The 57,061-nt window shown below is 68.1% G+C and carries 45 protein-coding genes and 2 tRNA genes (1 of these 47 cut by a window edge); 16 read left to right on the top strand and 31 right to left on the bottom strand.

What is annotated here, in order from left to right; translation table 11 throughout:
- The 4 genes from AC1DSC_RS30195 to AC1DSC_RS30180 form a co-directional block, all read right to left on the bottom strand.
- Positions 1–1,823 carry the 5' portion of a PAS domain-containing hybrid sensor histidine kinase/response regulator gene (locus AC1DSC_RS30195; RefSeq protein ID WP_018903793.1) on the bottom strand. 103 nt of this gene lie to the left of the window's left edge, so the window shows 1,823 of its 1,926 coding nt (coding positions 1–1,823); the start codon lies at positions 1,821–1,823; the stop codon falls past the left edge of the window.
- Between the two features lie 148 nt (positions 1,824–1,971).
- The gene (locus tag AC1DSC_RS30190) at positions 1,972–4,377 is read right to left on the bottom strand and encodes a diguanylate cyclase domain-containing protein (RefSeq protein WP_062363479.1); all 2,406 of its coding nucleotides are present in this window, start codon (positions 4,375–4,377) and stop codon (positions 1,972–1,974) included.
- Positions 4,378–4,406: 29 nt separating this feature from the next.
- Positions 4,407–7,376 carry a bifunctional diguanylate cyclase/phosphodiesterase gene (locus AC1DSC_RS30185; protein WP_412510332.1) on the bottom strand — a complete coding sequence of 990 codons (2,970 nt, stop codon included), beginning with the start codon at positions 7,374–7,376 and terminating at the stop codon, positions 4,407–4,409.
- A complete protein-coding gene (locus AC1DSC_RS30180; protein WP_436287246.1) occupies positions 7,373–8,473 on the bottom strand; it encodes a TRAP transporter substrate-binding protein in 1,101 nt (366 codons plus the stop codon). Before AC1DSC_RS30180 ends, AC1DSC_RS30185 begins: the two co-directional genes overlap by 4 nt.
- Before the next feature lie 152 nt (positions 8,474–8,625).
- Between AC1DSC_RS30180 and AC1DSC_RS30175 the strand changes: the two genes are divergently transcribed.
- A complete protein-coding gene (locus tag AC1DSC_RS30175; protein WP_018903797.1) occupies positions 8,626–9,534 on the top strand; it encodes a LysR family transcriptional regulator in 909 nt (302 codons plus the stop codon).
- 60 nt (positions 9,535–9,594) lie between these two features.
- On the opposite strand, the gene AC1DSC_RS30170 is transcribed toward AC1DSC_RS30175, so the two are convergent.
- Positions 9,595–9,972, bottom strand: coding sequence for an HU family DNA-binding protein (locus AC1DSC_RS30170; RefSeq protein ID WP_012745866.1), 378 nt, complete (start codon positions 9,970–9,972; stop codon positions 9,595–9,597).
- A gap of 103 nt (positions 9,973–10,075) precedes the next feature.
- Positions 10,076–10,990 carry a LysR family transcriptional regulator gene (locus tag AC1DSC_RS30165; RefSeq protein ID WP_018903799.1) on the bottom strand — a complete coding sequence of 305 codons (915 nt, stop codon included), beginning with the start codon at positions 10,988–10,990 and terminating at the stop codon, positions 10,076–10,078.
- A gap of 147 nt (positions 10,991–11,137) precedes the next feature.
- On the opposite strand from AC1DSC_RS30165, the gene AC1DSC_RS30160 reads away from it, so the two are divergent.
- The 4 genes from AC1DSC_RS30160 (at position 11,138) to AC1DSC_RS30145 (ending at position 16,302) form a co-directional block, all read left to right on the top strand.
- Entirely contained in the window at positions 11,138–12,124 is a 987-nt protein-coding gene (locus AC1DSC_RS30160) for a Bug family tripartite tricarboxylate transporter substrate binding protein (RefSeq protein WP_028254053.1), read from the top strand.
- 20 nt (positions 12,125–12,144) lie between these two features.
- Positions 12,145–13,668, top strand: coding sequence for an amidase (locus AC1DSC_RS30155; protein WP_028254054.1), 1,524 nt, complete (start codon positions 12,145–12,147; stop codon positions 13,666–13,668).
- A 120-nt stretch (positions 13,669–13,788) separates the two neighbouring features.
- On the top strand, positions 13,789–15,999 hold the full coding sequence (locus AC1DSC_RS30150; RefSeq protein WP_436287245.1) for a copper-transporting P-type ATPase: 2,211 nt from the start codon (positions 13,789–13,791) through the stop codon (positions 15,997–15,999).
- Between the two features lie 84 nt (positions 16,000–16,083).
- Positions 16,084–16,302: a hypothetical protein gene (locus tag AC1DSC_RS30145; RefSeq protein ID WP_278877313.1), complete on the top strand. Its 219-nt coding sequence runs from the start codon at positions 16,084–16,086 to the stop codon at positions 16,300–16,302.
- Between the two features lie 23 nt (positions 16,303–16,325).
- Here AC1DSC_RS30145 and AC1DSC_RS30140 read toward each other — a convergent pair whose 3' ends face one another.
- Positions 16,326–16,760 carry a CBS domain-containing protein gene (locus tag AC1DSC_RS30140; RefSeq protein ID WP_278877315.1) on the bottom strand — a complete coding sequence of 145 codons (435 nt, stop codon included), beginning with the start codon at positions 16,758–16,760 and terminating at the stop codon, positions 16,326–16,328.
- Between the two features lie 196 nt (positions 16,761–16,956).
- Here AC1DSC_RS30140 and AC1DSC_RS30135 point away from each other — a divergent pair, with 196 nt between their 5' ends.
- The gene (locus tag AC1DSC_RS30135) at positions 16,957–18,063 is read left to right on the top strand and encodes an SMP-30/gluconolactonase/LRE family protein (protein WP_436287244.1); all 1,107 of its coding nucleotides are present in this window, start codon (positions 16,957–16,959) and stop codon (positions 18,061–18,063) included.
- A 17-nt stretch (positions 18,064–18,080) separates the two neighbouring features.
- Here the strand turns inward: AC1DSC_RS30135 and AC1DSC_RS30130 are convergent, their stop codons facing one another.
- The 3 genes from AC1DSC_RS30130 to AC1DSC_RS30120 form a co-directional block, all read right to left on the bottom strand.
- Complete coding sequence (locus AC1DSC_RS30130; RefSeq protein ID WP_436287243.1) at positions 18,081–20,225, bottom strand: LamG-like jellyroll fold domain-containing protein; 2,145 nt, start codon at positions 20,223–20,225, stop codon at positions 18,081–18,083.
- A 205-nt stretch (positions 20,226–20,430) separates the two neighbouring features.
- Positions 20,431–22,581, bottom strand: a complete 2,151-nt coding sequence (locus AC1DSC_RS30125) for an amylo-alpha-1,6-glucosidase (protein WP_478131992.1) — start codon at positions 22,579–22,581, stop codon at positions 20,431–20,433.
- 2 nt (positions 22,582–22,583) lie between these two features.
- Positions 22,584–23,663, bottom strand: coding sequence for a glycosyltransferase family 4 protein (locus AC1DSC_RS30120; protein WP_028254060.1), 1,080 nt, complete (start codon positions 23,661–23,663; stop codon positions 22,584–22,586).
- 187 nt (positions 23,664–23,850) lie between these two features.
- Between AC1DSC_RS30120 and AC1DSC_RS30115 the strand changes: the two genes are divergently transcribed.
- The 8 genes from AC1DSC_RS30115 (at position 23,851) to AC1DSC_RS30080 (ending at position 32,078) form a co-directional block, all read left to right on the top strand.
- The gene (locus AC1DSC_RS30115) at positions 23,851–24,813 is read left to right on the top strand and encodes a cytochrome c oxidase assembly protein (RefSeq protein ID WP_436288283.1); all 963 of its coding nucleotides are present in this window, start codon (positions 23,851–23,853) and stop codon (positions 24,811–24,813) included.
- Between the two features lie 104 nt (positions 24,814–24,917).
- A complete protein-coding gene (locus AC1DSC_RS30110) occupies positions 24,918–26,741 on the top strand; it encodes a methanol/ethanol family PQQ-dependent dehydrogenase (RefSeq protein WP_278878008.1) in 1,824 nt (607 codons plus the stop codon).
- Entirely contained in the window at positions 26,719–27,567 is an 849-nt protein-coding gene (locus AC1DSC_RS30105; RefSeq protein ID WP_436287241.1) for a substrate-binding domain-containing protein, read from the top strand. The genes AC1DSC_RS30110 and AC1DSC_RS30105 overlap by 23 nt, the downstream gene beginning before the upstream one ends.
- Complete coding sequence (locus AC1DSC_RS30100) at positions 27,564–28,133, top strand: c-type cytochrome (RefSeq protein ID WP_436287240.1); 570 nt, start codon at positions 27,564–27,566, stop codon at positions 28,131–28,133. The genes AC1DSC_RS30105 and AC1DSC_RS30100 overlap by 4 nt, the downstream gene beginning before the upstream one ends.
- The gene (coxB, locus tag AC1DSC_RS30095; protein WP_478131991.1) at positions 28,133–29,101 is read left to right on the top strand and encodes a cytochrome c oxidase subunit II; all 969 of its coding nucleotides are present in this window, start codon (positions 28,133–28,135) and stop codon (positions 29,099–29,101) included. Before AC1DSC_RS30100 ends, coxB begins: the two co-directional genes overlap by 1 nt.
- Positions 29,101–31,089, top strand: a complete 1,989-nt coding sequence (gene ctaD / locus AC1DSC_RS30090) for a cytochrome c oxidase subunit I (protein WP_436287238.1) — start codon at positions 29,101–29,103, stop codon at positions 31,087–31,089. The genes coxB and ctaD overlap by 1 nt, the downstream gene beginning before the upstream one ends.
- Complete coding sequence (locus tag AC1DSC_RS30085) at positions 31,086–31,691, top strand: cytochrome c oxidase subunit 3 (RefSeq protein WP_012745849.1); 606 nt, start codon at positions 31,086–31,088, stop codon at positions 31,689–31,691. The genes ctaD and AC1DSC_RS30085 overlap by 4 nt, the downstream gene beginning before the upstream one ends.
- Positions 31,692–31,709: 18 nt before the next feature.
- Positions 31,710–32,078, top strand: coding sequence for a hypothetical protein (locus AC1DSC_RS30080; RefSeq protein ID WP_018903814.1), 369 nt, complete (start codon positions 31,710–31,712; stop codon positions 32,076–32,078).
- Positions 32,079–32,103: 25 nt separating this feature from the next.
- Here AC1DSC_RS30080 and AC1DSC_RS30075 read toward each other — a convergent pair whose 3' ends face one another.
- Positions 32,104–32,496 carry a TraR/DksA family transcriptional regulator gene (locus tag AC1DSC_RS30075; protein WP_412510321.1) on the bottom strand — a complete coding sequence of 131 codons (393 nt, stop codon included), beginning with the start codon at positions 32,494–32,496 and terminating at the stop codon, positions 32,104–32,106.
- Between the two features lie 68 nt (positions 32,497–32,564).
- On the opposite strand from AC1DSC_RS30075, the gene AC1DSC_RS30070 reads away from it, so the two are divergent.
- Positions 32,565–33,953 (top strand): hypothetical protein, encoded by a 1,389-nt coding sequence (locus tag AC1DSC_RS30070; RefSeq protein WP_436287237.1) that lies wholly within the window; start codon positions 32,565–32,567, stop codon positions 33,951–33,953.
- Here AC1DSC_RS30070 and AC1DSC_RS30065 read toward each other — a convergent pair.
- From AC1DSC_RS30065 to AC1DSC_RS30055, 3 genes are all read right to left on the bottom strand, one after another.
- Entirely contained in the window at positions 33,938–35,053 is a 1,116-nt protein-coding gene (locus AC1DSC_RS30065) for a mechanosensitive ion channel family protein (RefSeq protein WP_436287236.1), read from the bottom strand. The genes AC1DSC_RS30070 and AC1DSC_RS30065 overlap by 16 nt on opposite strands.
- Positions 35,054–35,153: 100 nt before the next feature.
- Positions 35,154–35,537 (bottom strand): DUF427 domain-containing protein, encoded by a 384-nt coding sequence (locus tag AC1DSC_RS30060; protein ID WP_436287235.1) that lies wholly within the window; start codon positions 35,535–35,537, stop codon positions 35,154–35,156.
- The gene (locus tag AC1DSC_RS30055; protein WP_436287234.1) at positions 35,534–36,256 is read right to left on the bottom strand and encodes a dienelactone hydrolase family protein; all 723 of its coding nucleotides are present in this window, start codon (positions 36,254–36,256) and stop codon (positions 35,534–35,536) included. The genes AC1DSC_RS30060 and AC1DSC_RS30055 overlap by 4 nt, the downstream gene beginning before the upstream one ends.
- 210 nt (positions 36,257–36,466) lie before the next feature.
- On the opposite strand from AC1DSC_RS30055, the gene AC1DSC_RS30050 reads away from it, so the two are divergent.
- The gene (locus AC1DSC_RS30050; RefSeq protein WP_436287233.1) at positions 36,467–36,958 is read left to right on the top strand and encodes an SRPBCC family protein; all 492 of its coding nucleotides are present in this window, start codon (positions 36,467–36,469) and stop codon (positions 36,956–36,958) included.
- A gap of 39 nt (positions 36,959–36,997) precedes the next feature.
- Here the strand turns inward: AC1DSC_RS30050 and AC1DSC_RS30045 are convergent, their stop codons facing one another.
- The 17 genes from AC1DSC_RS30045 to AC1DSC_RS29965 all read right to left on the bottom strand — a co-directional run.
- Entirely contained in the window at positions 36,998–38,299 is a 1,302-nt protein-coding gene (locus tag AC1DSC_RS30045; RefSeq protein WP_436287232.1) for a methyl-accepting chemotaxis protein, read from the bottom strand.
- 235 nt (positions 38,300–38,534) lie between these two features.
- Positions 38,535–38,610 (bottom strand) — tRNA-Phe (locus AC1DSC_RS30040).
- Positions 38,611–38,628: 18 nt separating this feature from the next.
- The gene (locus AC1DSC_RS30035; protein WP_012745757.1) at positions 38,629–39,330 is read right to left on the bottom strand and encodes a response regulator; all 702 of its coding nucleotides are present in this window, start codon (positions 39,328–39,330) and stop codon (positions 38,629–38,631) included.
- A gap of 91 nt (positions 39,331–39,421) precedes the next feature.
- Positions 39,422–41,752: a sensor histidine kinase gene (locus tag AC1DSC_RS30030; RefSeq protein ID WP_278875505.1), complete on the bottom strand. Its 2,331-nt coding sequence runs from the start codon at positions 41,750–41,752 to the stop codon at positions 39,422–39,424.
- On the bottom strand, positions 41,749–42,396 hold the full coding sequence (locus tag AC1DSC_RS30025) for a DUF4390 domain-containing protein (RefSeq protein WP_012745755.1): 648 nt from the start codon (positions 42,394–42,396) through the stop codon (positions 41,749–41,751). Before AC1DSC_RS30025 ends, AC1DSC_RS30030 begins: the two co-directional genes overlap by 4 nt.
- Positions 42,377–43,705, bottom strand: a complete 1,329-nt coding sequence (gene rsmB / locus AC1DSC_RS30020; RefSeq protein WP_436287231.1) for a 16S rRNA (cytosine(967)-C(5))-methyltransferase RsmB — start codon at positions 43,703–43,705, stop codon at positions 42,377–42,379. Before rsmB ends, AC1DSC_RS30025 begins: the two co-directional genes overlap by 20 nt.
- A 141-nt stretch (positions 43,706–43,846) precedes the next feature.
- The gene (locus tag AC1DSC_RS30015) at positions 43,847–44,455 is read right to left on the bottom strand and encodes a LemA family protein (protein ID WP_012745753.1); all 609 of its coding nucleotides are present in this window, start codon (positions 44,453–44,455) and stop codon (positions 43,847–43,849) included.
- Positions 44,456–44,557: 102 nt separating this feature from the next.
- A complete protein-coding gene (gene rpoC, locus AC1DSC_RS30010) occupies positions 44,558–48,787 on the bottom strand; it encodes a DNA-directed RNA polymerase subunit beta' (protein ID WP_012745752.1) in 4,230 nt (1,409 codons plus the stop codon).
- Between the two features lie 21 nt (positions 48,788–48,808).
- Entirely contained in the window at positions 48,809–52,933 is a 4,125-nt protein-coding gene (rpoB, locus tag AC1DSC_RS30005; RefSeq protein WP_012745751.1) for a DNA-directed RNA polymerase subunit beta, read from the bottom strand.
- Between the two features lie 254 nt (positions 52,934–53,187).
- Positions 53,188–53,565 carry a 50S ribosomal protein L7/L12 gene (rplL, locus tag AC1DSC_RS30000; protein WP_012745750.1) on the bottom strand — a complete coding sequence of 126 codons (378 nt, stop codon included), beginning with the start codon at positions 53,563–53,565 and terminating at the stop codon, positions 53,188–53,190.
- 43 nt (positions 53,566–53,608) lie between these two features.
- A complete protein-coding gene (gene rplJ / locus AC1DSC_RS29995; RefSeq protein ID WP_012745749.1) occupies positions 53,609–54,142 on the bottom strand; it encodes a 50S ribosomal protein L10 in 534 nt (177 codons plus the stop codon).
- Between the two features lie 246 nt (positions 54,143–54,388).
- Positions 54,389–55,087, bottom strand: a complete 699-nt coding sequence (gene rplA, locus AC1DSC_RS29990; protein ID WP_012745748.1) for a 50S ribosomal protein L1 — start codon at positions 55,085–55,087, stop codon at positions 54,389–54,391.
- Positions 55,088–55,519 (bottom strand): 50S ribosomal protein L11, encoded by a 432-nt coding sequence (rplK, locus tag AC1DSC_RS29985; protein ID WP_012745747.1) that lies wholly within the window; start codon positions 55,517–55,519, stop codon positions 55,088–55,090. It lies immediately after the preceding gene.
- 136 nt (positions 55,520–55,655) lie between these two features.
- Positions 55,656–56,267: a transcription termination/antitermination protein NusG gene (nusG, locus tag AC1DSC_RS29980; protein ID WP_012745746.1), complete on the bottom strand. Its 612-nt coding sequence runs from the start codon at positions 56,265–56,267 to the stop codon at positions 55,656–55,658.
- Complete coding sequence (gene secE / locus AC1DSC_RS29975; RefSeq protein ID WP_012745745.1) at positions 56,268–56,651, bottom strand: preprotein translocase subunit SecE; 384 nt, start codon at positions 56,649–56,651, stop codon at positions 56,268–56,270.
- 170 nt (positions 56,652–56,821) lie between these two features.
- Positions 56,822–56,897, bottom strand: a tRNA-Trp gene (locus AC1DSC_RS29970).
- A 19-nt stretch (positions 56,898–56,916) separates the two neighbouring features.
- The coding region (locus AC1DSC_RS29965; protein ID WP_478084152.1) for an EF-Tu C-terminal domain-related protein at positions 56,917–57,061 on the bottom strand (145 nt) is incomplete at its 5' end.

The following is a 57,061-nucleotide window of genomic DNA, read 5'->3' as shown; positions in this document are numbered from 1 at the left end:
AGGCTGGTCTCCCGGTCGCTGGCCTGACCGTAGCCGGTGACGGCAATCAGCGGCGGCGGGTTGACCATCTCGGCGCGCACGCGGCGGGCGACTTCATGGCCGCTCAGGTCGGGCAGGCCGATGTCCAGCAGCACCACGTCCGGGTCCTGCGCCTTCACCGCCTCGATGGCAGCCAGTCCGCCATGCACGACGCTGGATTTGTAGCCCAGCGCCTCCAGCAGCATCGCCATGGTCTCGGCCGCGTCCACGTTGTCGTCCACCACCAGCACGCGCTGCTCGCCCACCGGCCGCGGCTGCGCCTCGAGCATGGCGACCGGCGCCTGGGTGGTCGGGAACTGCACCACGAATTCGCTGCCCTCGCCCGGCCGGCCGGTGCTGAACGCGCTGACGCGCCCTCCGTGCAGCGTGGTGAGCTGCTGCACCAGGCTGAGCCCCAGGCCGAGGCCGCCCTGCGTCCTGGCCAGGTTCTGCTCGCCCTGCACGAACAGGTCGAAGATCCGCTGCAGGTCCTGCGGCGGTATGCCGGGCCCGTCGTCGCGCACGCTGATGTCCGCATCCGCTGCGGTCCGCGAGAGCGACACGTGGATGTTGCCGCCGTTCCCGGTGAACTTGGCGGCGTTGTGGACCAGGTTGCTGACGATCTGGATGACGCGCGCACTGTCTCCGGCGATCCAGGGGTCCGCGTCCTGCGTCTGCAGGTGCAGGGTCTGCGACTTGCCGTCGATCAGCGGGCGCACCGCCTCGATGGCCTCGGCGATGGCATCGCGCAGGCGAACCGGCTTGTTCTCGAGCTGGATCTTGCCGCTGGTGATACGGCCGACGTCGAGCAGGTCGTCCACCAGCCGGGTGATCTGGCGCAGCTGCCGGCCGATGATGTCGCGGGTGTGCACGAGCGCGGCCGACTCCGCCTTCTCCCGCTTGAGGAGCTCGAGCGCGTTGGAGATCGGCGCCAGCGGATTGCGCAGTTCGTGCCCGAGCATCGCAAGGAAGTTCGTCACGCGGCGCCCTTCGTCCTCGAGCGCGGTCACGCGGCGGCGCTCCGTGAGGTCGCGCGTGACCTTGGCAAAGCCGCGGTGCCTGCCGGTGGCATCGTGCAGCGCGGTGATCACCACGCTGGCCCAGAACCGGCTGCCGTCCTTGCGGATGCGCCAGCCCTCGTCCTCGAAGCGGCCGTCGCGCAGCGCGTTGCGCAGCGCCTGCTGGGGCCAGCCGCTGGCGGCGACCTCCGGCGGATAGAACCTGGAGAAGTGCTGCCCGATGATCTCCGAGGCCTCGTAGCCCTTGTTCTTCTGCGCGCCGAGATTCCAGCTCACGACGTGGCCGCCCGGGTCGAGCATGAAGATCGCATAGTCCTTCACGCCCTCGACCAAGAGCCGGAAGCGCTCCTCGCTCATGCGCAGCATCTCGTCCTGGCGGCGGATCTCGCTGCGGTCCCGGGTGATCAGCGAGAAGCCGCGGACTTCTCCGCCCGCGCCGGGGATCCGCGTGATGACCACGCTGGCCCAGAAGCGCGTGCCGTCGCTGCGCAGGCGCCAGCCTTCTTCCTCCAGGCGGCCATCGCGGCGCGCCGTTTCGAGTGCCTGCTCCGGCCGGTTCTGCTCGATCAGCTCGGTCGGATAGAAAAGCGAGAAGTGCCGCCCCAGGACGTCGGGGGCGTCGTATCCCTTGAGCTGGCGGGCGCCCTCGTTCCAGCTGATGACGATGCCGCCAGGATCGAGGACGATGATGGCGTAGTCGGTGACCGAGTCGACCATCAGCCTGAAATCGGCGTCGGTCAGAGTGCGTTGGTTCAGGGGTGCACTCCCAGCGCCGTGATCTGCCATTGCTCTTTTTCCCTTCAGTGGCCGCGCGATCGATGCCACGGCGCGCGGTGTCCGCCATGAAACGGTGGTGCCAATTTAGGCCAGCAATGGTTACTTTTCGCGTAGGACAAGGTCCAGATTGCACGCTGGAGGCGCGGCCCTGCGGGCCTCAGGCGCTCGAAGGCTCTTCGCGCGGCCACGACGCGCCGCCGGGTTTTGCAGACCGGGGCGGCGCCATCATGAAGCGGTTCTTTCCTTCTTTCTTGGCCGCATAGAGCGCGGTGTCGGCACGCACGAACAAGGACGCGAAGTCCTCGTCGTCCTCCGAGACCGCGACGCCGATGCTGGTGGTGGCCTGCAGCGTGCGGCCGGGCAGGTGGAAAGCCGGCCGCATGGCGGCCAGCACCTTGCCGGCCACCACCTGCGCCTCGGCGGCGCCGCTGGCACCTTCGAGAAGGATCACGAACTCGTCGCCCGCGTAGCGCGCCGCCATGTCGGTCTCGCGCACGCTCTCCCTGAGCCGGCGGCCGAATTCCCGCAGCACCGCATCGCCCGCCGCATGGCCCAGCGAATCGTTGATCGTCTTGAAGTAGTCGATGTCCAGGAACAGCAGGCAGACCGGCAGGCCGGCGCGCCGGGACCTGGCCATGGCGTCGCGCGCATGCTCCTCGAACGATCGGCGGTTGGGCAGGCCGGTGAGCGCGTCCTCGCGCGCCAGGGCATCGAGCTTCATCTGCTTTTGCTTGAGCTCGGTGACGTCGTTCGACAGGATGTACAGCCCGGTGACCGCGCCTTGCGCGGTGCGCTGGGGCAGATAGGTGGTCTGCAAGGTCCGCTCGCCGATCAGCAGGCGGGCGGTCTGCTCGAAGGACACCACCTCGCCCGCGAATGCCCGCGCCAGCAGCGGCCTGCGGATTTCGTAGTGCGCCTCGCCGATGGCCTCGTGGACGGGGCGGTTCGCCATCGCCTCCGGCGAGACGCCGAGCCAGGCCTGGTACTTGCCGTTGCAGAAGACCACGCGTTCCTCGAGATCCAGCTCGGCAAGGAGCGCCGGCACGTTGTCGGTCAGCCCGCGCAGGCGCCGCTCGCTTTCGGCGCTGTGCATCTCGGCCTGCTTGCGCTTGCTCACGTCGAAGGTCATCACGTAGTAGCCGGCCAATGTGCCGTCCTCGCGGATGTCGGGCGCCAGGTGGCATTCGAAGAAGCCCGGCTTGCCGTTGCGCTCGTAGGTGCCTTCGGTGCGCGTCGGCGTTCCGGCGAGCACCTTGGCGATGCCCGGCACGAGTTGCCGGTAGACGTGGTCGGGCAGCGACTCCTGCATGGTCATGCGCCCGATGTCGGCCACGGTCCTGCCGCGCATGCCGAGGCCGGCCTTGTTCGCGAACAGGCAGCGCTGGCTGCTGTCGAAGTAGGCAACCACGGCCGGCAGGTTGTCGGTCACGTCGCGCAGGAATCTCTCGCTGGCGGCCAGCTTCTCGTTGGCGGCCTGCCGCTCCGTCATCAGCAGGTCGAAGGTCCGCGAGAGATCGCCGACCTCGTCGTCCGGCGGTGCCTCCCGCATGGGCGCATAGGCGCTGGCGGCGCGCGAGACCTGCATGTGCTCGCGCAGGCGCGACAGCGGTGCGAGCTGCGCCCGCGCGGTCATGAAGGCCAGCCCGCCGGCCAGCAGCGTCAGCAGCAGCGCGCCGGCCCAGGCGTAGCGCTCGACCCGCGCAATGCGCGCAAAGGCCTCGTCGCGCGGATACACCGCACCCAGCACCCAGTTGGTCTGGCCGATGCGCTTGAAGGCGTAGAGCCCGTGCACGCCCTGGGAATCGGCCGCTTCGATGGCGCCCTCGAAGCCCGCGATGGCGCGCTCGATCGCGGGGTTGCGCGCGCCGCCGGCGTCCACGCGCTGAAGCAGCTTCGACTTGTCGGGATGGTCGATGACGATGCCATCGGCGTTCGTGATGAACATGTACCCGCTCTTGCCGAACTTCACATTGGCAAGCTCGCCCAGGAAGTTCTTCTCCTTGAGGTTGACGAAGGCCGAGATCACGTAGGCGACCTTGCCGCTGCGGTCGAGCACGGGCTCGGTCATGGCGATCTGCGCCAGGCCGCTCACGCGGTTGCGGAAGGGCTTGGAGATGACGCCCGCGCGGGCAGCGACCGTGCGCTGGAAATACTCGCGGTCCTTGATGTTGACCTTGCCGATCGGCTGCGTGCCGTTGAGGTTGGCCACCAGTTCGCCGTCCATGCCGGTGAGGGCCACGTTGTCGAACGCCTCCCTCAGCGCGCCGTGCTGCATGACCAGCTCCTGCAGTTCCCCGGGGCCGGCCAGGTTGCGGCTCTCGACGCCGTCGCCGAAGGTCTTGAGCAGGGTGCGCCGGCTCAGGAACTTCTGGTCCACCGCGCCGGCGATGGCGGAGATGCGTTCGAATTCCTCGCTCGCAATGGCCGCCTCCATGCTGCGCTTGAGGAAATAAAGCGCCGCGGCGGTGACGCCCATCGTCGTCAGGAAGACGATCGCCAGCACGCCCGCGGACAGGCGGGCGCGCAGGCTCAGGCGGGGGACGGCGGGGAATGGAAGGCGCATCGCAGTGGCCTGGTGAGCGCAGCCTGCGTTCAGCTCGCCATCTCGACGTCCAGCTGGGCATCGAACTGGTCCAGCGGCACCGGCCTGCTGAACAGGTAGCCCTGGCACAGCATCGCGCCGTGCGCCTGGAGAAACTCGAACTGCTGCTGCGTCTCGACGCCCTCCGCCACGATCTCCAGGTCGAGGTTGCGGGCCATGCCGATGATGGCCTGGATGATCAGCTCGACCTTCGGATCGAGGCCGATGCTCTGCACGAAGAACTTGTCGACCTTGATCTGGTTCAGCGGCAGCTGGGTCATGTAGGAGAGCGACGAGAAGCCGGTGCCGAAGTCGTCCATGGAAAAGCGCACGCCCAGTGCCGCGAGCGCCTGCATCTTGCAGATCGTTTCGCTCACCTTGTCCTGCAGCAGGCTTTCGGTGAGCTCGAGCTCCAGCCGCGTCGGGTCGGCGCCGGTGCGCCGCAGCACGTCGCGCACGCGGTCCACGAAGTCGTCGGTGCGGAACTGGCGCGCGCTGACGTTCACCGCCAGCCGCAGGTGCCGGCGCCTCGCATCGTGGCTCCAGCGCTCGAGCTGGACGCAGGCCGTCTCCAGCACCCACATGCCGATCGGCACGATCAGCCCGGTTTCCTCCGCCAGCTCGATGAAGCCTCCGGGCTGCACCATGCCTCGCACCGGATGCTGCCAGCGGATCAGCACCTCGGCGGCCACCACGTGGCCATTGGAGGCCACCTGCGATTGGTAGTGCAGCACGAACTGCTCGCCCGCCAGCGCCGCGTGGAGCTCGCTCTCCAGCGTTGCGCGGGCCGTGATGGCGGTCTGCATCGAGGCCTCGAAGAAACGCAGCGCGTTGCCGCCCGCGGACTTGGCGTAGTACATCGCGATGTCCGCCTGCTTCAGCAGATCCTCCAGCGACTGCTGCGTGGCGCTGAACACCACGGCGCCGATGCTGCCGGTGCTGTGGTACTGGTGGTCCGCGAGCTGGAAAGTGCCGTTCAGCGCCGCGAGGATGGCCTCGCCGGCGGCATTGGCCTGCATCGCGGCCACGCCGGCGTCTTCGCTGAGGTTGTCCAGCAGCACCACGAATTCGTCGCCTCCGAGCCGCGCGACCGTGCCGCCCTCCTTCAGGCTGTCCTGCAGCCGCGCGGCCACCTGCTTGAGCAGCTCGTCGCCCGTGGCGTTCCCGAGCGCATCGTTGAGCGTCTTGAAGGCGTCCAGGTCCAGGAACAGCAGCGCGCCGTGGCGCGAGCGCCGCACGTTCGCGTCGATGGTGGCCTGCAGGCGGTGCAGCAGCAGCCGGCGGTTGGGCAGGCCCGTGAGGATGTCGTAGAAGGCCAGGTGCTCGATCTCGCGGGCGGCCAGCTTGCTCTCGGTGATGTCGCGCAGGATGACGATGAAGCGCGCGGCGGCGCCTTCGCCGATGACCTTGCGCGAGACCGAAATCTCGAACCACGTGACGCCCCGCGCCGTCCGGATCTCGAACTGCCGGCCGGTGGAAAAGCCGGTTTCGAAGGCATCGCGCAGCGCCACCATCACCTCGGCCGCGGCATTCGCCGGCAGCAGGTCCGACATCAGCTTGCCCACGGGCTCCCGCACCTTGAACGCGGGCCGGGGGCGGCGCGGCGAATGGAAGCTGTAGCAGCGGCCGTCGATGCCGGCGTCCATCAGCACGTCGGGCAAGGCATCCAGCGTGGCCTGCAGCTGAGCCTTGCCTTCGAGGATGTCCGCGACGTGGCGCTTCTTCTCGGTCACGTCGCGGTAGACGCACACCAGGCCGCCGTCGGGCGTGGGGCTGTTCACCGCAACGATCACCTGCCCGTTCAGCAGCGTGATCTCCTGGTCGTTCTGCGTCAGCAGGTGGCGCGCGTTCTGCTCCACGATCTGCTGGAACGGCACCAGCGGCGCGAGCAGCGGCTGCGTCCAGGGAAAGAAGTCCACGAAGCGGCGGTTCCAGGTGACGACGCGGTCATTGGGATCGAGCAGCACGAAGCCGTCCACCATGGATTCGAGCGCCTGGTCCAGCGTGGCCTTGGAGCGCAGCAGCTCCGCGCGCGCGCGCCACTGCCGCCGCAGTTGCGCGAGCGCGAAGTAAGTGACGGCCAGGATCATCAGCGCGAAGGCCAGGGCCGCGGCCGCAACCACGTTGCGGTCCCTGCGCCAATCCTCGAGCGCGGACTCGAGCGGAATGCTCGCGACGATCAGCAGGCCTCGATGCAGCGTGGGCCGGGCCACCACGATGGCCGGAGCGCCGCTGAGCCGGGAATGCATGTGCCGGGGACGCCCGTCCGCCTGGTCGGTCAACGCGGGACTGATGGTGCGCCCCGCAAGGTCGTCGCGCGGCGGCATGCTGGCCAGCAGCAGCCCGCCTTCGCGCTCCAGCGTGACCTCGAGCCCCCTGATGTTGGCCCCTTGCGCAAGGATGGTGGTGAGCACCGAGACCTGCACTTCGGCCACCGCGACCAGCTTGCTGCCGTCCGCCAGCGTGAGGACGCGCGCAAGATGCAGCACCTGCTGGGAAGTCACCGGGCTGACCGAGGGCGTGCTGATCGACATCACCGATCCCGGACGGCCCAGGACCTCTTGCAGGAATCCGTCGGGCAGCTGGACCGCCAGCTTCGCTCCGCGCCGGTCGGAAGACCCGACCACCTGCCCCTCGGGCGTCAGGAAGGCGACGTAGCGCGCCAGCAGGCTCTGGCGAACGCTGGTTTCGACCAGTTGGACGGTCTCGGCTTGCGCAATGTCGCCTGCAATGGTGCTTCCGCTGGATTTGCGCAGGAACTGCCCCAGGCCCGCCAGCAGCGTGTTCGCCCCGAGCAGGCTGCGGTTGAGCGCAGCCTCCGAGGTGCCGATGAACCGCACGGCCTGGGCCTCGCTGTCGGCAATCTCCTTCTGGTACATCTGCCATGCCATCAGCCCGGCAATGGCGAGCACGGCCGCGAGAAACAGCGCCGCAACGCCATAGACGAAGCCGGTGATGCGGCTGGGCACAGGCTTGTTCACTGCCCGACAGGAGCCTTGATTCCAGCAATGGGACCGACGGTCTGGTCCCACACCTCCGCGCACACGGCCCCGCAGCGCTGCACCCACCGGCTCAGCACGCTGGTGGCGAAGATCTCGCGCCGGCGCCGCTCGTCATCCGCAGAAGGGCGCGCCTCGACCATCGTGCCCTTGGTGCCCTTCATGCAGGTCGCAGCGCCCGTGTTGCATGCAATGCCGTTGCCGGTGTCGCGCTCCGACTCATTCCAGACCGCGGCCTCGAGTTTCGGCAGTTCGGCTTTCAACAGGGCCTTCAGGTCCGCAGGCAGCGCGTTCCAGGCATCCGTGTTGGCGCCGAAGACGGCCAGGCCCCAGTTGATGGGCATGGTGTAGAGCGAATTCGTCATCTTGTGCAGGCCCAGCGTGTTGCCGGACATCGCACCGGTGATGGCGCATTCGGTGTTCTCCGAATTCATGTTCGCCATGATCTCTGAAAATTCGGTGAAGACGGGCACGCCGTTGAGCGCGCGGATGAAGTCGGCCTGGCTGCTGCCCGACACGCGGACGCGCCGCCCCGCCAGGTCCGAAAGCCGCGTCACGGCCCGCTTGCAGAAGATCACCTGGGCAGGGTAGACATACACCGCGAGAAGCTCGACGCCATGGCGTTCGCGCAGCGTCTTCTCCAGGTAAGGCCGAAAGGCTGCGACCACCCGCCGCATCGTGGGCATGTCGGGGTTCAGCCCGGCGATGTCGGGCGTGCCCAGTTCGGGGTACTCGTTGCTGACCTGGCTGAGCAGCGCGGTGCCGAACGGAATGACGCCCAGCCGTATGAGGTTGAGCATTTCCTGCCCCGGAACGCCGGCCTGGTTGAACGGCACGATGCTCGCGCTGTACTTTCCGCCGCTCAGGCGGCGCAGGTCCTGGCTCCAGAAGCGCTCTTCATGCAGCGTGTACTGGCTCACGCTCGCCAGCCCGCCCACGATCCGAAGCCCTTGCGCAGGCGCCGGCTGCTGAGCCTTGCTGTTCGTTGCAGCGAAAGCAAGAAAAAGAACGGCAACATGCGTCCAGAGCACGCGTCGCCAAGCGGAAGAAACTTCGCCGGACCTCATGGCCCGGATCATGATGCCGAATTGGGCCTTAAGTCACAATTTTTTTACAAAAACGCCGATTCTGGCGCCCGTTGGCCCGAATCGCCAAGGCACGTTGCGTACAGGGCACAGGAATACCATCCACAAGCCCCGATTCCCGGCCCATCCACCCAGATTCCAGACCGATGCCAGCGCCCGAGCTTTCCAGCCGCCAACTGCGCGCGTTCACGGCCTTGGCCGAGCAGCGCAACTTCACGCGCGCCGCGCAGACCTGCCACTTGTCGCAGCCCGCGTTCAGTGCACTGATCCGTACGCTCGAGGAAACGCTGGGCGCGCGGCTGTTCGACCGCGACACGCGCAGCGTGCAGCTCACGCCCGAGGGCCGGCTGTTCGAACCCTCGGCGCGGCGGCTGCTGGACGACATGCAGGGCGCCATCGGCGACCTGGCCGACCATGCCCAGCGGCGCAAGGGCCGCGTGAGCGTGGCGGCCCTGCCCTCCCTGGCGGCGGGCCGGCTGCCGGCCATATTGGCGGAGTTCATGCAGGCATGGCCCGGCATCACGGTCGAGCTGCACGATGCGCTGTCGGACGCCTGCATTGCCCAGCTGCGCAGCCACCAGGCGGATTTCGCGCTCGCGGCAACGGGTGCCGGCGCCGCTGCGGCCAGCGACCTGCGCGGCCGCAAGCTCTGCGGCGACCGCTTCCACCTGGTCTGCCGCAAGGACCATCCGCTCGCCGGCGCCGCCAGGCTCACGGCACGGCAGCTCGCGCCATGGCCCTTCATCCAGATGGCGCGCAACAGCAGCGTGCGCCAGTCGCTCGACGCGGCGCTGCATCCGCTGCGACTCAATGCGGTGTTCGAGGTCGAGCACCTGGCCACGGTGATGGGGCTGGTCGAGGCCGGCATCGGCATCAGCGTGGTGCCGGAACTCACGCTCTTCCACTTCCAGCGCGAGACGCTGGTGACGCGGCCGCTGCCGCTGCCCGGCCTCACGCGCACCATCTACCTGGTGCAGCGCCGGGAGGGCAGCCTCTCGGTGGCGGCGCAGACGCTGCACGACCTGATCCTCGAACGGCTGGGCACGCCGGCATGAAAAAACGGCCCGAAGGCCGTTTGCTTGCATGAAGGCAGCCTTGCGGCTGCGATCCATTCCTTACTTCTTGGCAGCCTTCTTGGCGGGTGCGGCCTTCTTGGCCGGTGCTGCCTTCTTGGCGGGCTTGGCTGCCGCGGCCTTGTCGGCCTTGCGCTTTGCAGCCTTGGGGTCGATGGCGGCCTTGAACGCAGCGCCCGGCACGAACTTGGGCACCTTCTGCGCGGCAATCTTGATCTTGGCGCCGGCTTGCGGGTTGAAGCCGGTGCGTGCGGCGCGCGCCACTTGCTTGAAGGTTCCGAAGCCGATGAGCTGCACGGGGTCGCCCTTCTTCACTGCGGCGACGATGGAGCCCGTGACGGTTTCCAGGATGCGGGCGGCTTCGGCCTTGCTGACGTTGTGGGCGGTGGCGATCTTCTCGACCAGTTCGATACGGTTCACTTGAAAAATTTCCTTTGGTTTGTTCTCGTCATGTTGCCAATGACGGCGCAGCGGCTGAGGCCGGCTGCAAGCGGCGCGGAGTGTAGCGCACGCGCGGATGCCCTCAGGCCGAGGCCTTGATGGCATCCGTCAAAAACCGCACGAAAGCCTTGCCTGCATCGGGCAATGAACGGCCCGCGAGCGTCTCGACTTCGAGGTGGCGCTCGTTCATCTCCCGGTCCTTCAGCGGAATGGCCACCAGCGCCTTCGACTTGAGCTGCGTGCGGATCGACAGCTCGCCATAGAAGGCGATGGTGCCGCCGCCCGCGGCCGCAAAACTCACCAGCGCATTCGCATGGTTGCTCGACATGGCCTGCACGTACTGCAGCCCCTGCCTGCTGCAGCTGATGTCCAGCAGCTGCCGGATCGAGCTGTCCCGCGGCGGCAGGCCCAGCGGATAGGCCGCCACCTGGCGCAGCGAGAGCTGCCGCTGCCCCGCCAGCGGATGGTCGCTCGCCATCACGGCGAGGATCGGGCTCGGGTGGCGCAGCTCGATCCGGATGCCGGGCTCGGGCACCGCACTCAGCGTGATGCCCACGTCCGCTTCGCCGTCGCGGATGCGGCCGGGAATCTCGTGGGGCGGGCAGACCTCCAGGTGAAAGCGGATGCCTTCATGCTTCGCGCGAAAGCGCGAGATCAGCGTGGGAAGAAAGTCGAACGCGAAGCCCTCGGTGCTCGCCACGCGCACGCGCCCGCTGCGCAGGCCGCGCAGGCCCTGGATCTCGCCAGCCACGCGCTCGATGTCCTGCTGCACCCGCTTGGCATGCGCGGCCAGCAGTTCGCCAGCCGCATTGGGCACCATGCCGCGCGCGTGCCGGTCGAACAGCAGCGTGTCGAGCTCGCGCTCCAGGCGCGCCACCTGCCGGCTCACGGCGGAAGGCGCCACGTTGAGCTTGAGCGCCGCCTCCTTCACCGACCCGGTCCTGACCACCTCCAGGAAGTAGCGGACCGCGGTTTCCTGCAGCGTGTGAAGCGACATGTTTCTTCCTTGTGGCCGCGTGGCGACGCGCGTTTGTCGATTGCCGAATCGGCAATCGACAATTCTAAACATTGCTCTTGTGGCAGCGCGTTGCGGCTCCTAGGATGAACCTGCATCCCCGCTCTGTCGTTCCTCCAGGAGTCCTTCATGAAACGCCTCCCCGCACTGGCCTGCATGGTGCTGCTGCTGTCCTGCCTCGGCCTCGCGCCCTTCGCGGCGCTGGCTGCCGACACCGGGTTTCCGTCGCGCCCGGTCACGCTCGTGATTCCCTTTCCGCCCGGCGGCGCCACCGACGTGAACGGCCGCGTGATCGCGCAGCGCCTGGGCAAGGAGCTCGGCCAGCCCGTGGTCATCGAGAACCGCGGCGGCGCCGGCACGGTGATTGGCGCGAGCTACGTTTCTAAGGCGGCGCCCGACGGCTACACGCTGCTGATCAGCTCGGGCACCACCTTCACGGTGAATCCCGCGATCCGCCCCAACCTGCCCTACGACCCGGTCAAGGGCTTCGAGCCGATCGGCCTGGCCGGGCGCGTGGGCCTCATCCTGCTGGCGAACAGCGAAGTGCCGGTGCAAACGGTCAAGCAGTTCGTCGACTACGTGAAGGCCTCGCCCGGAAAGTACTCGTACGCGTCCTTCGGCACCGGCACCACCTCGCAGTTTGCCGGCGAGACCATCCTGCATGCCGCCGGCCTCAAGATGACGCACGTGCCCTACAAGGGCAGCGCCCCGGCCATGACCGACCTGATGGGCGGGCAGGTTCCGTTCAGCATCGACACCGTGAGCGCGGCCATTCCCCAGCTCAAGAGCGGCAAGATCAAGGCCATTGCCGTGACCACGGCCAAGCGCTCGACGCTGCTGCCCGACGTGCCCACCATGGCCGAGAGCGGCTACCCCGAAGTCAACACCGACACCTGGCTGGTGCTGGTGGCGCCGAAGGGCCTGCCGCCCGAGGTGAAGGCCAAGCTCGAGAAGGCGCTGGCCGCGACCATGGCCGATCCCGACACGCGCGCCAAGCTCAGTGCGCAGGGCCTGGAGCCGGGCTACAGCAATTCGGCCGCCGTGAGCGAGCTGATCGCCAAGGAATTGCCGCTGATGCGCGCGATTGCCGCCCGCGCCAACATCACAGCAGATTAAATGAACGCCCCCCAAGCGACATGAGCACCCACACCGAATTGATCGAACACTCCGCCGTCGAACTGCGCCGGCTCATCGGCAGCAAGGCGGTTTCGCCGGTCGAGCTGCTCGAGGCCTGCATCGCGCGCATCGAGCGCGTGAACCCCTTCATCAACGCCGTGACCGCCACCTGCTTCGAGCGCGCGCGGGCCGAGGCCCGGGCGGCCGAGAGCGCCGTGATGCGCGGCGATGCGCTGGGGCTGCTGCACGGCCTGCCGCTCGGCGTGAAGGACCTGGAGCCGACCGAAGGCCTGCTCACCACCTGGGGCTCCGCGATCTTCCGCGACCACGTGCCGCAGGAGGACATCGAGCTGGTGGCCCGCCTTCGCAGGGCCGGCGCCATCGTCGCGGGCAAGACCAACGTTCCCGAAATGGGCGCCGGTGCCAACTCGCGCAACGAGGTGTGGGGCGCCACCGGCAACCCCTTCAACCCGAACCTCAATGCCGGCGGTTCCTCCGGCGGCTCGGCCGCCGCGCTGGCCTGCGACATGCTGCCCGTGTGCACCGGCTCCGACACCGGCGGCTCGCTGCGCATTCCGGCCGCCAAGTGCGGCGTGGTGGGCTTCCGGCCTTCGCCGGGCATCGTGCCGAGCGTGCGCAAGCTGCTGGGCTGGACGCCGATCTCGGTCGTGGGCCCGATGGGCCGCACGGTGGAAGACGCCTGCCTGCAGATGGCCGCGTCCGCCGGCATGCACGCGGGCGATCCGCTGAGCTATCCGCTCGATCCGCTCGGCTTCCTGAAGCCGGCCGGCATCGACCTCAGCAACCTGCGCGTGGCGTGGACCGAAGACTTCGGCACCTGCGCGGTGGACGAAGGCATCCGCGCCACGATGCGCAGCAAGATCGGCGCGATGCAGCACCTCTTCAAGCGCTGCGACAGGATCGAACTCGACCTCGGCGAAGCGCACCGCTGCTTCGACGTGCTGCGCGCCGAGGCCTTCGTGGCCGGCATGCATGCCGCCTACCAGCGCGACCCCGCCAGCCTGGGCCCCAACTCCCGCGCCAACTACGAGATGGGCGCGCAGATGAGCCTGCTCGACAGCGCCTGGGCCCAGGCCGAGCAGACCCGGCTCATCAAGCGCTTCCAGGCCGCCTTCGCCGACTACGACCTGATCCTTTCGCCCACCACGCCGGTGTCGCCCTTTCCGTGGACGCAGCTCTATGCCGACACCATCAACGGCGAGAAGCAGGCCAACTACTACCGCTGGCTCGCGCTGACCTACGTGGTCACGCTGACGACGCATCCGGCGCTGGCGCTGCCCTGCGGCCTCGACCATGCGGGCATGCCCTTCGGGCTGCAGATCGTGGGCGCGTTCAGGGCCGACCACCAGGTGCTGGGCGCGGCGCACGCCATGGAAAAGGCCTTCGCGGCCGACGCGCAATTGCGCCGCCCGCGGCCCGACATCGCGTCGCTGCGCGCGGCCGAACCTGCGCTCAGGTCGATCGTCACGGCGCCGCCCGGTGCGGGCCGCAGCGCGCCCGCAGCCGCCACCTCCGCGGTCTGAGAAAGCCCGCGGCCGGCCAGCGCGCCAGCCTTGACCTTGACACGGTGTCAGCCTGGAAACTGGCGATGCGCTGCGCGTGGTGCGCAGCAGCATCTTCCTGCTTTCTCGTTGGAGCACTCGATGAACCACGCGCATTCCGGAGCGCCGCAGCACCCGCATCACGAAGGCCACCACGCGCCGCATGACCACACGCCCGTGCCTGTGCCTGCGCCCGCCGGCACCATCTACACCTGCCCGATGCATCCGGAGATCCGGCAGGACCATCCGGGCAACTGCCCCAAGTGCGGCATGACGCTGGAGCCCGAGATGCCGACGCTCGACGAGGGCGAAGACCCCGAGCTGCGCGACTTCAAGCGCCGCTTCCTTTGGACGCTGCCGCTCACGCTCGCGGTGGCCGTGCTCGCGATGGCGGGGCACCGGCTGCAGTGGTTCGAGATGGCCACGCAGAGCTGGATCGAGCTGGTTCTTTCGCTGCCCATCGTGCTGTGGGCGGGCTGGCCCTTCTTCAGGCGTGCCGTGCAATCGGTCGCCAACCGCAGCCCCAACATGTGGACGCTCATCGGCTTGGGCACCGCGGCCGCCTTCGCCTACAGCGTGGTGGCCACGGTGGCGCCGCGCGTGTTTCCCGAATCGTTCATGTCGATGGGCCGCGTGGCGGTGTACTTCGAGGCGGCCGCGGTGATCATCTCGCTCACGCTGCTGGGCCAGATCCTCGAACTCAAGGCGCGCTCGCAGACCTCGGCGGCCATCAAGTCGCTGCTCGGCCTCGCGCCCAAGACGGCGCGGCGCATCGGCGCCGACGGCACGGAAGAAGACGTGCCGATCGCCCACGTGCACGTCGGCGATAGGCTGCGCGTGCGGCCCGGCGAGAAGGTGCCGGTGGACGGCGTGGTGGTCGAGGGCGCGAGCGCGGTCGACGAGTCGATGCTCACCGGCGAGCCGCTGCCCGTGACCAAGCGGGCCGGCGACAAGCTCATCGGCGCCACGCTCAACACCAGCGGCGCGCTGGTGATGCAGTCGGAAAAGGTCGGCTCGCAGACCGTGCTCGCAAGCATCGTGCAGATGGTGGCGCAGGCCCAGCGCTCCCGCGCGCCGATGCAGCGCATGGCCGACCACGTGGCCGGCTACTTCGTGATGGCCGTGATCGGCATCGCGGTGCTGACCTTCTTTGCGTGGGGCTTCTTCGGGCCGGCGCCGAGCTGGACCCACGGGCTCATCAATGCGGTGGCGGTGCTCATCATTGCCTGTCCCTGCGCGCTCGGCCTGGCCACGCCGATGTCGATCATGGTGGCCACGGGCAAGGCGGCCACGCAGGGCGTGCTGTTCCGCGATGCGGCCGCGATCGAGAACTTCCGCAAGGTCGACGCGCTCATCGTCGACAAGACCGGCACGCTGACCGAAGGCAAGCCGGGCTTCGAACGTGCGGTGGCGCTGCCCGGCTTCAGCGAGGACGAGGTGCTGCGCCTCGCGGCAAGCCTCGACCAGGGCAGCGAGCATCCGCTCGCGCATGCCATCGTGCGTGCGGCGCGCGAGCGCGGGCTTGCGCTGGCCGCGGCCGACGAGTTCGAGTCCGCCAGCGGCATCGGCGTGAACGGCAGCGCCGGCGGCCGCCGGCTGGCGCTCGGCAACACCGCGCTGATGGACCAGCTGGGCGTGCCGGTCGATGCGCTCCGGCCGCAGGCCGAGGCGCTGCGCGCCGAGGGAGCCAGCGTGATGTTCCTCGCGGTCGACGGCCAGCCCGCCGGCCTGCTGGCCGTGTCCGACCCGGTCAAGGCCACCACGGCGGAAGCGCTCGCGGCGCTCAAGGCATCGGGCATGCGCGTGATCATGGCCACGGGCGACGGCCTGACCACCGCGCGCGCCGTGGCCGCCAGGCTGGGCATCGACGAGGTGCACGGCGAAGTCAAGCCGGCCGACAAGCTGGCGCTGGTCGAGAAGCTGCAGCGCGAAGGCCGCATCGTCGCGATGGCCGGCGACGGCATCAACGATGCGCCCGCGCTCGCCAAGGCCGATGTCGGCGTGGCCATGGGCACCGGCACCGACGTGGCGATGAACAGCGCCCAGGTGACGCTGGTCAAGGGCGACCTGCGCGGTATTGCCGAGGCGCGCATCGTCTCCGAGAAGACCATCGCCAACATGAAGCAGAACCTGGGCTTCGCGTTCGTCTACAACGCGCTCGGTGTGCCGCTGGCCGCGGGCGTGCTGTTCCCGTTCACGGGCTGGCTGCTGTCGCCGATGATCGCGGCGCTGGCGATGAGCCTGAGCTCGGCGTCGGTCATCACCAATGCATTGCGGCTGAGAGCCGAGGGCGCGGGCGGCAGGCCGGGCTGAGGCGCCAGTCCCATGGGGCACCGGGCCGGCAGCATTCGAACTCCGCCTACATACATTTGGCGCGGGTTCATGCAAGTTGGCCGGATGACACAGCCCATCGAACTCATCATCGAGGAGCCAGCCCTCGGATCATTTGTCTGGCGCCTGCTCGAAACGGATGCGAACGGAGCGAACCCCAAGGTGCTCCGCGACGCCTTCGATCCGGCGGACACCTACGAAGCCGCGCTGGCCGCGGGACAGCGCGCGCTGCACAGCGAAATCCGTCGGCGCGCCTCCGGCCAGCCGCAGGCGCAGAGCGCCTGAGCGAAGCTGCCTGTTGGCCCGTGCTACAGGTGCCTGGGCCGCGCGGGCTCCGATATCTTTCCGAGCGGATCGGCCGCCGCGCCGGCCTCGCCCTTGGCCGCCACGTCGCCCAGCGACAGGATGCCCACGAGGCGCTTGTCGCGGTCGACCACCGGAAGCCTGCGGATCTGCACCGCGCTCATCTGGCTGAGCGCCTCGTCGACCGTGTCGTCGGCATAGCACCAGTACGCGTCGGCGGTCATGATCTGCTTGACCGGCGATGCGCCAAGGTCGATCTCGCGGGCCACGCCGCGCACGGCAATGTCGCGGTCGGTCACCACGCCGACCAGCCGGCTGCCGTCGCACACCGGCAGCACGCCCACTTCGAGTTCTTCCAGGGCCTTGGCGGCCTGCACGATGGTGTCGCCCGGCGCCACCGTGCGCACGCCGCGCGTCATCACTTCATGAACCTGAGTCATCGCATGTCCCTTCTGCAGCGAAGGCCCGCTGCAGGTTCCAGCTTAGGCGGGCGGCGGGCGGGCCGTGTCGGCAGTCTCGGGGACCACAAGTAAGCCATGTCGCACTTCGCCGCTGCGAAGGGCCCGGCCGCGCGCGGCGGGTACGTAAGATCGGCGTCCGCCGGTTTTCCGCAACGACGACAAAGGAGATCTACAGATGCAGAACAAAGCCCTCGAGCCTCGCCGCCGCTTCCTGAAGAATGCCGCGGGCTCCGGACTGGCCGCCTTCGCCGGGCTGGCCAATGCGCAGTCCTTCGACTTCAAGCCCCACCAGCGCTACCCGGACCCTTCGGTGCTGATCCTGGACCCGAGCTTTGCCAAGTACCGCATCTACAGCAGCACCGTCGAGCAGCTGGGCACCGGCATGCGCTGGGCCGAGGGGCCGGTGTACTTTCCGGAGGGCGGCTACCTGCTGTGCAGCGACATTCCGAACAACCGGCTCATGAAGTACGACGAGAAGACCGGCAAGTTCACGGTGCACAAGCAGAACGCCAACTATGCCAACGGCAACACGCGCGACCGCCAGGGCCGCCTCGTCACCTGCGAGCATTCGGTCACGCGCCGCGTGGTGCGCACCGAGAAGAACGGCCGCATCACCGTGCTGGCCGACAGCTACGAGGGCAAGAAGCTCAACGCGCCCAACGACGTGGTCGTGAAGTCGGACGACAGCGTGTGGTTCACCGACCCGACCTTCGGCATCAACGGCGAGTGGGAAGGATCGAAGGCCACGCCGGAGCAGGCCACCACTAATGTCTACCGCATCGCGAGCGATGGCAAGCTCAGCGCCGTCATCACAGACCTGGTGAACCCGAACGGGCTCGCGTTCTCGCCGGACGAGAAGAAGCTCTACGTGGTCGAGTGGAAGGGCACGCCCAACCGCAGCATCTGGAGCTACGACGTTGCCGCCGATGGCGCCAGCGTGTCGAACAAGACCAAGCTCATCGATGCGGACGGCCCCGGCGCGCTCGACGGATTCCGTGTCGACCGCGACGGCAACCTCTGGTGCGGATGGGGCTTCAACGGCGCGTTCGCGCCCGAGCCCACCGACGTGGGCGGCGGCCTGAAGGCCCACCTGCCGCTCGGGAAATCCGAAGAGATGGACGGCGTGAAGGTCTTCAACCGCGACGGCAAGCCGATCGGCTTCATCCGCCTTCCCGAGCGCTGCGCCAACCTGGAGTTCGGCGGGCCCAAGCGCAACCGCCTCTACATGGCGAGCAGCCATTCGCTCTATGCGCTCTACGTGGAGGCGCACGGCGCGGTGTAGCGCTCCAGCGTTCGGCCCTAGACCAGCGCCGCAATCTCCGCGGCGCCCAGCGCGCCCTGGTAGATGCGGAAATCGCCGAGGCGACCGCGCAGCGGCGGGTCGTTGGGATACTGCGAACGCCCGAGCAGGTTCCGCGTGGTCTCGCCGAGCTCGCAGGGTGCGAAGCTCATCTGCGCATTGCTGCCGGCCACCGCGCCGTCGATGTACAGCGTGCCGAGCGTGCCGGACAGGGTCACCGCCACATGCACCCAGCGGCCGGTCGGCAGCGGCGACGCGCCTTCGATCATCTGCATGTTGTAGCCGTGGACCGGCGAGATGGCGTAGCGCACCTTGCCGGTGTCGCTGCGCGGCGTGAGCATCATGTAGCGGCGCTCGCCGGAGCCGAAGTCGAAGACGCGCGCCCAGGTCGAGATCTCGTCCAGGAACACGCGGCATGCGACGGTGAAGTCGGCCACGTCCTTGACCACGCCCACGGGGAGCTCGGCATAGTCGGCGGCCGCCTGCGTCTCGCTGAAGTCGCGCTGCAACAGCAGCTCGGCCTTGATGGCGGCGCGGGCCTCGTCGGAGGGCTTGCTTTCTCCGGCCGCGGTCAGCGCCACCACCGCGTAGTGGTACACCACGCCGGGCGCGACGGTGCTGTCGGTGAAAGTCAGCGTATCGCTGATGCCCGTGGCCACCGTGGCATAGGGGCCGCCCGCCATGGTGGCGCGCTTGACCGAATAGCTCAGCGCGCCGGTGCAGCCCCACCATGAGAGCTCGACCTGCGGTCCATGCACGCGCGCGGTGAGCCCGCTCGGCCGCAGCGGCGTCGCGATCGGATCGCGCGTGTAGGTGAGCGTGCCGAAGCCGAGCTGGTCGCCGTTGCTGCCGTCCAGCTCGGGCCGCATCTGCTCGGCCTGCAGCGCGGTGTAGGGCGTGGCGATGCCCAGCCGGTTCGCATAGTGGTTGTAGACGCTTTCCCAGATGCCGCGCCGGTGGCCGAGGCCGTCCCCCAGCACGGTCTTCGTTCCCTGCCGGTTGGTGCTGGTGAGAAAGGGCACGGTGTAGAAGTTGCCGGCGCCGTCCTGCAGATTGGACTTGGCCACGTACTCGGCGCCGGCAAGGAAGCGGTTGTTCTCGTAGCCGTAGATGTCGTCGCCCTGGTTCCACGCCATCTCGCAGAAGGCGCCCGCCAGGCCGATGCCCAGCGTGCAGTGCCCTTGGTCGCGGCCGCTCTCCTGCCACTGGCCGAGGTAGCCGGGATGCACGTGGTAGACCGCCTGCAGGCCGGCGCCATTGCCCTGGCCCGCCTTGTAGTAGCTGATCGCCTCGTCGTAGAGGTCTGGCCGGTCGCACAGCACGCCGATGGCCAGGATCGAGCCCATTGCGCACTGGTCCCAGTTGGCCCAGTAGTTGGTGATCACCGCACCGTTGTGCCTGTCGAGGAAGTCGTGGTTGAGCGGATAGAACACCGTGAGCATCATGTTCTGGAAGCGCGCGAAATCGCTGGCCGCCCATCCCGGATAGGAGCGCATGATCTCGGCCGCATTCGCGAACTGCTGGCCGTAGATGCCCGCCGCAAGGAAGCGGTCGGCATTGCCCGTGACCTCTTTCAGCGTGGAGGACCACTCGTTCAGGAAGACCACGGCAAGGTCGGCATAGCGCGTGTCCTGAGAAACCTTCCAGCGCAGCGCGAGCTGGTAGGCGCGCGCGACGTCGATGTAGAACTGCGCGAAGTTCTGGCCCGGGACGTCCCCCCGAATCACCGTGGCCAGCGGCCGCGGCTTGGCGCCGAGCTGCGAACGGCCATTGGACGTGAGCGCGTTCCAGCCGGCGACCCAGGGCTGCGCATTGGCCGCGACCTTCTGGCGCATGCGCTCGAAGTCGGCCTCGGTGTGCAGCAGGCCGGGGTGCACGAACTTGCGCGCCTGCGGTGCGGGGGGCGCCGCATCGGGCGCCGCGGGTGCATCGGGCGCGGCTGGCGGGGCCGCCGCCGGTGCCGATGCATCCGCCTGCGGCGCACCGCCGCCCAGCGCGCCGAAGCCGCCCGCCACGCCGCCGCCACCACCTCCCCCTCCTCCGCACGCGGCGGTGCCGAGGGCCGCGAGGCTCACGGCGCCCACGCAGAATGCGCGGCGGTCCAGGGGATGGCTGTCGTTGTTTTCGCTTTGTGACTGATGCATGTCGGGATCGAGTTTTGTTAAACCTCGTTACCGCAACATGCATGCCCAATCGGCGGATGCATTCTTTCCTATTCACCGAATCGCAGCGCAGGACACGGGCGGCACCGCGAAGGTGCGGCAGGCCGCGCCGCGGATGACATTCAGTGTCAACCCGCGGCGCCGATGCGCTCAGAAATGTCATGCCAGCCCGCCGCGGGCCGCCGCGCTAGAGCTGCAGGTTGACCTGGACGCCGGGCGTGCCGGGCGCCGTTTGCGCGACCACGACGATGCGCTCCTCGAGCCGCTGGAAATGCAGGTCCACCCGCGCGTGGCCCACCTGCAGCCGCTGCACGTGCAGCTGGTCGATGTCGGCCGGCAGCCGCGGCTGCACGATCTTCACCTCGCGCCGGATGCCGTCCACCTGCAGGCCCAGGCAGGCCTGCAGCAGCATGAACACCGAGCCCGCGGCCCAGGCCTGCGGCAGGCATGCCACCGGATAGGCCACGGGCGACTGGCCCGGCTCGCGGTCGAAGCCGCAGAACAGTTCCGGCAGCCGCATGCCGAAGTGCGTGGCCGACTCGAACAGGTTGTCCAGGATGCGCACCACGCCGTCGCGCTCGCCGTAGCGCGCGAGGCCGGCCGCGCACAGGGCCGCGTCGTGCGGCCACACCGATCCGTTGTGATAGGACATCGGATTGAAGCGCACCGCCTCCGCCGGCAGGGTGCGGACGCCCCAGCCCGATGCGAAGGCCGACGACAGCAGCTGGCGGCCCACGGCCTGGGCCCGCTCCGCGCTCGGCAGGCCGGCGAACAGCAGGTGGCCCGCATTGGAAGCGCGCACGCGGCAAGGCTGGTTGGCACCGTCGATGGCCAGCGCATAGAAGCCCAGGTCGTCGAGCCAGAACCGGCTCTCGACCGAGAGGCGCATGGCCGCCGCACGCTGGCGCCAGCGGCTCGCGCCGGCGTCGCCGCGCCACTCGGCCATGGCCGACATCGCAAGGAAGGCCGCATAGGCATAGCCCTGGACCTCCACCAGCGCGATCGGCCCCTCGGGCGTGCGGCCGTCGGCGTGGAAGATGGAATCGTGGCTGTCCTTCCAGCCCTGGTTGACCAGGCCGCTGGCTTCGCCGCGCTGGTAGGCGAGCAGGCCGTCGGGGTGGCGCGCCATGTTCCGCTCCATCCATTCGCAGGCCGCGCCGAGCGCGGGCCAGATGCGGTCGATGGTGGCGCGGTCGCCGGTGCGCCGTGCATAGGCGCCGGCCAGCGCCACGAACAGCGGCGTGGTGTCGACGCCGCCGTAGTACTGGCCGAAGGGCAGTTCGTCGACGGCGGCCATCTCGCCCTTGCGGGTCTCGTGCATGATCTTTCCGGGCTCCGCATCGCGGAAGCTCGAGGTCTGGTGCGCCTGCCGCGCCGCCAGGAATTCGAGCACGCCCTGCGCCAGCCTCGGGTCGATCCACAGCGTCTGGAAGGCCGTGACGATGGCGTCGCGCCCGAACGGCGTCGAGAACCACGGGATGCCCGCATAGGGATAGGGGCCGGTGGGCAGGTCGGTGGTGAGCAGCGCGAGGTCGGCGCGCGAGCGGTCGAGCCAGGCCTGGAACAGGCGCCCCGAGGCGTGCAGCCGCGAGCCGCGCCGTTGCCGCTGGCGCATGCGCCAGCGCGCGAGCACGCTGGCCTCGCGGAAGCGCTGGGCGCCGGGCCGCGCGGGTGCCGTGCCCACCTCCAGGTAGAGCGTCCAGTGGCCGCGCGCGGCCAGCGGCACGGCGAATGCGGCGGTGCCCGCGTCCAGGCGCTGCGGCGCCTCGGAAAAATCGATGCAGGCCAGCCGCGTGACGGTGTCCAGTCCCTGGTAGCGCAGCACCACGCCCTGCGCACCGACCTCGGGCGGGCCGATCTCGCCGCGCCGCGCGCGCCGCTGGCCGCGCACCTCGAACATGTCGCGGAAGTCGGCGCCGAACTGCAACGTGAGCGGCGCCTGCGCGGGCTGGTCGCCGTAGTTGACCAGCCGGATGCGCTCGAACAGCCGCGCACCCCAGAGAAAGCGCTTGCGCTCCAGATGGATCACGCCCTGCGGCATCGACGTCGATCCGAGCACCGGCAGCGGACGGTTGGTGAGGTTCGCAATGAAGAAGACGTTGTCGTGGCTCACGCCGCTGGACAAAAGCGGTGGCCGCGCGCCGCCCAGCCGGAGCACGAAGGTCGACAGCATGCGCGTGTCGTCGTGGAAGAGCCCGTCCACGCCGCCGCCCACGTCGCCGTGGCCGTCCATCACGAAGTAGGTGTCGCCCTCCTTGAGCACGAAGGCATGCTGCACCGCGCGCTCGGGCGCTGGCTCGGCCTGCTCGGTGGCAGGTACTTCGGTGCTCATGTTCATGTTCAGGCGGCCTCGCGGTAGAGGGGCTCGTGCGGCTCCTGCGGCAGGAGCGCGCCGCCGCCGGCCAGGCGCGCGTACTGCTCGACATAGGCGCTGGCCATGGCCTGGGCCGAGTAGCGCCGCTCGAAGGCCTGCCGCACGCGGCGGCGGTCGAGCGCGCCGATGGCGTGCACCGCCTCGACGGCCTGCGCCTCGTCCTCGACGATGAGCCCGCTCACGCCATGCTCGATCACCTCGGGCACCGAGCCGCAGCGCCAGCCGATCACCGGCGTGCCGCAGGCCATGGCCTCGATCATCACCAGGCCGAAGGGCTCGGGCCAGTCGATCGGGAACAGCAGCGCGCGCGCGCCGCCCAGGAACGCGGCCTTGTCGGCGTCGCCGATCTCGCCGATGAACTCGACCAGCGGATCGTCCAGCAGCGGCCGGATCTTCTGCGCGAAGTAGGTCGCGTCCGCCGCGTCGACCTTGGCCGCGATCTTCAGCGGCAGCCCCGCGCGCCTGGCGATCTCGATGGCGCGGTCGGGCCGCTTCTCGGGCGAGATGCGGCCAAGGAAGGCCAGGTAGCCGCCGGGGTTCGGCTCGAAGGCGTAGGGCGTCTCTTCGAGTCCATGCGGAATGGTCGCGAGCCAGTTGGCAAAGGGCAGCGGCTTGCGCTGGTGGCGCGAGATGGAGACCAGCGGAAACTGGTTCCAGCGCATGTACGCGCCGGGCAGGTCCGCGATGTCCAGGCGCCCGTGCAGCGTGGTGAGGGTGCGGCCGGCCATGTCCTCGAAGAAGGGAAAGTGCAGCAGGTCGACGTGGAAATGCAGCACGTCGAACTCGTGCGCTCGTCGTCGCACTTCGTGGAGCATGCAGAGGTGGCTGGCCAGGTCGGACTTCAGCGGCGCCGGGTCCAGCCGCAGGGCCTGGGCCCGCATGGGCGCCAGGCGGGCCCGGGTCTGCGTGTCCGCGGAGGCGAACAGCGTGACCTCGTGGCCCTGGTCCACCAGCGCATTGGCCAGGTGGGCAACGACCCGTTCGGTGCCGCCATAGAGCCGCGGCGGAACGGCTTCGTACAGGGGCGCGATCTGCGCGATCTTCATCGTCAAGACAATCTCCTCGAAAGGGAATGAATGAACAAGGAACAAGGCGAAGAATGGAGGCGGCACAGCCTCCGGCGCACATCTGAGGGTTGGCCCGACCGGTTTCAAGCCCCTTTTTTTACCCCTCGTGTCCCGCGTCGAGCAAGCAGCCTTGGCGCAGTTGGCTCAGACTGAGGCCATGCAAGCCATGACGCCGCCGGCCGGCTCCCGGCCTTCCACACGGCGCGCATGCCGCGCCCGTGCTGCATTGCTGCTGCTGTTGCTGCTGTTGCTGCTGACGGCGCCGCTGGCCAGCGCGCACGCGCCGGAGCCGGCGACGGCCGTGCCCGCCCTCGGCTGGAGCCTGGAGCCCTGGGTGCTGGCCTGCCTGGGCGCGAGCCTGCTGCTCTACCTGGCCGGCCTGCTGCGCCTGTGGCGCAAGGCCGGCGCGGGCCGCGGGGTCGGCATGCGGCGCGCGGCTTCGTTCGGCGCGGGCTGGCTCGCGCTGGTGCTGGCGCTGGTCTCGCCGCTCGATGCGCTCGGGGGCTATCTGTTTTCCGCGCACATGGTGCAGCACGAGGTGCTCATGATCCTGGCCGCGCCGCTGCTGGTGATCGGCCGGCCGTTGGCGGTCTGGACCTGGGCACTGCCGGCGCCGTGGCGCATGCGAACCACGCGCCTGGTGCGGCAGCCCGCGCTGGCCGCCGCCTGGGAAGTGCTGACCTGTGCGCCGGTCGCCTGGGCCCTGCACGGCCTCGCGCTCTGGGCCTGGCACCTGCCGCTGTTCTTCGAGGCGGCGCTGCGCAGCCAGGCCGTGCACAGCCTGCAGCATGCGAGCTTTCTTGCGACGGCGCTGCTGTTCTGGTGGCCGCCGCTCGCCGGCGCTTCGCGCGCCGGGCACGGCGGCTCGATGCTGTATCTCTTCACGACCATGGTGCACACCGGCGCCCTCGGCGCGCTGCTGACCTTCTCGACCGTGCCCTGGTATCCGGCCTACGGCACCGCCACGCCCGCGCTGGGCTTCGACCTGCTCGAGGACCAGCGCCTGGGCGGACTCATCATGTGGGTGCCGGCCGGCCTGGCCTACCTGGTGGTGGCGCTGGTCGCGGCGGCGCGGCTGCTGCAGGGCGGCCCCGCGCGCACGGCACCGGGCGCCATGCCGCCGAGGTAGCCAGTGCATCAGCCGTTGCCGACGGCGAAGTCGGCTTGCCGCCCTACAACTGGCGGTCCTTGCCTTGCTAATTTGCTGAGGCCCTCATGCCGGACTCACGGTCGATGCGAAGCCAGAAACACACCAAGAAGAAGCGCCGCGCCGGATGGGCCGGCCTGCTGCTGCTGAGCAGCCTCTTGCCGGCCTCGCTCGCGCTCGCGCAGCCCGCGCCGGCCGACGGCATGCCGCACGGCGGCGGTGACGGCGAATGGACCATGGCCGCGCGCGACCATGCGGGCACGCGCTTCAGCCCGCTGGCCGAGATCACGAGCGCCAACGCCGCGAAGCTGCAGCCGGCCTTCACCTTTTCCACCGGCGTGGTGCGCGGGCACGAGGCCGCGCCGCTGGTGGTGGGCGGCACGATGTACATCGTGGGCCCCTACCCCAACACGCTCTTCGCGCTCGACCTCGCCAAGCCCGGCGCGCCGCTCAAGTGGAAGTTCGAGCCCAGGCCCGAGGCCGGCTCACAGGGCGTGGCCTGCTGCGACCAGGTCAACCGCGGCGCCGCCTATGCGGACGGCCGCATCTTCTTCAACACGCTGGACAACCAGACCCTCGCGGTCGACGCGGCAAGCGGCGCCGAGCTCTGGCGCGCGAAGCTCGGCGACATCCGCAGCGGCGAGACCATGACGATGGCGCCGCTGGTGGTCAGGAACAAGGTGCTGGTGGGCAACAGCGGCGGCGAGTTCGGCGTGCGCGGCTGGCTTGCCGCTCTCGACGCCGCCACCGGCAAGACCGTGTGGCGCGCATGGAGCACGGGGCCGGACAGCGACGTGCTGATCGGCCCGCAGTTCAAGCCCTTCTATGCGCAGGACCGCGGCAAGGACCTGGGCGTGAGTTCCTGGCCGCCCGAGGCCTGGAAGATCGGCGGCGGCAACGCATGGGGCTGGATCTCCTACGACCCCGAGCTCGACCTCGTCTACTACGGCACCGGGAACCCGGGGCCATGGAATCCCGAGCAGCGGCCGGGCGACAACCGCTGGACCGCCGGGATCTTCGCGCGCCGCCCGGACACCGGCGAGGCGGTCTGGTTCTACCAGTTCAGCCCGCACGACCTGCACGACTACGACGGCGTGAACGAGAACATCCTGGTCGACGCCGAAGTGGGCGGCAAGCCGCGCAAGGTGCTGGTCCACCCCGACCGCAACGGCCACGTCTACCTGCTCGACCGCGCGAGCGGCGAGGTGCTGTCGGCCCGGCCCTTCGTGAAGGTGACGACCTCCCTGGGCGTGGACCTGCAGACCGGCCGCCTGCGCCAGGACCCGGCCAGGGAGCCGAAGGTCGGCAAGACCATCCGCGGGATCTGCCCGGCCTCGCCCGGCGGCAAGGACTGGCAGCCTTCGGCGTACTCGCCGCGCACGCGGCTGGTCTACATCCCGCACCAGAACCTGTGCCAGGACAGCCAGTCCTCCCAGGTCAGCTACATCGCGGGCACGCCGTATGTGGGCACCGATGCGCGCATGTACGCGGGGCCCGGCGGCCAGCGCGGCCGCTTCACCGCATGGGACCCGGCCGCCGGCAAGGCCGCGTGGACGAAGGAAGAGAATTTCCCGGTCTGGAGCGGCGCGCTCGCGACCGCGGGCGACGTGGTCTTCTACGGCACGATGGACGGCTGGTTCAAGGCCCTCGATGCACATACGGGCGCACTGCTGTGGCAGTACCGGACCGACTCCGGGATCATCGGCCAGCCGGTGTCCTACCGCGGACCCGACGGCAGGCAGTACGTGGCCGTGCTGTCGGGCGTCGGCGGCTGGGCGGGCGCGGTGGTTTCGGGCGACCTGGACGCGCGCGACGGCACCGCTGCGCTGGGTTTCGCCAACGCCATGAGGGACCTGCCCGCGGCCACGCGCAAGGGCGGCAAGCTGTATGCCTTCAAGCTGCCGGACTGACTTCGCGCGCGCCGCCTGCGCTGCCCTCCTGCTCGCGCTGGCGGGTGCGCTGCCCCGTGCCGGCGCGCAGGAGCCAGCCGCCGCATTGCGCGTCTGCGCGGAGCCCGACAACCTGCCCTACTCGCGCGAGGATCAGAGCGGCTTCGAGAACCGCATCGCACGCCTGCTGGCCGACGACCTGGGTCTGCCGCTGCAGTACGCATGGCTGCCCGACCGGCGCGGCTTCGTGCGCAAGACGCTCGGCGCCCATGCCTGCGACGTGATCATCGGCGTGCCCGCGGGCGACGAGCGCGTGCTGGCCACGAGGCCCTACTACCGCTCGAGCTATGTGTTCGTGCAGCCCGGGGCGCGGGCCGAGATGGCCGATGCGCTGCGCTCCTTCGACGATGCCCGCCTGCCCGCGCTGCGCATCGGCGTGCAGCTGGTGGGCAACGACCTGGCCGCGACGCCGCCGGGCCATGTGCTGGCGCGGCACGACGCGGTGCGCAACGTGGTCGGCTTCACCGTGTCCGGCGACGGGCCGCCCGCGCAGCGCATGGTGGAGGCGGTGGCGCAGGGCGAGCTCGATGCGGCCGTGGTCTGGGGGCCGCAGGCGGGCTACTTCGCGGCCCGCGCCACACCGGCGCTGCGGCTCACGCCGGCCGCGGCGCCCGGCGATCCGGACCTGCCTTTCAGCTTCTCGATTGCGATGGGCGTGCGCAAGGACGATCGCGCGATGAAGGCGCGGCTCGACGATTTCCTGCTGCGGCGCGGCGCCGACATCGGCCGCATCCTCGATGCCTATGCGGTGCCGCGCCTTCCCGTCTCGAACGGGGAGCCGCCATGAGAACGCCGCCGCTGCGGATGGCCGGCACCGCGGTGCTCGCGCTCGCATCGAGCCTGGCGCTGTGCGCCTGCGAGCGCGAGATGCGCCGCTTCGAGACGCCGCCCGACAACCGCGCGGCGCCGCGCCCCGAAGCACCGAGGACCAGCGCGCTGCAGCCGGCCGAGGCGCGCAGCGATCCGGTGCGCCTGCCGGTGGGCAACGGCGAAGGCTACGAAGACAACGCCTACAACGTGGCGCAGGGCAAGCGCCTGTACCGCTGGTACAACTGCGCCGGCTGCCACGCGCAGGGCGGCGGCGGCATGGGGCCCGCGCTCATCGACGACCAGTGGCGCTACGGCAGCGAGCCGGCGCAGGTCTTCAGCACCATCATGCAGGGGCGGCCCAACGGCATGCCTTCGTTCGGCGGGCACCTGAGCGAGGACCAGGTGTGGCAGCTCACCGCCTATGTGCGCTCGATGAGCGGCCAACTGCACAAGGACACGGCCCCCGGCCGCGCCGATGCCCTGCAGGCCAACGAACCGGAAGCCGCGCGCGACCGCGAACCCGCGCGCCCGGGAGCGAAATGATGATGGACGCACTGCACGACGTGCTCGCCCCTTTCGGCCCGCAGGCGGGCCATGTGCATGCGCTGTGGACGCTGACGCTGGCGGTGTGCACGGTGGTCTTCGCAGCCGTGCTGGCGGCGCTGCTCGTCGCGCTGCTGCGCGCGCAGCGCGCGGGTGCGGAAAGCGCGCCGGACCTGTCGTCCCTGGGCCGGCCCGAGCCCGGCCGCCGGCGCAGCGTGATCGCGGCCGTGGCGGCCTCCACGCTGCTGCTGCTCGCGCTCATCGCGGCCAGCATCTTCACCGACCGCGCGCTCGCGCGGCTGTCCACCGACGGCGCGCTGCGGCTCGAGGTGACGGCCCACCAGTGGTGGTGGGAGGTGCGCTACGTGGAGCCGCAGGTGGCCGACAGCTTCATGACCGCCAACGAGATCCATGTGCCGACCGGCCGGCCCGTGATCGTCACGCTCAAGGCCGACGACGTGATCCACAGCTTCTGGGTGCCGAGCCTCGCGGGCAAGAAGGACCTGATCCCGGGCCGCACCGCCACCCTGAATTTCCGCGCCGACCGCGACGGCATCTACCGCGGCCAGTGCGCCGAGTTCTGCGGCTCGCAGCATGCGCTGATGGCCTTCTTCGTGCTGGCCGAGCCGCCCGAGCGCTATGCGGCCTGGGCCGCGGCGCAGCGCCGCACGGCCGGCGAACCCGCAGAAGGCCAGCTGCTGCGCGGCCGCGAAATTTTCATGCGTTCGAGCTGCGCGATGTGCCACGCCATCGACGGCACCTCGGCGCAGGCCGTGCGCGGGCCGAACCTCACGCACCTGGCAAGCCGCAGCACGCTGGCCGCGGGCAGCCTGGCCAACACGCCGGAAGACCTGCGGCGCTGGATCGCCGATCCGCAGCAGGTCAAGCCCGGCACCTACATGCCCGCCACCCGGCTCTCGTCCGAAGACATGGACGCGCTGGTCGGCTACCTGCAGACCCTGCGCTGATGAACGACGAACGCGCCATGCAGCAGCAACCCGGCCGCACCCCCGCCCCGCCGCACCTGAAGGACGGCCCCGGCCCCGGCTCGCCCGAAGCCGCCGCGCTGGACGCCACCTGGCGCGATCCGCCCGGGCTGCTCGGCTGGCTGGCCGCCGTCAACCACAAGGCGATCGCGCGCCGCTTCATCGTCACCACCTTCTGCTTCTTCGTGGCGGGCGGGCTGCTCGCGTTCGTGATGCGGCTGCAGCTCGCGCGGCCCGGCGCGCGGCTGGTCGGGCCCGACCTCTACAACCAGCTGTTCACGATGCACGGCTCGACCATGATGTTCCTCTTCGCCGTGCCGGTGATGCAGGCCGTGGCCGTGTACCTGCTGCCCCTGATGCTGGGCACGCGCAGCGTCGCCTTTCCGCGCCTGAACGCCTTCGCCTACTGGATCTTCCTGTTCGGCGGGCTGATGCTCTACGCGGTGTTCGCGCTGGGCGCCGCGCCCGACGTGGGCTGGTTCTCGTACGTGCCGCTCGCGGGGCCCGACTATTCGCCCGGCAAGCGCACCGACTTCTGGGCCCAGATGATCACCTTCACCGAGCTGTCGGCGCTGCTGGAGGCCATCGTGGTGATCACCACCGTGTTCAAGCTGCGCGCGCCGGGCATGGCGCTCAACCGCATTCCGCTGTTCGCCTGGGCCATGCTGGTGACGGCCTTCATGGTGCTGTTCGCGATGCCTGCGGTGATGCTGGCGAGCACCACGCTGATCACGGACCGGCTGGTCGGCACGCACTTCTACAACCCGGCCGAGGGCGGCGACGCGGTGCTCTGGCAGCACCTGTTCTGGTTCTTCGGCCACCCCGAGGTCTACCTGATCTTCCTGCCCGGCCTGGGCTTTCTCTCGGCCATCATCCCGACCTTCGCGCGGCGGCCGATCTTCGGCTACACCGCCATGGTGCTGGCGCTGATCGCCACCGCCTTCCTGGCCTTCGGGCTGTGGGTGCACCACATGTTCGCGGTCAACCTGCCGGAGCTCGGCAAGAGCTTCTTCACCGCGGCGAGCATGCTGATCGCCGTTCCCTCGGCCGTGCAGATCTTCTGCTGGATCGCCACGCTGTGCAGCGGCCGGCTCGACTTCAAGACGCCGCTGCTCTTCGCGCTCGGTTTCTTCTTCATCCTCGTGCTGGGCGGCCTGACCGGCATCATGCTGGCCTCGGTGCCGCTGGACCTGCAGGTGCACGACAGCTACTTCGTGGTGGCGCACCTGCATTACGTGCTGATCGGCGGCGCGGTGTTCCCGCTGTTCGGCGCCTTCTACTACTGGTATCCCAAGATCACCGGCCGGCTCATGAGCGAGCGCCTCGGGCGCTGGAACTTCTGGCTCTTCTTCGTCGGCTTCAACGTGACCTTCTTCCCGATGCACCTGCTCGGCCTCCGGGGCATGCCGCGCCGGGTCTACACCTACCAGGCGGGCCTGGGCTGGGACACGCTGAACCTGGTCGCGACCCTCGGTTCCTGGATCATCGCGCTGTCGGCGCTGCTGTTCGTGGTGAACGCGCTGCGCAGCCTGCGCCGCGGCGCGCCCGCGGGCCCCAACCCCTGGGGCGCCGGTACGCTCGAATGGGCCACCGAGTCGCCGCCGCCGCCATGCAACTTCCACGCGATTCCGGTGGTGCACGGCCGCGATCCGCTCTGGGAGCCGCCGCGCGCCGCGGCCGACGGCAGGCCACCGCCCTTCACGCACGTGGGCGGTCTCGCGGCCCATACGCGCGAGCTGCTCGCCACCACCGTGCTCGATGCGCGGCCCGACCTGCGCGTCAACTTCCCCGACCCGACCATCTGGCCGCTGGTCAGCGCACTGGCCGTCACGGTGCTGTTCATCGGCTCCATCTTCACGCCGTGGGCCGTGGTGTGGGGCGGCATCCCGATCGCGATCGCGCTCACGGCCTGGTTCTGGCCCCGGCGCGCGGAAACCGCGGTGCACCTTCGCCTGGAGCAGGGGCCATGACGGCGCCACGGCGCGAGCTCGACGTCTCGGCCCTGCCGAGCTATGCCTTCGGCCACCGCAGCCTGATGTGGTGGGGCACCTTCGGCCTGATCGCGATCGAGGGCACGATCTTCGCAATCGCCATCGGCGCCTACCTGTACCTGCGCAGCCAGGCGGACAGCTGGCCCCTCGGCGCACCGCCGCCCGACCTGCTGTGGGGGTCGGCCAACACGCTGATCCTGCTCGCAAGCATCTGGCCGAACCAGAAGGCCAAGCGCGCGGCCGAAGCCCGCGACCTGGTGCGCACGCGCGGCTGGCTGCTGGTGTGCCTGCTGTTCGCGCTGGCCTTCCTGGTGCTGCGGGGCTTCGAGTTTGCGGCGCTGCACACGCGCTGGGACCACAACGCCTACGGCTCGGTCGTGTGGACGCTGCTCGGGCTGCACACGGTGCACCTGCTCACCGACACCTACGACACGGCCGTGCTGGACGTGCTGCTGTTCACCGGCCCGATGGAAGGCCAGCGCTTCGTCGACGTGAGCGAGAACGCGCTGTACTGGTACTTCGTCGTGTTCTCCTGGCTGCCGATCTACGCGGTGATCTATGGCGTGCCGCGCCTTCATTGAATCGAGGGAGAACGGGACATGACCAAGCTGCACGCCTCGAAGACATGGCTCGCGCTGCTCGTGGTGCCCGCCTTCGCGCTGCTCTGCCAGACGCTCGCGTATGCCGCGGTTCCCCAGGCCTGCACCCTGCAGACGACGCTGCTGCTGCATGCGCTGAGCATCGGCGCGCTGCTGGGCTGCCTCGCGCCCACGCTGCTCGCGGGCGGCGAATGGCGGCGCCTGGGCAGCGGCGTACAGGCCGGCGGTACGCTGGACAGCGACGCGGCGGCGCCCGCCGTGCGCCAGCGCTTTCTCGCGGCGCTGGCCACCGGCATGGGCGCACTTTTCACGCTGCTGGTGGCGGCGCAATGGTTCGCGGCCTGGGTGCTGTCACCCTGCCTGCAATGAACAGGGCGGCTCTGAGTGCCCGCGCTCACAGGGCGGGGGGAATGCGGATTTCGATCGGATGCGTGCGCTCATGGCGCTGCTGGCATTCGAGGCAGCGCGCCGAGGCCGGCATGGCCTCGAGTCGATCGAGCGGAATCTGCACGCCGCAATCGATGCAGGTTCCGAACTCGCCGGTGCGCAGGCGCTCGCGCGCGGCCTCGATGTCCCGCAGCTCGGACACGTCGCGCTCCACTTCCGCGCCCCGGAGCGCGCCGCGCAGCCGCTCCTCGGCCGCGTCCACCGTGTCCGGCACCTGGATGTGCGGGGTGCGGGTGGGCGCCTCGTCCTCGTCGGCCTTGGCGGCTCTCAGTTCGCTTTCGAGTTCGGCCGCCCGCTCGTCGAGCTTGCGGTTCCATTGCGCTTTTTCAGTGTTGTCCATGGCAGAGTGGCAGGCAATCGGCATGCCCGCCGCGGGCCGCCATCGGAACATCCAGCCGCAGGATTCGAATGGATTTGCAGCAACCGCAACAACAGCACCTCGACGCCGTTCTCCTGGCCGCCTTGCGCGCGGCACCGCGCCGGTATCGCCTGCCTCCTCTGCCGGCCGATGCCGAGACGGCCGTGGCGGGCGGCACGCAGGCCACGCTCGCCTTTGCGATCGAGGCCGCGCGCACCGGGCCCGCACCAGGCATCCAGGCGCTTTTCACCCGCGCGCTGGCGCAGTTGATCCGCGAGGCGCTCGCGCCCGAACGCGGCGACCCGGCGTTCCAGGCCGCCATGCTGCAGGCGCAGGACGCGCAGGTGCATGAGCATGTGCAGCTGTCCCGGCAGCGCGCGGCCGATCGGCGCACCCTCAGGATGGCTATCGATGCCATCGCGCATCCCGGCAAGCTGCGGCGCGAGGCGGCCGGCGCCCTGCGCGACGCGCTGGCCCGGCTGCACGGCCTTGCGGCCGCGGGCGCATGGGCGGAACTGGCAGAGGCCATCGGGCAGCTGCTCGCGCAGGAACTCCCCGGCCCCGGAAATTTCCGCGCGCCGCTGGAAGCGATCCACGCAAGCCCCGCGCTGCGGCGGCTGGTGCGCGGCAGCGAGCTGCTCCGGCGTGAGAGCGTGCAGCGCTACCAGGCGCTGTGCGAACGGCGCGGACCGCTCGCGGGCAGCGATGCCGCGGCCGCCGAAGGGCGCGCATCGGCGCAGCAGGGCCGGATCGCCGAACACGCCGCGGTCGAGGCCTTCCGCGAGATCGCCGGCATGCTGAACCGCCATTGGAAGGGAGCCGCCACCTACCGCGTCGCACGCGGTCTTCGCACGCCGCGCGGCTTTCCGGGAGAAGCGAGCAAGGCCAAGGAGGAGTGGGACGCCGCCATCGTGCGCGGAGGCGATGCGGGTGGCGCCAGCCTCGTTCTCCTTGCCGAAACCAAGGCCTCGCCCGCCGCGGCCACCTCCGACTTTCCGCGCCTGCTGCGCGGCCTGCGGCGCCTTGCGAAGGCCGACGCCGACGCGGTCTACGCCTTTGCATCGGCCGACGGCGAGCAGCGCATCGCCGGCGCCTCGCTGCAGGGCCTGCGCCCGGTCCGACGCCTGTTGCCGCCCCACGTGATCTATTGCTGCTCGGCACCGCCCGAGGCCCTGCCGCAGCCGCTGGGCGCCGCAACCAGGGCCGTGCTGCTTGCCGAGCCCGCGAGCCTGGCCTTCGCGCAGCAGCTCGCACGCGGCGAGGCGCCATCGCATGCCGCACTGGCCCCGGTCTGGCACGCGCTGGCCACGGCACCGCGGCTGCAGGCCGCATTGCACCAGTACGAAACCGCACAGAAGGCACGCGCGGCCATGCTGCATCCGGACGACCTGCTGGCGTCGGTGGCGCACGGCCTTCAGCGTTCCTACTCTTCTTCCTGAGTGGCCAGTTCCTTCGCCACCGCGCGCCGGCCCTCGGGCGACAGCACGTGCAGGGATCGCGCCGGAATCGCAAACTCCACGCCCAGCCGCGCGAACTCACGCATCATCTGCAGGTTGAGGCGCTGCTGCTCGTCCATGTAGAGCCCGTAGTCCGGCGTGGTCACGAAGTACACGACCTCGAAGTCGAGCGAGCTCTCGCCGAAGGCCTGGAAGTGCACGCGGTCCAGCCGCAGCGACGGCCGCGACTCGATCAACCGCTTCACGATGCCCGGTATGGCCTCCAGCTGTTCGGGCGTGCTGCGGTAGCTCACGCCAAACTTGAAGGCAATGCGGCGCTCGTCCATGCGGCGATAGTTCTTCACGGTCTGCTTGAGCAGGTCGGTGTTGCCGATCACGATCTGCTCGCCGCTCAGGCTGCGCAGCCGCGTGGTCTTGAGGCCCACGTGCTGCACCGTGCCCGAGAGACCGCCGACACCGATCGCATCGCCCACCTCGAACGGCTTGTCGACCGCGATGGACAGCGAGGCGAACAGGTCGCCCAGGATGTTCTGCATCGCAAGCGCAATCGCAATGCCGCCCACGCCCAGGCTGGCGACGAAGGCGGTGATGTTGACGCCCAGGTTCGACAGCACCGCCAGCAGGATCACCGCCCACAGCACGGTGCGCATCGACCACGACATCAGCGTGGCCGATGCGCTGACCTGCGTCATGCTCGCGGAGGCGTGGCGCTGCTCGTAGCGGCGCAGCCCGAAGCCGATGGCCCGGGTGAACCGCAGGCCGGCCTGCAGCGCAATGGCAATGAACCACAGCTGCCCGACGCGCTGGTTCCAGCGCTCGGGCAGCTCGAGCATGCCCACGCCGACGAGCAGCGCGGCCAGCACCAGGAAAGCGCGGTTGGTGCCGGCCAGCACTTCGACCACCGTGTCGTCGATGCGATTGCTCGTGTGCTGCGCGATGTCGCGCATGCGCCCGATCATGTAGCGCAGCACCAGCCGCATCGCCAGGTAGGCGGCAAGCGCGGCGGCCACCGCCAGCGCCAGATCGGGCACCGGCAGCCCCAGCAGCGTTGCATCGGCCAGCGTGTCGAGCGCTTCGTTCATCGGAGAACGGCCTTTCCGGGCTTGGAGTGAAGGAAGGTCATCGCTGCGGGTTGTGCGGCAAATATTGCCGCACATGCGAGAGCGCTACCCGGCGGCTCGCTCAGCTCTTCGGACGGACATGGATCTCCGGAAACTTCTCGTCGTAGAAAGCCATGCGGCCCTTCAGCGCCTGGTGCTCGTCGTACGGATCTTCATACGACCAGATCGCGTCGTCGAGCTGCCGCTCGCCCACGTTCAGGCTGTAGTAGCTCGCGGTGCCCTTGAACGGGCATTCGGTCGTGGTCTGCGAACGCTCGAGCTTGTCCGTGCGGACGTCGGTGCGCGGAAAGTAGTAGCGCACCGGCGACTTGTCCTCGACCACCCTGATCACGTCCGCCGAGCTCGCGACGACCATGCCTTCGACCTCGACCTCCATCGGCTGGCGAAGCGGCTCCTCGCGCACCTGGTGGTCGGGCCATTTCTGGTGTCCTGGTGATTTGCTCATTTCTTGGTACTCCTGGAGGGATCGAGATGGTCCCGAAACCAGTCGCGCGCCAGCTTGGACACCGCGCCCAGCGCTTCGGGTTCCTCGAAAAGATGCGTTGCGCCGGGCACGAGCGAAAGCCGCTTCTCGCCGCGCAGCACCGCAAGGGCTTGCCAATTCATGTCGATCACCGGCCCGTCATTGCCGCCGACGATCAGCAGCGTGGGCGCGCGCACGCGCTCGAGCGCGGGCCCGGCCAGGTCGGGCCGCCCGCCGCGCGAGACCACGGCGTGCACCGCGTCGGGCCGCTGCGCCGCGGCCACCAGCGCGGCACCCGCACCGGTGCTCGCGCCGAAGTAGCCGATCCTCAGGCCCGCGGCGGGCTCGTAGTCGCACAGCCAGTCGGTCAGGCCGACGAGCCGGTCGGCCAGCATGTCGATGTCGAAGCGCAGCTCGCGCGTGCGCTCGTCGACGGCCTCTTCGTCGGCGGTCAGGAGGTCGACGAGCAGCGTGGCCAGCTTCGCCTCGTTGAGGCTCTCCGCGACCTGTCGGTTGCGCGGGCTGAAGCGGCTGCTGCCGCTGCCATGCGCAAACAGCACGATCCCGCGCGAGGCCGCAGGCAGGCACAGATCGGCCTCCAGCGTGACGGAAGAGCGCAGCGGAATTCGGAGCGCGCGGCGCTCGAAGGTTCTGGATGGGGGGTCCAATTTGGCTTCCTTTGCGCGAGGCACTTCACACATTGCCCGGCCTCGCCATCGGTCACCTTATTTTTTTGCAGCGGTTCTTCTGTAGGGCGACGCTCACATTCGCGTAGGTGCAGTGGAGCGTTGCATATTGAAAGAAAACTGCGCTGCAGGTGGGTCCATGGCGCCCCGTGCTCATGGTGCGACGCGCTCCGTGCCAGGATTGATTGGCAGGCGCCGCATCGCGTCCCGCAAAAGGAGGCCACCATGAAAGTCGAGATCACGCAAGCACCCGTCGCACAAACGGAGATGCTGGTTCGCAAGCCCGTCGCAGAGGTGTTCGAAGCGTTCATCGATCCCCGTGCGACAACCAACTTCTGGTTCACCAAAAGCAGCGGCCGGCTCGAGGCCGGCCGTGAAGTCAGATGGGACTGGGAGATGTATGGCGCATCCACATCGGTGCTCGTGAAAGACATCGAACCCGACCAGCGCATCGTGATCGAGTGGGACGGATACAGCGGCCGCACGACGGTCGAATGGAAGTTCTCCGCACGCGAGGATGGAACGACCCATGTCGTCATCACGGAGTCTGGCTGGACGGGTGATGGAGACGAACTCTTCAAGTACGTTGCCGAGTCGACCCAAGGCTTCACCTGGACGCTTGCAGGACTCAAGGCGTTTCTCGAGCATGGCATCAAGCTGAATCTTGTCGCGGACAAGAACCCCGATGCGCTCAAGGCAGGCTGGCAGCGGGCCTGACCGTTCATTGCCTCTTGCGGCCGGCGCGCACGCACTGGCTTAGAAAGTCTCCCAGTCTCCGCTGGCGGCGGACGTGCCCGCGATGGCCGCCACTGGCTTGCGCGGCGGTGCAGCGGCAAGTGCACGCCGAGCCGGCTGGACCGGCTGCTCGACACGCGCCTGGACGGGTGCGGGCCTGGGCGGCGCCGCGGCGGGTTCCTCTTCGTCGTCGTCGAGCTTGAAGGTGGCCACCACCTGCGAGAGGCTGTCGGCCTGTTCCTGCAGCGACTGGGCCGCGGCCGCCGCCTCCTCGACCAGCGCCGCGTTCTGCTGCGTCACCTGGTCCATCTGCGCGATCGCCTGGTTCACCTGCTCGATGCCCTGCGCCTGCTCGTGGCTGGCCGCGGTGATCTCGCCGATGATGTCCGTCACGCGCTTGACGCCGCTCACGATCTCTTCCATCGTCCTGCCGGCCTCGCCGACGAGTGCACTGCCCACGTCGACCTTGCCCACCGAATCGTCGATCAGGCCCTTGATCTCCTTGGCCGCCGCGGCCGAGCGCTGCGCGAGGCTTCTCACTTCCGACGCGACCACCGCGAAGCCGCGGCCCTGCTCGCCCGCGCGCGCGGCTTCGACAGCCGCATTGAGCGCCAGGATGTTGGTCTGGAACGCGATGCCGTCGATCACGCCGATGATGTCGACGATCTTCCGGGAAGAAGCATTGATCGACGCCATGGTGTCGACCACCTGCCCCACGACGCTGCCGCCCTTCACGGCCACTTCGGAGGCCGAGAGCGCGAGCTGGTTGGCCTGCCGTGCGTTGTCGGCGTTCTGCTTGACGGTGCTCGTGAGCTCTTCCATCGAGGCCGCGGTCTGTTCGAGCGAGCTGGCCTGCTCTTCTGTGCGCGAGGACAGCTCCTGGTTGCCGGCCGCGATCTGCCCGGACGCCACCACGATCGAATCGGTCGACGCCTTGATGCGCGTCACCACGTCCGTCAGCGTGTCCTCCATCTCGCCCATGCCGCGCAGCAGCCGCCCGAAATCACCGCCGCGCTCGGTCTCGAATTCCTTGCTGAGGTCGCCCGAGGCTACGGTCTCCGCGATGAAGATCGCCTCGCCAAGCGGCTGCATGATGCTGCGTGCGAGCCAGATGCTGCAGCCCACGCCCGCCAGCAGCGCGGCAACCCCGAAGCCCGCCATGAGGTTGCGCGTCGACGCGATATGCCGTGCGAGCTCCGGGGCGACGCCGCTGCCGGCGACCTCCTGAAGGCCCGAGATGCCGATCGCGAGCCCCGTCGCCATCAACAGCAACACGATCCCGAACGCCGCGCCCAGCTGGGCACTGATCTTCCAATTGCGCATGTGCTTTTTCCGTGACGGCCGCCGATGCGGGGCCAGGTTGCCAGGGATATCGGCAGTGCTGCGGCGGAACTTGAGGGTGCGGGTCTAGGCGTAAACCCGGGATTCGCCCTACGAGCGCCCGGCCTGGCGCAGAACGCTGCGGGCCGCCCTGGAATGAAAAAAGCCCCAAGCAGTTGATCTACTTAGGGCTTTTTTGATTTTGATGGTCGCCTGCGGACGACCTCAAAATGATGAATGGTGGCCTGGGGCGGAATCGAACCACCGACACGCGGATTTTCAATCCGCTGCTCTACCAACTGAGCTACCGGGCCTTGGTGTGCAGCCTTAAATTATACAGCGCTTCTGCGCCCTCTCGAAAGATCGACGCCAAGTTGTTTGAGCTTGCGGTACAGATGCGTGCGTTCCAGGCCGGTCTTCTCGGCCACGCGGGTCATCGAGCCGTTCTCCATGGCCAGGTGGAATTCGAAGTAGGCCTTCTCGAAGCCGTCGCGTGCATCGCGCAGCGGGCGGTCGAGGTCGAAGCTCTGGGTCGACTGCGGGCCGGCGTCGGGCACCGGCACGGAGGCGAGCGAGGCCAGCAGCAGGCTGTCGCCGGTGGTGGTGATGGCGGCCGAGGGGTTGATGCCCGGGGCCGGAGGCACCACGCCCGCTGCCGCGCGCCTGGCGTTCTCGCGCGCGAGACCCTGCTCGACGGCCTTCAGGAGCTTCTGCAGCGTGATGGGTTTTTCGAGGAACGCGAAGGCGCCGATGCGGGTGGCGTCGACGGCGGTGTCGATGGTGGCGTGGCCGCTCATCATGATGACGGGCATGCTCAGCAGTCCGGCGGTGGACCATTCCTTGAGCAGCGTGACGCCGTCGGTGTCGGGCATCCAGATGTCGAGCAGCACGAGGTCGGGCCGTGCGCGCTGCCGCGCTGCGCGTGCCTCGGCCGCGTTTTCCGCCAACTCCACGTTGTGGCCTTCGTCATTGAGAATTTCGAAGAGCAGGTCCCTAATGCCCAGCTCGTCATCGACCACGAGAATGTTTGCCATGAGTGCTGCTTGTTGTATGCGCCGGTATCTGCAATGTGTGTAGGGTCCGCCAGCCGCCCCATCGTCTGCGCGCGACGGGTTGGTTTCACGCTCAGGCGGCGGAAGACTTCGGATCTTCGGTGTGAGCGACCGCTGTTTGCGGCTCGCCTGCCAGCGCGAATGATAGCGAGACTTGCGCCCCTGCTACAGCCCCATCGACAACGCGGTTGGAAAGCTCGATGCGCGCGCCGTGCTCGTCCGCGATCTTCTTGACCACGGCCAGTCCCAAACCTGTACCTTTTGTTTTCGTGGTGACGTAGGGCTCGAAGGCGCGCTTGAGGATGTTCTCGGCAAAGCCCGGTCCGCTGTCCTGCACGGTGAGGCGCACGCGCTGGCCCGAATCGCCCAGGCGGGTGCGGATGACGACCTCGCCGGCGCGGCCGGTGGTGCTGGCGGCGGCCTCGGCAGCGTCCTGGGCGTTCTGCAGCAGGTTGTGGATGACCTGGCGGATCTGCTGGGCGTCGCCGCGAATGGGCGGGCAGCGCTCGTCGAGTTCGGAGCGCAGCGCGATCGGCGCGTTCTCGGCGCTGTAGAGCTGGAGCACGTCGGCCAGCAGCGCGTTGAGGTCGACCGGCTTCAGGTCGGCCGCGGGCAGGCGGGCGTAGTCGCGGAATTCGTTGACCAGCCGCTTCATGGCGTCGACCTGGTCGACGATGGTCTTGACCGACTTGACGAGCACGGCCTGCTCGGGCGGCGCGACCTTGCCCGAGAGCTTCATTTCGAGCCGCTCGGCCGAGAGCTGGATGGGCGTGAGCGGGTTCTTGATCTCGTGGGCGAGGCGGCGCGCCACTTCGCCCCAGGCCTGGGCACGCTGGGCGGAGACGATTTCGGAGATGTCGTCGAACACCAGCAGCCGCGCGGCCCCCGGCAGCTCGGCGCCGCGCGCCACGATGTTGATGGCGCTGTCCTGCTGCGGCAGGTCGGTGCCGCTGGCATGCAGCTCGAAGGCGTGCTGCCAGTGGTCCAGGCCGTGCTGCAGGCGCTCGACCTGGAATTCGTCGAACTGCTGCTGCACGCTGTTGCCGAAGTCCGCGAGCCCGGGCACTTGGGCGAGCGGCATGCCCTCGTAGGCCGCCAGCGGCGCGCGCAGCACGCGGGTGGCGCCGGGGTTGGTGGAAAGGATGGTGCCCTTGGCGTCGAGCACGATCACGCCGGAGGTCAGGTTGTCCAGGATGGTCTGCAGGTTGGCGCGGGCGGCGTCGAGCTGGCCCATGGTCTTTTCGACGGCGCCGCGGGCATCGGCCAGTTGCTGGGTCATGACGGCGAAGGAGCGCGTGAGGCCGCCCAGCTCGTCCTTGCCCTGCAGCACGGCGGTCGGCCGCAGGTCGCCGCCGGCCACCTGGCGCACGCCGTCCGCCAGCACGAGCAGCGGCCGCGCGAGCTGGTTGCCGAACAGCACGGCCAGCAGCACGGCGCCGAACACGGCCAGGAAAAGGCTCAGCGTGAGGGTGCCGATGTACATGCGCCGCAGGCCCTCGCGGGCCAGGGCCCGCTCCTGGTATTCACGGTTGGCCTCCTGCACGGCGAGTGCGTTGGCCACCACCGCGGGCGGCAGCGGCTGCGTGACCTGCAGGAAGCGCGGCGCCGTGTCGAAGTCGAAGCCCGGCCGCTGCACCATCGCGAGGGCGCGCACGCTGGCAGGCGGCACGTTGGCGCCCGGCGCCGCGGTTTCGTCCAAGCCCTCGATGTGGGCGATGGCGCGGTCGGCGCGCACCTGCCGCAGCTGCTGGGTGGTCGGCCGCTCGGGGTTGAGCTGGAAGCGCGAGGCGCCGGCGCCGGCCACCAGCTGGCCGGCGCCGGTCCAGAGCACCACGTCGCTGGCCTGGAGCTGGTCGCGGATGCGCTCGAGGACGAGGCCGGCGCTCGCGTCGGGCACCTGCACCAGCTGGGCGCTGGCCACGCGCGTCTTGGCGGCCAGGTCATCCGCGAGCGAATCGAGCGTGGCGCGGCCGAGGTTCAGGCCGGCGTCGAGCGCGCCCTCCACCTTGACGTCGAACCAGCTTTCGATCGAACGCGCCACGAACTGGTAGGACACCACGTAGACCAGCGCGCCCGGCACCACGCCCACGAGCGCGAAGATGGCCGCGAGCTTGATGAGCAGGCGGCTGCCGAACTTGCCCTGGCGCAGCCGCCGCAGCAGCCGGAAGGCGACCCAGCCGATCACCAGCACCAGCAGCACCGCCACCACCACGTTGATGCCGAACAGCCGCACGTAGTAGCGCTCGTACAGCGCGCGGTTGTTGGTGGCCTGGGCCAGCAGGAACATCAGCACCAGGCCGATGGCCGTGACCAGCGCGGCGCCCACGCCGACGGCCCAGCGCAGCGCGCGCGCGCGGCGGGCGGCGGGCGTGGCCGCTGCGCCGCTGCGCGGCTTGCTGCTCACCGCTGTTTCTCCAGCGCGAGCTTGGCGCTGCGCTCGGCCACGATGTTCCAGTCGGCCTGGCCGACCACGCCGATCTGGAACGGACGCGGCAGCTGCGAGGTGTCGAGCCGGAAGCGGAACACGACCTGGTGCTGCGCCTCGTCGCCGACCTCGGCCGCATCGCCCAGCCGCAGCCGGCCGACGCGCTTGACGGCATCCATGGCGTCGGCGAGGCTGTCGAAGTTCTGGTTCAGCGAAACGCCGAAGCCCGCGGTGCCGGTGATGGGCACCGGCGACACGTTGAGCCGCCAGCGGCGCGTGAGCGGCTGGTAGGCCAGCCGCATGTGGCGCGTGACCTGGGCCACCTTGCGGTCGGTCCAGTACCAGCGCTCCTGGAAGACCTCGGCCTCGGCCACGAAATAGATGGCAATGCCCTTGTCGAGCACTTCCTCGACCAGCGAGGGCAGCTCGAACTGCACGGCCGCGGTGAGGTAGACGCCGTCGTCGGCCTGTTCCAGCCGCATCTGGGTGACCGATGGCACGACGCGCCCCTGCGCCACCGCAATCGGAAGCAGGCAGGTCAGCAGCAATGCCCAGGCCAGCACGAGCCCGGCCAGCGGCGCCAGGATGCGCCGCCTGCGGGCCTCAGCGCGGACGTTTTTCAAGCAGGGCGTAGAAGAAGCCGTCGTGGTCACCTGAGGGATTGTCCGGGACGGCGCGGGCATTCGCCCCGCTTTGGGGAAGCAAATGGCCCGGCGACGCCCCCAATCGGGCGTCGGTGTTGTGCGCAAGGAACGCATCTATTTGTTGCGAGCCTTCTTCCCGGAAGACGGAACAGGTGCAGTAGAGCAGTCGGCCGCCGGGCCGGACCAGGGGCCAGAGGGCCGCGAGCAGCGCCGCCTGCTGGACCGCCAGCTGGGCGGTGTCGCTCTCGCGGCGCAGCCAGCGCACGTCGGGATGGCGCCGGACGATGCCCGAGGCGGTGCACGGCGCATCGAGCAGGATGGCGTCGAAGGGCGTGCCGTCCCACCAGGCGGCCGGCCGCGCGGCGTCGGCCACCACCACCCTGGCGGACAGGCCGAGCCGGCCCAGGGTTTCGTCGATGCGGCGGCTGCGGGCGGCATCGACCTCGAGCGCCGTCACCTCGATGGGCGCCGGGCCGGCAAATTCCAGCAGGTGCGCGGTCTTGCCGCCGGGGGCGGCGCAGGCATCGAGCACGCGCAGGGGGGCCGCGCCGGCCGCGGGCAGCAGGCCTTCGAGCAGCAGCGGCGCCGCCAGCTGCGCGGCGGCGTCCTGCACCGAGCATTCGCCGTCGGCAAAACCGGGCAGCTGCTGCACCGGGCGGGCGCGCGCCAGCTGCAGGCCCGCCTCCCCCACCCGGTGGGCCTCGAGGCCCACCGCCTGGAGCGCCAGCTGATAGGAAGCCACGGTGGTCTTGCGCAGGTTGACGCGCAGCGTCATCGGCGGCTGCGCGTTGTCGGCGGCAAGCACCCGCTGCCAGTCGCGCGGATGGTCGCGCTTGAGCCGCTCGATCCACCAGCGCGGATGGTTCCACTGTGCGACCGGCTCATGGTCGGTGGCGGCCACGAGCTCGTCGCGCTCGCGCAGGAAGCGGCGCAGGCAGGCGTTGATGAAGCTCGCCTGCGCGCGCGTGGCGGGGTTGCGCTTTGCCGCCTCGACGGCCTGGTCGACCAGCGTGAAGGGCTCGTAGGGCGCGTGCTGCGCATCCCAGGCCAGCGCCAATGCGGTGCACAGGAGCGCGTCGGGCAACGGCGGCGGCGTGCGCTTGGCCAGGTGGCGGCGCAGGGCCTCGGCGCGGCCGAGCCAGCGCAGCACCTGGAAGCCGAGCGCCTGCACGCCGGGGCGCATGGCGGGCTCGACGGCTTCGAACGCGACGGTGCCCGAGCTGCCGGCGCGAATCGACGCGAGCGCCGCTGCGGTCAGCTGCAGCTGGCGCCACAGCGGAGGTTGCATCGGCGGCGCGGTGCCGGCGGAATGATCGGAAGTTAGTTCTGACAAGTTGGGGCGATGGTAATGGGCGTCAACGGGCGCGCGGCTGACGCGGCGCCCCGCGAGCGTACGGAGAAAAAATGCAACGCCGGCGTCCGGACGGCTTCAAAGCAGCGGCGCGGCCGGACGCAAACGCACCATCCATGCCACCAGCAACGCCGGAAACTGGACGATGGCGGCGTTGTACTGCCCCACCGCCAGGTTGAACTGGCTGCGTGCGATTTCCGCGGCGGCCGAAGGCTCGGGCCAGGCCATGGGTTCCAGTGTGCCGGAGGCCGAACCGGCACCGGCGCCGGCCGGCAGCAGCGGCGCCGGCCGCGAGAGCGTTCCGTCCGCCTCGAAGACCGTCACCGCGTCCGGATGCTGGCGCTGCCAGGCCGTGATCAGCACCTGCAGCGCCGTGGCCAGCGCGGCCATGCCGCCGGGGTCGAGCGGATGCAGGCGGGTGGCGCCAAGCAGGGTCGCAAGCTGGTTGGTGGCGGCCTGCAGCGGCGCCACGGCCGACGAATGGCTGGACGCGTCCTTTTCCGGCAGGGCGGCCGTGATGCTGGCCTGGACGAAGTCCAGCTGCTTCCGCAGGGCCGCGTCGAGCGTCGCATAGGCCTGGAGCACGGCCGCGCGCAGCCGCACGAGCCGGTTGTACGCGCCCACGAACCAGAACAGCAGCACGGCAATGACGATCCAGCCGACCATCGAATCGGGCAACACGCTCATCGGCAAAAACGCCTCGCAATGGACAACTCAAAGAAAAACGCCCCCCAACCGGGGGCGGTCGGGGGGCGTCGGATACCGGTCATGGCCGGTGATGCTAACCAGTTATTCGGACGCGGCGCCTTCGCTGGCGTCGGCCGTGGTGGAAACATCGCTGGTCGAACCGGCCAGTTCGGCGGCTTCGGATTCGGCGATGGCGCGGCGCTCGGCCTCGTCCATCTGATCCTTGGCCTTGCGCGCCTGGTGGTAGGCCATGCCGGTGCCCGCGGGGATCAGGCGGCCGACGATGACGTTTTCCTTCAGGCCGCGCAGCTCGTCGCGCTTGCCCATGATCGCGGCTTCGGTCAGCACGCGCGTCGTTTCCTGGAACGAAGCGGCAGAGATGAACGAGTCGGTCGACAGCGACGCCTTCGTGATACCCAGCAGCAGGTTGGTGAACGTCGCGGGGATCTTGCCTTCGGCGCGCAGGGCGTCGTTGGTGTTGAGCATTTCGCTGCGTTCGACCTGTTCGCCGGAGATGTAGCCGGTCTCGCCGATGTTGTCGACCACGACGCGGCGCAGCATCTGGCGAACGATCACCTCGATGTGCTTGTCGTTGATCTTCACACCCTGCAGGCGGTACACGTCCTGAACTTCGTCCACGATGTAGCGCGCGAGTTCTTCCGAACCCAGCAGGCGCAGGATGTCCTGCGGGTCCGCCGGGCCGTCGACCACGCTTTCGCCCTTGTTCACCACCTGGCCTTCGTGCACCAGGATGTTCTTTTCCTTCGGCACGAGGTCTTCCCAGACGGTGCCTTCGGGATCGGTGATCTGCAGGCGGATCTTGCCCTTGGTTTCCTTGCCGAACGACACGGTACCGGTCATTTCGGCCAGCATGCCCTTGTCCTTCGGCGAACGGGCTTCGAACAGCTCGGCAACGCGCGGCAGACCGCCGGTGATGTCGCGGGTCTTCTGGCCTTCGACCGGAATACGCGCCAGCACTTCGCCCGGGCCCACGTCCTGGCCGTCGCGGATCTGCACCAGGGCGCCGATCGGGAAGCCGATCGTCACCGAGTGGTCGGTGCCCGGGATCTTCACTTCGGCGCCGGAGGCGTCGATGAGCTTCACCTGCGGGCGCACGACCTTGGCAGCGCCGCGGCGCTTCGGATCGATCACGACCAGGGTCGACAGGCCGGTCACTTCGTCCACCTGCTTGGCGACGGTGAGGCCTTCTTCCACGTTCTCGAACTGCGTCTTGCCGGCGAATTCCGTGATGATCGGGCGCGTCAGCGGATCCCAGTTGGCGAGCACGTGGCCGGCCTTGATCTGCTGGTCGGCCTTGACCGCCAGGATCGCGCCGTACGGCACCTTGTGGCGTTCGCGCTCACGGCCGTGTTCGTCATGGATGACGATCTCGCCCGAACGTGCAATCACCACCAGCTCGTTCTTGCTGTTGGTCACGTAGCGCATCGTGGCGTTGAAGCCGATCACGCCGTTGGACTTGGCTTCGACGCTCGAGGCCACCGCCGCACGCGATGCCGCACCACCGATGTGGAAGGTACGCATCGTGAGCTGCGTGCCGGGTTCGCCGATGGACTGCGCAGCGATCACACCGACGGCTTCGCCGATGTTGATCAGGCCGCCGCGGCCCAGGTCGCGGCCGTAGCAGGTCGCGCAGATGCCGAAGCGGGTTTCGCAGGTCAGCGCGGTACGCACCTTGACCTCGTCGACGCCTTGCGCCTCGAGCTCTTCGATGTTGTCCTCGTCGAACATCTCGCCGGCCTTCAGCAGCACCGAGCGGTTTTCCGGGTGCAGCACGTCGTCGGCCGCCGAGCGGCCGAGGATACGGTCGCGCAGCGATTCGATGACTTCACCGCCTTCGACGATGGCGCGCATCAGGTAGCCGCCGTGCGTGCCGCAGTCCTGCTCGGTCACGACCAGGTCTTGCGTCACGTCGACCAGGCGGCGGGTCAGGTAGCCCGAGTTCGCCGTCTTCAGCGCCGTGTCGGCCAGGCCCTTTCGGGCACCGTGGGTGGAGATGAAGTACTCCAGCACGTTCAGGCCTTCGCGGAAGTTCGCGGTGATGGGCGTCTCGATGATCGAGCCGTCCGGCTTGGCCATCAGGCCGCGCATGCCGGCCACCTGGCGGATCTGCGCTGCGGAACCGCGGGCGCCGGAGTCGGCCATCATGTAGATGGAGTTGAACGACTCCTGCTCCACTTCCTTGCCGTGGCGGTCGATGACCTTCTGCTTCGAGAGCTTGGCCATCATGACCTTCGACACTTCGTCGCCGGCCTTGCCCCAGATGTCCACCACCTTGTTGTAGCGTTCGCCGGAAGTCACGAGACCGGAGACGTACTGCTGCTCGATCTCCTTCACTTCCTTGGCCGAGCGCTCGATGATGCCGTGCTTTTCAGCGGGCACCAGCATGTCGTCGATGGCGATCGAGATGCCGGCCTTGGTGGCCAGGCGGAAGCCGTTCTGCAGCAGCTTGTCGGCGAACACCACGGTCTCCTTGAGGCCGCACTTGCGGAACGAGACGTTGATGAGCTTGGAGATTTCCTTCTTCTTCAGCGCCTTGTTGATGTTCGAGAACGGCAGGCCCTTGGGCAGGATCTCGGACAGCAGCGCACGGCCCACGGTGGTGTCCACCAGCGAGGTCGACGGCGTGAATTCGCCGGTTTCCTTGTCCTTGGTGTATTCCGTGATGCGCACTGCCACCTTGGCGGTGAGTTCGACTTCGTTGGCGTCGAGCGCGCGCTGCACTTCACCGATGTCGGAGAAGATCAGGCCCTCGCCCTTGCCGTTGATGCGGTCGCGGGTCGTGTAGTACAGACCCAGCACCACGTCCTGCGAAGGAACGATCGACGGTTCGCCCGAAGCCGGGAACAGCACGTTGTTGGAGGCCAGCATCAGCGTGCGGGCTTCCATCTGCGCTTCCACCGACAGCGGCACGTGGACGGCCATCTGGTCGCCGTCGAAGTCGGCGTTGAAGGCCGCGCAGACCAGCGGGTGCAGCTGGATCGCCTTGCCTTCGATCAGGATCGGCTCGAACGCCTGGATGCCCAAACGGTGCAGCGTAGGCGCACGGTTCAGCATGACCGGGTGTTCCTTGATCACTTCTTCCAGGATGTCCCAGACCACCGGCGTGCCCGATTCGACTTCCTTCTTGGCAGCCTTGATCGTGGTCGCGATGCCCATGGCTTCCAGGCGCGAGAAGATGAAGGGCTTGAACAGCTCGAGCGCCATCAGCTTGGGCAGGCCGCACTGGTGCAGCTTGAGCGTCGGGCCCACCACGATGACCGAACGGCCCGAGTAGTCGACGCGCTTGCCCAGCAGATTCTGGCGGAAGCGGCCGCTCTTGCCCTTGATCATGTCGGCGAGCGACTTGAGCGCGCGCTTGTTGGCGCCCGTCATGGCCTTGCCGCGGCGGCCGTTGTCCAGCAGCGAGTCGACTGCTTCTTGCAGCATCCGCTTTTCATTGCGAGCAATGATTTCCGGAGCCTTGAGTTCCAGCAGGCGGCGCAGGCGCGAATTGCGGTTGATCACACGCCTGTACAGGTCGTTCAGGTCGGAGGTCGCGAAGCGGCCGCCGTCCAGCGGCACCAGCGGACGCAGGTCCGGCGGCAGCACGGGCAGCACGTCGAGCACCATCCACTCGGGCTTGATGCCCGACTTGCGGAAGGCTTCCAGCACCTTCAGGCGCTTGGAGTTCTTCTTGACCTTGACTTCGGAGCCGGTCAGGTCGCCGCGCAGGCGTTCGATCTCGCTGTCGAGTTCGATGCCTTCGAGCAGGTCCTTGATGCCTTCGGCGCCCATCTTGGCGACGAACTCGTCGCCGTATTCCTTGCGCTTCGCGTCATAGTCGTCCTCGGACATGATGCCGAACTTCTTCAGCGGGGTCATGCCGGGGTCGGTGATCACGTAGGCTTCGAAGTACAGCACGCGTTCGATGTCGCGCAGCGTCATGTCGAGCACCAGGCCCAGGCGCGACGGCAGCGACTTCAGGAACCAGATGTGCGCGCAGGGCGCGGCCAGGTCGATGTGGCCCATGCGCTCGCGGCGCACCTTGGTCTGCGTGACTTCGACGCCGCACTTCTCGCAGATCACGCCGCGGTGCTTCAGGCGCTTGTACTTGCCGCACAGGCACTCGTAGTCCTTGATGGGGCCGAAGATCTTGGCGCAGAAGAGGCCGTCGCGCTCGGGCTTGAAGGTGCGGTAGTTGATCGTCTCGGGCTTCTTCACCTCGCCGAAAGACCACGAACGGATCTTCTCGGGCGAAGCCATGCCGATCTTGATGGCATCGAAATGCTCATCAGGGGTGAATTGCTTGAACAGGTCGAGTAGCGATTTCATAAGACTCTTTCCCTTTTCAACTTAAGAACGTTCGAGTTCGATGTCCAGGCCCAGGGAACGGATTTCCTTGACCAGCACATTGAACGATTCCGGCATGCCGGCTTCGATGGAGTGTTCGCCCTTGACGATGCTCTCGTACACCTTGGTACGGCCTTGCACGTCGTCGGACTTCACCGTCAGCATTTCCTGCAGCACGTAGGCGGCGCCGTAGGCTTCCAGCGCCCACACTTCCATTTCGCCGAAACGCTGGCCGCCGAACTGCGCCTTGCCGCCCAGCGGCTGCTGGGTGACGAGCGAGTACGGGCCGGTCGAACGGGCGTGCATCTTGTCGTCCACCAGGTGGTGCAGCTTCAGGAAGTGCATGTAGCCGACGGTGACCGGACGCTCGAACTGGTCGCCGGTGCGGCCGTCGTACAGGTAGGCCTGCGTGCGCGTCTCGGTCAGGCCCTTGAGCTTGGCGATGTCGTCCGGATAGGCGAGCTTCAGCATGCCGCGGATTTCCTCTTCCGAGGCGCCGTCGAACACCGGCGTGGCGAAGGTCGCACCGCTCTGCAGGTTGGCTGCCATGGCGAGCACGTCGGAGTCGCTCAGCTGGCTGAGGTCTTCCGGACGGCCCGAGCCGTTGTACAGCTGCTCCATGAACTTGCGCAGCTCGGCCACCTTGGCCTCCTGCTGCAGCAGGTCGCCGATGCGGTGGCCGATGCCCTTGCCGGCCCAGCCCAGGTGCACTTCGAGCACCTGGCCCACGTTCATCCGCGAAGGCACGCCCAGCGGATTCAGGCAGATGTCGCACGGCGTGCCGTCGGCCATGTGGGGCATGTCTTCGACCGGAACGATCTTCGACACCACACCCTTGTTGCCGTGGCGGCCGGCCATCTTGTCGCCGGGTTGCAGGCGGCGCTTGACGGCCAGGTAGACCTTGACCATCTTGAGCACGCCTGCGGGCAGCTCGTCGCCCTGCGTGAGCTTCTTGCGCTTTTCCTCGAACGCGAGGTCGAAGCTGTGGCGCGTCTGCTCCAGCGAGTTCTTGATCGACTCGAGCTGCGTGGCCACTTCGTCGTCCGCCGGGCGGATGTCGAACCAGTGGAACTTCTCGACCGACGACAGGTAGGCCTTGTCGAGCTTGGTGCCCTTGGCCAGCTTGTTCGGGCCGCCGTTGGCAACCTTGCCGGTCAGGAGCTTCTCGATACGGTCGAACGCGTCGGCTTCGACGATGCGAAGCTGGTCGTTCAGGTCGAGGCGGAAGCGCTTGAGCTCGTCGTCGATGATCTGCTGGGCGCGCTTGTCGCGCGTGATGCCTTCGCGGGTGAACACCTGCACGTCGATCACGGTGCCTTGCGAGCCCTGGTCCACGCGCAGCGAGGTGTCCTTCACGTCGGAAGCCTTCTCGCCGAAGATGGCGCGAAGCAGCTTCTCTTCAGGCGTCAGCGTGGTCTCGCCCTTCGGCGTGACCTTGCCCACCAGCGTGTCGCCCGGCTGCACTTCGGCACCCACGTAGATGATGCCGGATTCGTCCAAGCGGTTGAGCTGCTGCTCGGCCAGGTTCGGAATGTCGCGCGTGATTTCCTCGGCACCGAGCTTGGTGTCGCGGGCCATCACCACCAGCTCCTCGATGTGGATCGAGGTGTAGCGGTCTTCGGCGACGACGCGTTCCGAGATCAGGATCGAGTCTTCGAAGTTGTAGCCGTTCCAGGGCATGAACGCGATCAGCATGTTCTGGCCGAGGGCCAGTTCGCCGAGGTCGGTCGATGCGCCGTCGGCCACCACGTCGCCCTTGGCGATCTTGTCGCCGCGCTTGACGATCGGACGCTGGTGGATGTTGGTGTTCTGGTTCGAACGCTGATACTTGATCAGGTTGTAGATGTCCACACCGACTTCACCGGCTGCCGCTTCGGCGTCGTTCACGCGCACCACGATGCGGGTCGCGTCGACGTAGTCGACGATACCGCCGCGGGTGGCCGTGACCACGGTGCCGGAGTCGACCGCGGAGACGCGCTCGATGCCGGTGCCGACCATCGGCTTCTCGGGGCGCAGCACGGGCACCGCCTGGCGCTGCATGTTGGCGCCCATCAGCGCGCGGTTCGCGTCGTCGTGCTCGAGGAAGGGCACGAGCGAGGCAGCCACCGACACGATCTGCGCGGGCGACACGTCCATGTACTGGATGCGCTCGGCACCGACCAGGATCGATTCGCCGGCTTCACGCGCGGAGACCAGGTCGCCGGTCAGCTTGCCTTCCTTGTCCAGGACCGCATTGGCCTGGGCGATGACGTACTTGCCTTCCTCGATGGCCGACAGGTAGTCGATCTCGTTGGTGACCTTGCTGTCGACCACGCGGCGGTACGGCGTCTCGATGAAGCCGTATTCGTTCAGGCGGGCGTACAGGGCCAGCGAGTTGATCAGGCCGATGTTCGGGCCTTCAGGCGTTTCGATCGGGCACACGCGGCCGTAGTGGGTCACGTGCACGTCGCGCACTTCGAAGCCTGCACGCTCGCGCGTCAGACCGCCCGGGCCAAGGGCCGACACGCGGCGCTTGTGGGTGATTTCGGACAGCGGGTTCGTCTGGTCCATGAACTGCGACAGCTGCGAGGCACCGAAGAACTCCTTCAGCGCGGCCGAGATCGGCTTGCTGTTGATCAGGTCGTGCGGCATCAGCGGCTCTTGCTCGGCCTGGCCCAGACGCTCCTTCACGGCCTTCTCGATGCGGGCGAGGCCGGTGCGGTACTGGTTCTCGGCCAGTTCGCCCACGCAGCGCACGCGGCGGTTGCCCAGGTGGTCGATGTCGTCGACTTCGCCGTTGCCGTTGCGCAGGTCCACGAGGATCTTGACCACGGCCAGGATGTCTTCGTTGGTCAGCACCATCGGGCCGGTCGATTCGTCGCGGCCGACCTTGGCGTTGAACTTCATGCGGCCGACGCGCGACAGGTCGTACGTGTCCGGGTTGTAGAACAGGCGCTGGAACAGGGCCTGCACCGCGTCTTCCGTCGGCGGCTCGCCGGGGCGCATCATGCGGTAGATGGCCACGCGGGCGGCGAATTCGTCCACCGTCTCGTCGATGCGCAGGGTCTGCGAGATGTACGCGCCCTGGTCGAGTTCGTTGGTGTAGATCACCTGGATGTCCTGCACGCCGGCCGTGCGCAGCTTCTTGAGCAGTGCTTCGGTCAGTTCGTCATTGGCCTTGGCCAGGATCTCGCCGGAGTCGGCATCGACGATGTTGCGGGCAATGACGCGGCCGACCAGGAAGTCTTCCGGCACGCTGATGTGCGTGGTGCCCGACTGCTCGAGCTCGCGCGTGTGGCGCGCGGTCACGCGCTTGTCCTTGGCGACCACGACCTTGCCCGACTTGTCGGTGATGTCGAAGCGCGCGACTTCGCCGCGCAGGCGCTCGGGAACGAATTCCATCTGCGCGCCGCTGTCCATCAGGCGGAAGTTGTCGTTCACGAAGAAGTTCGCGAGGATCGATTCCGGGTTCAGGCCGATGGCCTTCAGCAGGATCGTGACCGGCATCTTGCGGCGGCGGTCGACGCGGAAGTACAGCATGTCCTTCGGGTCGAACTCGAAGTCGAGCCACGAACCGCGGTAGGGAATCACGCGGGCCGAGAACAGCAGCTTGCCCGAGCTGTGCGTCTTGCCCTTGTCGTGTTCGAAGAACACGCCCGGCGAACGGTGCAGCTGCGAGACGATCACGCGCTCGGTGCCGTTGATGATGAACGAACCCTTGTCGGTCATGAGCGGCACTTCGCCCATGTAGACCTCTTGTTCCTTCACTTCCTTGACCACCTTCGACTGCGAGGTCGACGACTCGCGGTCATAGATGATGAGCTGGACCTTGGCGCGCACGGCCGAGGCGAAGGTCAGGCCGCGGGTCTGGCACTCGCGCACGTCGAAAGCCGGCTTCGCGAGGTTGTACTCGAGGAACTTCATCTCGACAAAACCATTGTGCGAGACGATCGGGAAGGCAGCGTCGAAAGCGGCCTGCAGGCCTTCGACGGTGCGCTGTTTGGGAGGAATGCCGGCTTGCAGGAACGCGGTGTACGCGTCTTTCTGCATCTGCAGCAGGTAGGGGATTTCTACGACGCTGTCGCGATTGCCGAAACTTTTTCGGATGCGCTTGCGTTCGGTGTAACTGTACGCGGACGATTGGGCCATGAGAGCTCCGGAGCTTGAGATCTTCAGCGACTTGTCAGCGGTGCCGGGCGAACGGCACCACTGCTTGGCGGCTGGCCACTACCAGCCGTTGGCGGACAGCGATGCGTTGCACATCGCCCGAACCAAGGGGTCTTCTGCAGTCGGGGTCAGAAGACACTCGAAAACCGTCTTTTTTCCGGTTTTCGGGTGCGCTCTGAAAGCGGCAAAGGCTGGAGGGCCTTTTCAGGCACCTCCAGCCCTCTGGCGGGTCTGAATTACTTCAGTTCCACCTTGGCGCCGGCGTCTTCCAGCTTCTTCTTGGCGGCTTCAGCGTCAGCCTTCGACAGGCCTTCCTTGACAGCCTTGGGAGCGGCTTCCACCAGGTCCTTGGCTTCCTTGAGGCCCAGGCCGGTGATTTCGCGCACGGCCTTGATCGCCGAAACCTTGTTCGCGCCTGCATCCATCAGCATGACGTTGAACTCGGTCTGCTCTTCGGCCACGGCAGCGGCAGCACCACCACCAGCGCCGGCGGGGGCAGCCATTGCAGCGGCGCTCACGCCGAACTTCTCTTCGATGGCTTTCACCAGGTCGTTGAGTTCCAGGACCGTCATGCTGTCGAGCGCGGTCAGAAATGCGTCTTTATCGAATGCCATTTTTGTTTCCTAACAATTGGGTTGAATATTTCAAACGCAAGGCTCAAGCAGCCTGCGCTTCTGCCGGTGCATCGGCGGGTGCAGCTTCGCCACCACCGCGCTTCTCGGCCAGCGCCGCGAGCACGCGGGCGGTACGAGAGATCGGGGACTGCATCAAGCCCAGCAATTGCGCCAGCAGCACTTCCTTGGAAGGGATGTTGGCCAGCTGCTTCACGCCGTTCACGTCCAGGGCCTTGCCACCGAATGCGCCGCCGCGAATCACCAACTTGTCGTTGGTCTTCGCGAAATCGGCCACCACCTTGGCGGCGGCCACTGCGTCTTCGGAAAAGCCATAGATCAGCGGGCCGGTCATCTGGTCGCCAACGATCTCAAATGCGCTACCAGCCACAGCACGGCGTGCCAGCGTGTTCTTCAACACGCTGAGGGTCACACCCTTGCTGCGAGCTTCGCTGCGCAGTTTGGTCATATCGGCCACCGTGATGCCACGGTATTCCGCCATCACGAGCGTTTGAGCTTTAGCGGCGAGGCTGGTCACATCACTGATGACCGCTTCTTTCTCACTGCGATTCAGACTCAAGGTCTACTCCTTTTAATGCGACCTTCGGCCGGGGCCTCGGATCGCGCTTCATGCAGCGACCAACTGTCAGGAACAAAAATCAAATTCCTTGCAGTGGGGTCGCCATCTGCGCTGGATACCGGAAGGATCGATCCGGCGATTAAGTGCAGCGCCCTGCACACCAGCGGTCTTGGATGGCTCGCAGCAACCGGAGCTGCCGCGACCCACCACATCTGCCCTCTCCTTGCGGATCGGGCAAATCTTTCTTTAGCTCGCCGCGATGGTCTGCGTGTCCACGCGGACACCCAGGCCCATGGTCGACGACACAGCCACCTTGCGCAGGTACACGCCCTTGCTGGTCGCCGGCTTGGCCTTGACCAGAGCGTCGATCAGCGCGGCGAGGTTGCCCTGCAGCTTGTCGTTGTCGAACGAGCGGCGGCCGATCGTGCCGTGCACGATGCCGGCCTTGTCGACGCGGAACTGGACCTGGCCAGCCTTGGCGTTCTTCACGGCCGTGGCGACGTCCGGGGTCACCGTGCCAACCTTGGGATTGGGCATCAGGCCGCGCGGGCCGAGGATCTGGCCGAGCGTACCGACCACGCGCATCGCGTCAGGAGCGGCAATCACGACGTCGAAAGGCATGTCGCCAGCCTTGACCATGGCAGCCAGGTCGTCCATGCCGACGATGTCGGCGCCGGCGGCCTTGGCTTCTTCAGCCTTGGCGCCCTGGGCGAACACAGCCACGCGCTTGGTCTTGCCGGTGCCGTTGGGCAGCACGACGGCGCCACGCACGACCTGGTCCGACTTCTTCGCGTCGATGCCCAGCTGCACGGCCACGTCGATCGATTCGTCGAACTTGGCGGTGGCGGCTTCCTTCACGATGCCGATTGCGTCAGCCAGCGGGTACAGCTTGTTGCTGTCGACCTTGCCTGCGAGCGCTTTTTGCTTCTTGGTGATCTTGGCCATTTACACGCCCTCCACATTCACGCCCATCGAACGGGCAGAGCCGGCGATGGTGCGAACTGCTGCGTCCAGGTCGGCGGCAGTCAGGTCCTTCATCTTGGTCTTGGCGATCTCTTCGAGCTGTGCGCGCGTGATCTTGCCGACCTTGTCGGTGTGCGGACGGGCCGAGCCCTTGTCCAGCTTGATGGCCTTCTTGATCAAGGTGATCGCCGGCGGCGTCTTGATGATGAAGGTGAAGCTCTTGTCAGCGAACGCGGTGATGACCACCGGCAGCGGCAGACCAGGCTCGACGCTCTGGGTCTGCGCGTTGAACGCCTTGCAGAACTCCATGATGTTCAAACCACGCTGGCCCAGTGCGGGACCGATGGGTGGTGACGGGTTGGCCTTACCAGCTGGCACTTGCAGCTTGATGAAGCCGACGATTTTTTTCGCCATGCTTTGCTCCTTGCGGGTGATATCGCCTTGGCTTTCGCCGCGGCTCCCCGGGGTTGAACGACTCTTCGATCAAGGCCGCGCGCCGAGTCGGACAACGCGCAGCCGGGAATGGTTCCGGTCCGGGGACCGGCGGGGCTCAGGTCTTCTCGACCTGGCTGAACTCGAGCTCCACGGGTGTCGCGCGGCCGAAGATCATGACCGACACGCTGACCTTGCTCTTTTCGTAGTTGACTTCCTCGACGGTGCCGTTGAAGTCGGTGAACGGGCCTTCCTTGACGCGCACGAATTCGCCGACGGTGAACTCGACCTTGTGGCGCGGCTTCTCGGTGCCCTGCTGCATCTGGCTGACGATGCCTTCGACCTCTTTCTGCGAGATCGGGGCCGGACGGTTCTTGGCGCCGCCAACGAAGCCCGTCACCTTGTTGGTGTGCTTCACCAGGTGCCAGCTCTCGTCGTCCATGATCATTTCGACCAGCACGTAGCCCGGGAAGAAGCGGCGCTCGGTGGTGCGCTTCTGGCCGTTCTTGATCTCGACCACTTCCTCGGTCGGCACCAGGATGCGGCCGAACTTGTCCTGCATGCCGGCGCGGTTGATGCGCTCGATGATGTTGCGCTCGACGGCCTTTTCCATGCCCGAATAGGCATGCACCACGTACCAACGCAGATCGGGGTTGGCGGCGGGAGCCAGCACGGAGGTGTTTTCTTCCTCGGGGCTGCTCGGCGTGGTTTCAACTACGTCGTCGGTCATTTATTTTCTCCAGCCCAGAATGAGGTCGAAAAACACCCATTCGAGCGTCTTGTCGGTGAGCCAGAGGAAAACGGACATGACGGCCACGAAGGCAAACACGTAAGCCGTCATCTGCATGGCTTCCTTGCGGGTCGGCCAGACGACTTTCTTGACCTCGCGCCACGAGTCGCGGCCGAAAGCCCACAACTGACGGCCATTCTCCGAACTGCCGAAGGCACCCACGGCCGCGGCCAGGCCGACCAGCAGCGCAGCCCATTGCACCAGCGAGCCCTGGCGCGCCAGCAGGTAGAACGCCACGATGGCGCCCACTGCCAGCACCACCGACGCGGCCAATTTGGCCTTGTCGGCACCCGTGCTCACGGTTTCGATTTGAGAAGTGGCCATGTTCGGCTGATTTCCTGCGGCCTTTCGGCCTTCAATTCAATGCGCCTTCTTGAGACGCCGAAGCCCATCGGGTCACGATGGGCTTTTTTAGCCTCCCATCGGGTCAACGATGGACTTTTTTAGCCCCCCCATCGGGTCAGCGACGGGGTTTTTCGGAGGTGCCACCTAAGTGGCAGGGGCAGTAGGAATCGAACCTACAACCTTCGGTTTTGGAGACCGACGCTCTGCCAATTGAGCTATACCCCTCCGGTACTCTTTGCTCGGCTTAGATGTCGAGGATCTTTGCCACGACGCCCGAACCCACGGTGCGGCCGCCTTCGCGGATGGCGAAGCGCAGGCCTTCTTCCATCGCGATCGGGTTGATCAGCTTCACGGTGATGCTGACGTTGTCGCCAGGCATGACCATTTCC

It is taken from the genome of Variovorax sp. 01N425 (assembly GCF_056399465.1).
This window is presented reverse-complemented; position numbering and strand designations above follow the sequence as displayed.

What these genes read in the sequence shown, in the direction of transcription:
- rsmB (WP_436287231.1), bottom strand. Translation starts at nt 43,705, where the DNA reads ATGCAACCTCCGCTGTGGCGCCAGCTGCAGCTGACCGCAGCGGCGCTC.
- AC1DSC_RS30065 (WP_436287236.1), bottom strand. Translation starts at nt 35,053, where the DNA reads ATGAACGAAGCGCTCGACACGCTGGCCGATGCAACGCTGCTGGGGCTG.
- AC1DSC_RS30130 (WP_436287243.1), bottom strand. Translation starts at nt 20,225, where the DNA reads ATGCATCAGTCACAAAGCGAAAACAACGACAGCCATCCCCTGGACCGC.
- secE (WP_012745745.1), bottom strand. Translation starts at nt 56,651, where the DNA reads ATGGCCACTTCTCAAATCGAAACCGTGAGCACGGGTGCCGACAAGGCC.
- AC1DSC_RS30015 (WP_012745753.1), bottom strand. Translation starts at nt 44,455, where the DNA reads ATGAGCGTGTTGCCCGATTCGATGGTCGGCTGGATCGTCATTGCCGTG.
- AC1DSC_RS30110 (WP_278878008.1), top strand. Translation starts at nt 24,918, where the DNA reads ATGCGAAGCCAGAAACACACCAAGAAGAAGCGCCGCGCCGGATGGGCC.
- AC1DSC_RS30135 (WP_436287244.1), top strand. Translation starts at nt 16,957, where the DNA reads ATGCAGAACAAAGCCCTCGAGCCTCGCCGCCGCTTCCTGAAGAATGCC.
- AC1DSC_RS30150 (WP_436287245.1), top strand. Translation starts at nt 13,789, where the DNA reads ATGAACCACGCGCATTCCGGAGCGCCGCAGCACCCGCATCACGAAGGC.
- AC1DSC_RS30050 (WP_436287233.1), top strand. Translation starts at nt 36,467, where the DNA reads ATGAAAGTCGAGATCACGCAAGCACCCGTCGCACAAACGGAGATGCTG.
- nusG (WP_012745746.1), bottom strand. Translation starts at nt 56,267, where the DNA reads ATGACCGACGACGTAGTTGAAACCACGCCGAGCAGCCCCGAGGAAGAA.
- rplA (WP_012745748.1), bottom strand. Translation starts at nt 55,087, where the DNA reads ATGGCCAAGATCACCAAGAAGCAAAAAGCGCTCGCAGGCAAGGTCGAC.
- rplL (WP_012745750.1), bottom strand. Translation starts at nt 53,565, where the DNA reads ATGGCATTCGATAAAGACGCATTTCTGACCGCGCTCGACAGCATGACG.
- rpoC (WP_012745752.1), bottom strand. Translation starts at nt 48,787, where the DNA reads ATGAAATCGCTACTCGACCTGTTCAAGCAATTCACCCCTGATGAGCAT.
- AC1DSC_RS30080 (WP_018903814.1), top strand. Translation starts at nt 31,710, where the DNA reads ATGACCAAGCTGCACGCCTCGAAGACATGGCTCGCGCTGCTCGTGGTG.
- AC1DSC_RS30125 (WP_478131992.1), bottom strand. Translation starts at nt 22,581, where the DNA reads ATGAACATGAGCACCGAAGTACCTGCCACCGAGCAGGCCGAGCCAGCG.
- AC1DSC_RS30105 (WP_436287241.1), top strand. Translation starts at nt 26,719, where the DNA reads ATGCCTTCAAGCTGCCGGACTGACTTCGCGCGCGCCGCCTGCGCTGCC.
- AC1DSC_RS30180 (WP_436287246.1), bottom strand. Translation starts at nt 8,473, where the DNA reads ATGATCCGGGCCATGAGGTCCGGCGAAGTTTCTTCCGCTTGGCGACGC.
- AC1DSC_RS30035 (WP_012745757.1), bottom strand. Translation starts at nt 39,330, where the DNA reads ATGGCAAACATTCTCGTGGTCGATGACGAGCTGGGCATTAGGGACCTG.
- AC1DSC_RS30160 (WP_028254053.1), top strand. Translation starts at nt 11,138, where the DNA reads ATGAAACGCCTCCCCGCACTGGCCTGCATGGTGCTGCTGCTGTCCTGC.
- AC1DSC_RS30140 (WP_278877315.1), bottom strand. Translation starts at nt 16,760, where the DNA reads ATGACTCAGGTTCATGAAGTGATGACGCGCGGCGTGCGCACGGTGGCG.
- coxB (WP_478131991.1), top strand. Translation starts at nt 28,133, where the DNA reads ATGATGGACGCACTGCACGACGTGCTCGCCCCTTTCGGCCCGCAGGCG.
- AC1DSC_RS30190 (WP_062363479.1), bottom strand. Translation starts at nt 4,377, where the DNA reads ATGCGCCTTCCATTCCCCGCCGTCCCCCGCCTGAGCCTGCGCGCCCGC.
- AC1DSC_RS30175 (WP_018903797.1), top strand. Translation starts at nt 8,626, where the DNA reads ATGCCAGCGCCCGAGCTTTCCAGCCGCCAACTGCGCGCGTTCACGGCC.
- rplK (WP_012745747.1), bottom strand. Translation starts at nt 55,519, where the DNA reads ATGGCGAAAAAAATCGTCGGCTTCATCAAGCTGCAAGTGCCAGCTGGT.
- ctaD (WP_436287238.1), top strand. Translation starts at nt 29,101, where the DNA reads ATGAACGACGAACGCGCCATGCAGCAGCAACCCGGCCGCACCCCCGCC.
- AC1DSC_RS30055 (WP_436287234.1), bottom strand. Translation starts at nt 36,256, where the DNA reads ATGTGTGAAGTGCCTCGCGCAAAGGAAGCCAAATTGGACCCCCCATCC.
- AC1DSC_RS30155 (WP_028254054.1), top strand. Translation starts at nt 12,145, where the DNA reads ATGAGCACCCACACCGAATTGATCGAACACTCCGCCGTCGAACTGCGC.
- AC1DSC_RS30085 (WP_012745849.1), top strand. Translation starts at nt 31,086, where the DNA reads ATGACGGCGCCACGGCGCGAGCTCGACGTCTCGGCCCTGCCGAGCTAT.
- AC1DSC_RS30145 (WP_278877313.1), top strand. Translation starts at nt 16,084, where the DNA reads ATGACACAGCCCATCGAACTCATCATCGAGGAGCCAGCCCTCGGATCA.
- AC1DSC_RS30165 (WP_018903799.1), bottom strand. Translation starts at nt 10,990, where the DNA reads ATGTCGCTTCACACGCTGCAGGAAACCGCGGTCCGCTACTTCCTGGAG.
- AC1DSC_RS30100 (WP_436287240.1), top strand. Translation starts at nt 27,564, where the DNA reads ATGAGAACGCCGCCGCTGCGGATGGCCGGCACCGCGGTGCTCGCGCTC.
- AC1DSC_RS30120 (WP_028254060.1), bottom strand. Translation starts at nt 23,663, where the DNA reads ATGAAGATCGCGCAGATCGCGCCCCTGTACGAAGCCGTTCCGCCGCGG.
- rpoB (WP_012745751.1), bottom strand. Translation starts at nt 52,933, where the DNA reads ATGGCCCAATCGTCCGCGTACAGTTACACCGAACGCAAGCGCATCCGA.
- AC1DSC_RS30045 (WP_436287232.1), bottom strand. Translation starts at nt 38,299, where the DNA reads ATGCGCAATTGGAAGATCAGTGCCCAGCTGGGCGCGGCGTTCGGGATC.
- AC1DSC_RS30115 (WP_436288283.1), top strand. Translation starts at nt 23,851, where the DNA reads ATGACGCCGCCGGCCGGCTCCCGGCCTTCCACACGGCGCGCATGCCGC.
- AC1DSC_RS30060 (WP_436287235.1), bottom strand. Translation starts at nt 35,537, where the DNA reads ATGAGCAAATCACCAGGACACCAGAAATGGCCCGACCACCAGGTGCGC.
- AC1DSC_RS30075 (WP_412510321.1), bottom strand. Translation starts at nt 32,496, where the DNA reads ATGGACAACACTGAAAAAGCGCAATGGAACCGCAAGCTCGACGAGCGG.
- AC1DSC_RS30070 (WP_436287237.1), top strand. Translation starts at nt 32,565, where the DNA reads ATGGATTTGCAGCAACCGCAACAACAGCACCTCGACGCCGTTCTCCTG.